The sequence below is a fragment of the Tardiphaga sp. 37S4 genome (genome assembly GCF_021044645.1).
Taxonomy (GTDB): domain Bacteria; phylum Pseudomonadota; class Alphaproteobacteria; order Rhizobiales; family Xanthobacteraceae; genus Tardiphaga; species Tardiphaga robiniae.
In genome coordinates this window covers 5,244,582-5,299,965 of record NZ_CP088008.1, presented here as the reverse complement: position 1 = coordinate 5,299,965, position 55,384 = coordinate 5,244,582, and the positions used below count along the sequence as shown (strand labels likewise).

Below are 55,384 nucleotides of genomic sequence, written 5' to 3'. Positions count from 1 at the left end.
GCGGCGTGTCGCATGCATGAACCTATCGAGTCGAGCCATAATGGGCCGAGATGACGCGGATGCGACAATTACACCCGCCTGCACAGTCACGTTTCTGCCTCCTGCGTCTCGGAACGTTTCGTCTTTTTCTTTTTGTCGTTGGGTTTGAGAAAATTCACACCAATCTGGTCGCCATTGACCCAGCCGAGTTCGCAGCGGCGATAGGCAAGTCCGGTTGATGAGAGCAGAAGGAAGAATTCCTTCAGGTTCAATCCTTCGACAGAACCATCGACGGTGAGCTTGGCGCCGGTCTCGGAAATATCTTCCATGATGCAGGAGCGACGCCAGGTGCCGTCGATGCCCATCATGTGCGCAGGAAAGCCGCGCTCGAAAACGACCCGATCTCCGGCACGCCGCTCCGTCATGACACGTCCCTTGTCCAGTACGCCAAGCCCCGCACGTGCAGGGCTCAAGCGCAGGATAGAGCGTGTGCGACTAATAAGTAGTTAAGGAAGTGTTAGAGTGTGAGTCGATCAGCGGGACCAACGACTCCGTCATTGCGAGCCGGCAAAATTGCTCTTGCAATCCAGAAGGCAACAAGCGAGGGCTGGATTGCTTCGTCGCAAGGGCTCCTCGCAATGACGACGCAGAGGTCGTAATTCGTCTCGGAAGGAAGGGCCTCTAACCGCGGGGCGGTGGTACATGCGCCGCATACCACTGCTGGAACGGCGCCAGCGTCGGATGCGCCAGCGAGCGGTTGAGATAGGTCCAGATCCGTGGCTGGTGCTTGAGATAATGCGGCTTGCCGTCGCGGCGGTTGAGCCGTGCAAATGTACCAAGCAGTCGCGTGTTTCGCTGTGCCGACATGATTGCATAGAGCTCGGCAAAAGCCGCGGCATCGAAAGCGGGATCGGTCGCGCGCCGCGCCTTGATGTAGCGCGTCAGCATGGTCAGCTCCAGATGCTCGGGCACGTCGATACGCGCGTCCTGCAGCAGCGAGACGAGATCATAGGCGGCGGGGCCGAGCACCGTGTCCTGGAAATCGATTACACCGACCTTGTTGATGCCCTCGCGATCGTCGAGCCAGATGATATTCGGCGAATGGAAGTCGCGCAGTACCCAGGTCTTTGGCGCCGCAGCGGGTTTCGCCAGCAGCGCGCGCCACATCATGACAAATTCAGTGCGTGCGTCATCTGCGAGCGGCGCGTCGCGGTCCGGCAGATACCATTCCGGCATCAGGTCGATCTCGACCAGCAATGCATCCGTGTCGAAGACGGGAATGGCGTAATCGACATGCGGCAACAGCGGCAGCGTCTCCGGCAGCGTCTTGCCGTGCAGCATTGCGAGCATATCGGTTGCGGCCTGATAGCGCTCGGCGATCGGCGCAGGTGGCTCGCCTTCGGTCACCGGCACCGTGCCGAAATCTTCGGTGATCAGGAAACCCGCATCGAGATCGGCATGATGAATCGCTGGCGCGGAGATCCCCTGCGCGCGCAAACCGTTCGCAATGGCGACGAACGGTCTGACGTCCTCCGCCAGATGCACCGCTGCGCTGTAGGACTTGCCGTCATAGACCGGCGCACCATCCGGCCGCTTCGGCGCATTCATCAGGATGAAGACGTCATCACCGCGGATTAGCCGCGCATAGGAGCGCGTCGATGCATCGCCGGCCATGCGCTGTCTGATAGCATCGAGATAGCGCGCCTCTTCGAGAAATTCACGCAGTGCTTTCAGGCGCAGAACGACCGATGCGGCCTTGCCATGACCGGTGATCTCCGCGGCACGCGCCACGGAGCCCAGTGCCGGACGATGGCTGAGCGCAATATCGATACGATCCGGCGGCAGCGTACCATCGGCGCGCTCCGGCCATTCGATCAGCGCGACTACGTCGTCCGGCAACGGCGATAGGCCGATCTCCTCGAGTTCGCTCGCGTCGTTGATACGATAAAGATCGGCATGGATGAGAGGATACGACGGCAGGTCATAGCTCTGCGCCAGCGTGAAGGTCGGGCTCGGCACTTCGAGTTCAGAATCGCTGGCGAGATAGCGGATCATCGCACGTGCCGCGGCCGTCTTGCCGGCGCCGAGATCGCCCGAGAGGGTGATGACATCGCCGGGGCCGATCAGCAGAGCGAGGTCGGCCATCAATTGCGCAGTGGCGGCCTCATTTGCGAGCGCCAGCGAAAATGTGTAGGGCTCGTTTATGATGGGTTCGCTCATTCGGCAGCGTTGCGATGCGCGGTCTGGTCGATGGGGAAGTCGCAGCTGACGGTGGTGCCCTTGCCGACTGCGGAATCGACGCGAACCTTGCCGCCATGCAACTCGACGAAGGAGCGCACCAGCGACAGGCCGAGTCCTGCGCCGCGATGACGCGAGCCATTGGCGTGGCTTTCGAACCAGTCGAACACCTTGTCCTTCACCTCGGGCGGAATGCCGGGGCCGCGATCGGTGACGGTGAAGGTGATGGTGTGTTCGGATCGTCGCGCGGTCAGCGTGATTGCAGCATCATGCGGCGAGAAGCCGACGGCATTGGCGAGCAAATTGTACAGCACCTGCACAACGCGGCTTTCGTCGCCGGTAAAGCTGCCGATGGCGGGGTCGACGTCGATCCGCAGCGCGATGCGGTCGCGCACCAGGCGATCCTGAATGCCTTCGGCCGCCGCCGAGATGGTCTTGCGGATATCGATCGGGCCGAGATTCAGCGTCATCGCGCCGGCATCGATGGTGGCGAGATCCAGAATATTATTGATGATCGCCAGCAGCGCGCCGGTCGAGGTGGTGATGTAATCGAGATATTCGGCCTGCTTCGGCATCAACGGGCCGGTCACGGGATCGCTGAGCAGATGCGCGAAGCCGATGATCGTGGTCAGCGGCGAGCGCAGTTCGTAGGAGACGTGGTGGACGAAATCCACCTTCATCTGGTCGGCCGTCTCCAGCGCCTCGTTACGCTCGCGCAGCGCGCGCTCGACATTCTCGGCGTCCGAAATGTCCTGGAAGGTCAGCATGGTCGCGCCGTCGGGCAGCGGCATGGTCATGCAGGCCAGCACGCTGCCGTCCTTGCGCTCGAGCTTGAGCGGAACAGACTTGCGATTGTCGATCCCGGTAATCGCGCTGCGGATCGCCTGCCATGTCGGAGTGTCGTCGAACAATGGCCGGCACCAGGTTTCGACCATTTCAATATGCGGACGCTGCTCCAGCGCTTCGTCCGACAGCTTCCACATCTTGGCAAAAGCCGGATTGAACAGTTGCGCGCGGCCGTTGCTGCCAAACACGGCGACGGCTTCGGCAAGATTGTCGAGCGTTTCGCGCTGAACACGGATCAGGCCATCGAAGCGCCGTGCCAGTTCGAGGCTCTCGGTGACATCGTCGAACAGATAGGTGACGCCGCCCTCGGGATTCGGCGTGGTGACGATCGAGAGCGCGCGACCATCCGGCAGATACCAGACGTCTTTATGGGCTTCGACGGCACGATAGGCCTCGTGCAGCTTGGCCTTCCAGGCGCGGAAGTCGGGCTGCTCCGGCAGTTTTCGCGCAGCACGGAGACGGTCGAGCACACTGGAATCGTCGGGATTGCCATCGAGGAAGGTGCGGTCGAGATCCCACAGCCGGCGATAGGAGTCGTTGTAGAAGGCGAGGCGGCGCTGGCCGTCGAATACGGCGACGCCCGACGACAGTTGATCGAGCGTGCGGCGATGCGCTTCGGCCATCCGCACCAAGGCGGCTGATAGCGCGGCAGCCTCGCTGGCGTCGATGGCCATGCCGGCGCTGCCGCTGGCGACCTTGGCGGCGTGGACGTCGAAGATGCGGCGTTCACCGGAGATCACGATCGGCACACGCGCGGCAAATGGCTGGTTGTCGTTCAGCGCACGCGCCAGACTGCTGCGGTCATCGCTATCCAGCAGTTCCAGGTTGCGACCGACCGCATCGCCCGTATCAGTCGCTTCAGTCGCACGCGCATAGGCCGCATTGACGAAGCTCAATCGGCCATCGGCCTGCTTGGCCCAGATCGGCCATGGCGCGGCATTGGCGAAGCCGCGGAGAATTTCGGCTTCTTCCGCGAGTTCCTTGTGACGCAGCGAGACTTCGGCGAGCTCGCGGCGCAAACCGCTCAATTCGCGAATCCGGACAATGGCCTGACCGCCGATGGCGCGACCCATCGCCTCGATGGCGCGGCCGCTCGAGGTCGTCAGATTCAGCACAAAGCCTTCGCCGGCATCGAGCAGTGCGTCGACGGCGTGATCCATCCGCAGCGCGGGTTCCGGCGGCAGCCATGTTCCGAACGCGAGAATGCGCTGCGGCTGATGCTGCTGCGGGTCCTGCGACATCATCAATGCGGTGTCGCCGGAGATATCGGGACGGGTTTCGCCTGCGGCCCAGGCGATCAGAACCTGCGGCTCAGTGAACAGCAGGGCGCGAAAGCGGTCGGATTCGACCTGCAGCGTATGTAGCTCCGCGCGCAGCTTCGCCTCGGTCTTGGCCGAGCGAATACGATTGTGCATCAACAGGATGGCGGAAACGACGGAGAAGCCGAGCACCGCTGTGGCGGTCGTCAGCGCGGCGATTTCCTGGCGATTGAGATCGAGTAGATTGGCGAGCGTCTGGGTAATGAAGGGTGCGTCAGCGGCCGACGCCGAGGAGGTGGCCAGAAGTGCAGACGCACTGATGCCGACAAGCCCGTCGCGCACTATGGAAGTGCACGACAGCAAGGTCCGACGCATCGCCGCGATCACGCCTGACATCATTCGCCCCAAACCGCACGTCTTCCCGACCAGCCCCTCACCGATCGCGAATCGTTCGACAATATCCGCTTCGGGAGTCGCCGGGTAAGAGTCCAGACCGTGAACGCAGAGTCCCCGGTTAAAAAATGCAGGCGTGTTTGATTCAAATGCTGCGCGATGTGACGAAATACGCGCTAGCGGCCGGTGGATCCGAAGCCACCGCTGCCGCGTTCGGTCTCGCTGAGCGCCGCGACTACCACAAGTTCCGCATGCGTGACCGGCGCGATCACCATCTGGGCGATTCGCTCGCCGCGTTTGATCGTGAAATCCGCGGGGCCGTGATTGATCAGCAGCACGCCAATCTCGCCGCGGTAATCGGCGTCGATGGTGCCCGGTGAATTCAGCACGGTGATGCCGTGCTTGGCGGCAAGGCCCGAGCGCGGGCGCACCTGCGCCTCAAAGCCCGGCGGCAGCGCGATGGTCAGCGCGGTCGGCACCAGCGCATATTTGCCGCTGGCGAGAATCATCGGTTGGTCTTCGGGAACCGCGGCGAGCAGATCGAGGCCGGCAGCATGCGCGGTCTGATAGGCCGGTAGCGCGAGGCCAGCGCCATGCGGGAGCTGCTGGACGTCGACCTGAACGGGGATGGCAGCGCTCATGATTGGTCTTTCGTGGATTGCGTCGATTTATTTGATGTCACCGCGTCGGCGATTCGCGCGACCAGGGTCGTCGCGACCTGTTCCTTGCTCATCGGCGCCCACGAATCAACGGCGATATCCGCGCTGTCCGTGCTGCGCGTCAGTAGATGCACTGTATTGTTGTCGCCACCCATGATGCCGGTGGCGGGCGATACGTCATTGGCGACGATCCAGTCGCAGCCCTTGCGCGCGATCTTGGCTTTGGCGTTGTCGATCAGGTGCTCGGTTTCGGCGGCGAAACCGATCACCAGGGGTGGACGATGTTCGGGGAGTTTCGAGATCGTCGCGAGGATGTCGGGATTTTCCGTGAGCTGCAGCGGCGCCATCGCAGCACCGGCGGTCTTCTTCAGCTTCTGGGCGCCTTCATTGACGACGCGCCAGTCGGCCACGGCCGCGGCGAAGATCGCGATGTCGACGGGCAGTGCCGCCTGAACCGCAGCGAGCATCTCGCGCGCGGATTCGACATGCGTCATCGACACGCCCGGCACCTCGTCGAGATCGACCGGGCCCGACACGAGAATGACCTCGGCGCCTGCTGCCCGTGCCGCGGCGGCAATCGCATAGCCCTGTTTGCCGGACGAGCGATTGGCGATGTAGCGCACCGGATCGATCGGCTCATGCGTCGGGCCCGCAGTGATCAGCACGCGCTTGCCGGCCAGTGGCTTCGGCATGGGTGGCCGCAGGAATGTGTGAGCGGCAATCGCGATCTCGGTCGGTTCCGCCATGCGGCCGATGCCGGCTTCGTTGCGTTCGGCCATCTCGCCGGCATTCGGCCCGATCATTCTTACGCCGTCACGCTGCAATTGCGCGACGTTGCGGCGCGTCGCGGCGTTATTCCACATCAGCGGATTCATCGCCGGCGCGATCAGGATCGGTTTGTCGGTGGCCAGGAGAATCGCAGAGGCCAGATCATCGGCAAGGCCATTGGCCATCTTCGCCATCAAGTCCGCCGTCGCAGGTGCCACAACAATGAGATCGCATTCACGCGCAAGGCGAATATGCCCGGCATCGAATTCGCTCTGTGGATCGAACAGGTCGGTATAGGCGCGCTCGTTGGACAGCGCGCTGGCGGCCAGCGGCGTGACGAATTGCTGCGCGGCGCGGGTCAGTACCACGCGGACATGGATCTGCCGCTCCTTCAGCCGGCGGATCAGATCGAGTGATTTATAGGCCGCGATGCCGCCGCCGATGATCAGCGTGACGCGGAGCTGATCGCCGATGTTTTTCAAGGGCCTAGGTGAGTTTTCGGGGCCTGGCGCGTCTTGCGGAGCTCTTGCGTCAGTCGTGAGGCCGTCTTGCGACGCCTGGCGCAAAATGACCCGCACCTCGTCCTCAACCGACCGTCCGTTGCGGGCGGCACGCAGCCGCAATTCATCGCGAATGGAGTCGTCGAGCTTGCGGATCGTCAGGCTGGCCATGAGGCGTCTCGCGCTATTCTGATGGCAATGCTAGCATAAAATGCCGGCACTGCAATCAGTCTTAGCGAATCGAGAGCAGCAGTCCCAGAAACGACAGGGCGATCACCCAGACGCCAACCGTGCGCCAGCGGAGCTGCTTGGCCCGTGCCCGCGCGATGGCGGCGATGGTCGCGTCGTCGAGCCTGACGCCGTCGCGGGTCATGGTCTCCAACTGTTCCAGCACCGTCAGCGCCCGTGTTGCCAGGGCCGGCAGACTGCCGGCGACCTTGCCGAGTTCGCCGGCGCCGGCGAGCGCACCCTGAATCTTGCCCAATGGGCCGAGATTGCGCTCGATCCATTCGCGGACGACGGGATCGGCGACCTTCCAGATGTCGAGCTTGGGATCGAAGCTTCGCGCGACGCCTTCGACCACGACCATGGTCTTCTGCAGCAGGATCAATTCCGGCCGCGTGCGCATATCAAAGAGGCCGGTGACCTCAAGCAGCAGCGTCAGCAGCTTGGCCATCGAGATTTCTTCGGCCGTGCGATTGTGAATCGGCTCGCCGATGGCACGGATCGCCTGCGCGAAATTTTCTACTGAATGGTGACCGGGCACATAGCCGGCCTCGAAGTGGACTTCGGCGACGCGGCGATAGTTGCGGGTGATGAAGCCCAGCAGAATCTCCGCGAGGAAGCGGCGCTCCTTCAGACCGAGCCGGCCCATGATGCCGAAGTCGACGGCGACGAGGCGGCCGTCAGGATCGAGGAACAGATTGCCGGGGTGCATGTCGGCATGGAAGAAGCCGTCACGCAGCGCATGGCGCAGGAAGCTCTGGATCACCTTGCGGCCAAGGTCCGGCAGATCGACGTTGGATTCTTCCAGGCCCTTGTGATCGTTCAGCGCGATGCCGTCGATCCATTCCATCGTCAGCACATTGTGCGAGGTACGATCCCAGTCCACTTCCGGCACGCGGAAATCCGAATCGTTGCGGGTGTTCTCCGCCATCTCGGAGAGTGCTGCGGCTTCGAGCCGAAGATCCATCTCCATCGCCACCGAGCGCGACATGGTGGTGATGATCTCGATCAGGCGAAGGCGCCGCGCTTCGGAAAAATGCTCTTCGGCCTTGTGGGCGACGTAAGCGAAATCGCCGAGGTCGCGGCGGAATTGCGCGGCGACATTCGGGCGCAGCACTTTCACGGCGTAGACCTTGCGGACACCATCCTTGTCGATCTCGGCGCGATGCACCTGTGCGATCGAGGCCGCGGCGACCGGCGGACTGAAGCTCGCATAGAGCTGCGCCACAGGGCGCTCCAGCGAAGCGGCGACGACACCTTCGGCTTCGGTCAGGGAGAACGGCGGAAGCCGGTCCTGCAGGCTTTCGAGATCGCGCGCCATGGCGACGCCGACCACGTCGGGTCGTGTCGCGAGAAACTGGCCGAGCTTGAGATAGGCAGGTCCCAGCCGGGTCAGCGCGCGCGACAGCCGCGCGCCCGATTTCGCGCCGGGCCGCTCAATGAGCCGCGCCATGCGTAGCGCGAGCTGTCCCGGCGGCGGCACCAGCGAGGGATCGACGACGCCGAACACGCCTTCGCGCGCAAACACGAAACCGGCGCGGGCCAGCCGCGCCATATGATTGAGTGCAGAGATCACAAACGCCAGCCCGAATGCAGCGCGACGATGCCGCCCGAGAGGAGTTCGTATTTCACGCGGGAGAAGCCGGCCTCGCGGATCATGTCGGCGAAAATTGGCGGCTTCGGAAACTTGCGGATCGATTCGACGAGATACTGATAGGATTCGGAATCGCCGGTGACGGCCTTGCCGAGCGGCGGGATGACCTTGAACGAAAACAGGTCATAGATCTTGTCGAGGCCGGGCACATCCACGGTCGAGAATTCGAGACAGAGAAAACGGCTGCCCGGCTTCAGCACGCGATAGGCCTCAGCGAGCGCGCGGTCGATGCGCGGCACGTTGCGGATGCCGAAGGCGATCGTATAGGCGTCATAGCTCTTGTCGGCGAATGGCAACTCTTCTGCATTGCCCTCGACGAAGGAGACCTGATGTTCGAGATGGTGGGAAATGGCGCGCTCGCGGCCGACATCGAGCATGCCGGTGTTGATGTCGCAGACCGTCGCCGAGAAGCCGAGGCCCGACGCCTTGGCGGCGCGGAAGGAAATGTCGCCGGTGCCGCCGGCGACATCGAGCAGGGCAAACGGCGCGTCCGAGCGTGGCGGGTTGAGCTGGTTAATCATCACGTCCTTCCAGACGCGATGCATGCCGCCGGACATCAGATCGTTCATCAGGTCGTAGCGCCGGGCCACGCTGTGGAACACATCGTTCACCAGCGTCTGCTTGTCGCCTACGGGGACGTCCCTGAAGCCGAAATGGGTGGTTTCGCCCGGCTGATCCATCGTTTTCATCTCAAAAGCCTCATCGCGGCGGACCATAGCGCGCCTGCGGCAATGGGGCTATCACGTCAGCCTCTCAAGGTGAATGACGTGAATCATGCCTGAATTACCCGAAGTCGAGACCGTCCGCCGGGGCCTGCAGCCGGCCATGGAGGGGTCGAAGATCACCCGTCTGGATCTCAGGCGAAAAGACCTGCGTTTTCCGTTTCAGCCGGATTTTGCCGGCAGGTTGCAGGGCCGGGTAATCACCAGCCTTGGCCGCCGCGCCAAATATCTGCTGGCGGATCTGGATTCCGGCGACGTACTACTGATGCATTTGGGCATGTCAGGCTCTTTCCGGGTGGTCTCCGATGAAAATAACGTGATGCCCGGCGCCTTCCATCATCCGCGCAGCGACGAGCGGGCCCATGATCACGTCGTCTTCCATATGTCGTCGGGTCCGTCGGTGATCTACAACGATCCCCGCCGTTTTGGTTTCATGAAGATCTTTGCGCGCAGCGAGATCGAGAACGAGCCGTTCCTGAAGGACATCGGGCCCGAGCCGCTGGGCAACGCCTTCGATGCGGCGATGCTGGCCGGCGCCACCGCAGGCAAGAAGACCAGCCTCAAGGCCGCGCTGCTCGATCAGCGCGTCGTCGCGGGCCTCGGCAACATCTATGTCTGCGAAGCGCTGTTTCGGTCGCATTTGTCGCCGCGGCGGCTGGCCGCGACACTGGCGACCAAGAAGGGCGAGCCGACCGATCATTCCAGACGACTGGTCACGGCAATCCACGAGGTGCTGAACCAAGCCATCAAGGCCGGCGGCTCGTCGCTGCGCGATCACCGCCAGACCGACGGCGAGCTTGGCTACTTCCAGCATTCGTTTCAGGTCTATGACCGCGAAGGCGAGCCGTGCCAGACCGATGGCTGCGAGGGCATCGTGAAACGTTTCGTGCAGAATGGGCGGTCGACCTTCTGGTGCCCGAAGTGTCAGAGGTAACACCGCGTCGGGCCGGCCTTGTCGGCGACTCGTTGTTTGATATCGACAGTTACATGTCCTTCAACGCGGCGGCTGCGGCCTCTGCCACTCCCTTGCGCGATGTCATCAAGGGTTGAATGCGCTGTCCGAAGTTTTCAACGCCCTGGACGAAATCGTCGAAGGTGAGCAACACGCCCTCGGTGCCCGGCACGGTGGCGACGTCGTCGAGCATGCGGGCGACATTTGCGAAAGAGCCGACGAATGTTCCCATGTTGATGTTGACCGCTGATGTGGGGTCCGCCATCTGGCGGATGTTGGTGTCCTTGCCGGACTTGGTGTCGACGGCACCCTGTACGCCCAGCCAGGCGACCGCTTCGTGATCCACGCCGGCTTTGTAGTGCTCCCACTTTGCGAACGCGGCTTCGTCGGTCTCGGCCGCGATCACCATGAACAGGACATAGGTCGTGACGTAGCGGCCGGTATCCCGCGTAGCCTCGATCAGCCGTTCGGCGGCGGGCGCAAAATCGGTCGGGGTGTTGATGCCCTTGCCGAAGCAGAAATTGTAGTCGGCGTATTTTGCGGAGAAGGCCATTCCGGCGCCGCTCTGGCCGGCGCAAATGATCTTCATATCGGCTTGCGGCCGCGGGCTGACGCGGCAGTCTTCCATCTGGAAGAATTCGCCTTTGCGATCCGAGGCGCCGGTCTGCCAAAGCTCGCGGAGAATCTCGACATATTCTGAAAGATATTCGTAGCGACGCGCAAAATACTCGTCGCCCGGCCAAAGCCCCATTTGCGAATATTCGGGACGTTGCCATCCGGTGATGAGATTGAGGCCGAAGCGGCCGTGTGAAATCGAATCGATGGTCACAGCCATGCGAGCGGCAATCGCGGGAGGCATCACGAGCGTCGCTGCCGTGGCGAACAGTTTTATTCGCTTGGTCACTGCGGCCAACCCGGCCATCAAGGTGAAGGATTCCAGATTGTGATCCCAGAATTCGGTTTTCCCGCCGAAGCCACGCAATTTGATCATCGAGAGCACAAAATCGAGTCCGTAATGTTCGGCTTTTAGCGTCACCTCCTTGTTGAGGTCGAAAGTCGGCATGTATTGCGGGGCATTTTCAGAGAGCAACCAGCCATTGTTCCCGATTGGAATGAATACGCCGACCTTCATCTCGCTCTCCTCTGTAACAGGGTGACGCCTCGGGACGTCGCGAACTGTTCTGCTTGCGATAAACCAAGCAACAACCGTGCCGATGTGTGCGCATCGCGCCGATCCCACCGTGAAGGCAACGTGGTTGCGCGCCCGGCATTTCCGGCCATGATCTGCTGCCAACACCGTATTGAGGACTCCCCATGACCGACGCATCGTCTCCCTCCATCCGCTTCAATGACGGCGCGTCCTATGAGCGGATGATGGGCGTCTGGAGCCGCAGCGCCGGCGAGGTCTTTCTGGATTGGGTGGCGCCAAAGCCGGGTCTTGCCTGGGTCGATGTCGGCTGCGGCAACGGCGCCTTCACGCAGCTGATCGCCGAGCGCCATGCGCCGTCGGTGATCGACGGCATCGATCCCTCGGAGCCGCAGCTTGCCTATGCGCGGACGCGGCCGGGTGCTGCGATGGCGGCGTTTCATCTGGGCGACGCAATGGCACTGCCGTTTTCCGACAAGTCCTTCGATGTCGCCGTGATGGCGCTGGTGATCTTCTTCGTGCCGGAGCCGTCGAAGGGCGTTGCGGAGATGGTGCGTGTCGTGTCACCCGGCGGCACGGTGGCCGCCTATGCGTGGGATATGGATGGCGGCGGCTTCCCGCTGCAGCCGATCCTTGGTGAATTGCTGAAGATGGGCCAGATGCCGTCGCTTCCGCCGAGCGTGGATGCATCGCGCCTCGACGTGATGCAGTCGCTGTGGACCTCCGCCGGCCTGGTGGACGTCGAAACCCGCGTGATCGATGTCACCCGTGCCTTCACCGATTTCGACGACTTCTGGTCGGCCTCGTCCGCAGGGCCATCGGTGAAGGCAGCTCTGACGGTGATGACGCCGGAGGAGATTGCGCAGCTCAAATCGCGCGTCCGGACGGGACTTTCGGAGGATGCAACCGGCCGTATCACCTGCAGTGCCCGCGCCAATGCCATCAAGGGGCGGGTGCCCGGCTGAGGCAGAGAAGCCTCTGGCTTCCATAGCGCCAATCGCCGGGATTTTGCCGGTAATATTTCCTCAACTTGAAGGGGTATATAAGTAACGCAATAACCAAGGCGGGCGCAAATGCTGGCGTGGTTGGGTTTTCTATGGTGGTGGAAATGTACCGTAGAGGATGAACCTGTGTCCGTCGAAAAATTCCTCAAGCAGCGGGCCGTCAACGTTGTCGTCAGCGGGCAATATACGCTGTCGAACTGGCTGGATTCCGCAGGCAATCCGCGCAGCTTTGCCTGCCGGACCAGCCGCGTCTCGCCGTTCCGGATGATTGTCGATGTGCCGGTGGTGGGTCGTATCGGCGATCGCATCACGCCTTATTTCGGCGATTTCGGTCAGCTCGAAGGCCGCATCAGCGACACCATCTCCGGCAGCTTCCTGCTCGAACTCAACATGACGCCGCCGATGCGTCAGAAGCTCTCGGACAAGCTGACCTGGCTGGAGAAATTCCAGAAAGACCCTACGGTGCGCGAGGAGCGCAAGCAGGCCCGCCTCATTCCCGCGAGCCCGCATTCCATGCTGACCTTCGCCGACGGCAGTATGAAGAACTGCTTCGTCATCGACATGTCCGTGTCCGGCGCCGCGATCTCGGCCGATGTGCAGCCGGAGGTCGGAACGCCGCTCGCCGTCGGCGCCTGCGTCGGCCGCGTGGTGCGCCATCTCCAGGGCGGATTCGCAGTGAAATTCGTCGAGCAGCAGAACCGCGAACAGCTCGAACGCCGGATCATCCGCGCCCCTGCCGCGCCGCCGCCGCGCGCAACGCCGTTCGCGGCGCAGATGGATTCGATGTACGAGGAAGTGGACTAGAGCATCGGACAGGCGGTTGCCTATGACAGCCAGTTCTCGACTTTCAGACCGCTCACCCGTTTGAATTCTTTCGCATTCGCAGTCACCAGCGTGGCATCGACGGCGCAAGCGTGAGCCGCGATCAGCAGGTCATTCGGGCCGATGGGGACGCCCTTCTTTTCAAGGTCGTGGCGAATGCGGGCGTATTCGGTGTCGGCCGGACTTTCCAGCGGCAGGATATCGAGCTCATTCAGCACCTGCTCTACGAGTTGCGTGAGCCGCGGTGAATTACGTTTGGCGCATCCGAACCGCAATTCGGCGGACGTAATGATGCTGACGCAAAATCCCTCGGCGCCGAGTTTACGAATTCTCTTGGCTACACGACCCGCCGGATTTCGGATCAGATCCGAGACGACGTTTGTATCAAGCATGTAGCGTGGTGTGCTCACAGCTTGATGTCCCGTAGCGGGCGCAGGCCTGCATCGACGTCCGGAAATTCTTCTGTGAATGGCTCCATCGTATCAAGCAATGCCAGCAGGCCGCGCTTGCGTACGGGCTCGATTACGAGCCTGTCGCCGTCGCGGTGCATGACAGCTTCGTCACCCGGTAACTCGAATTCAACGGGAATGCGGACCGCCTGATTGCGACCGTTACGAAATAGCCTGACGTGACGGGAGTCGGTCATCGGCACCTCCGTGGCATATGCTTAAGCATAGGCCAAAAGAGAGCTAATTTCCAGCGGAAAAACTACTTCCGCACGCAGATCACGCGCACCATCGCGGCCTTGGCATCGGTCGAGCTGCTGTTCGCGCTCACGCCATTCGCTTTCACGAAATTCAGCACGAGTTCCGCGGGCACCAGCGCCGCCAGCGGTGCCGCATTCGGCGGGCCGGCAACGAGCAGTGGCTTCAACTGCGCGAGGCCCGCAAATTTGCCGTCGCTGTCGATGGCGGCTGCGCCGGAAAAACCGAACCCCGGTGCGGGTGAGAGGGCCAGTTCGCTGCCGGTGCCGACCGGCGTGGTGGACGCCTTCACGCTGGTGACGGCTGCGCCGCCGCCCTGGTTTTGCGGATCGGCGATCCCTACGAGATCGAGATGGGGCTTCGCTGCGCCAGCGCCAAGCGACAGCGGCTTCAGCTCGCGCGCGCCATAGATGCGCAGCAATGCGAGATCGCGCACCTTGTCCTCGGCGACTTTGTCGGCATTGCCGTAACCAGCGACGACAATGGACATGCAGCCATCGACTGCTTGGCGATCGGTGACGATGGCGCCGTCATCGCTCACGACGATTCCGCTGGCATATTCGACCTTCTTGCGCGGCGGCGGGCCCATCGCCTGTGCGCCGGTCGGGAATGCGTTGAAGGCTGACGACATCGCAATCACCACCGGCTCCATCGTGCCTTCGGTGGCCTGATCGTAAAAGATCGAGAGGATGCGGACTTCCGAGTCCTTGAACTGGCCGCGGATGTAGAACTTCTTCTGGTTCTGCAGGCCGGACAGCACGAAGAAATCCGGCTTGACGACCTGATAGTCGATCTTGCGACCGGGCTCCTTGCGCTCGGCCTCGGCGAGTTTCGCGGTGGATGGTGCGTCCTCCTTGCGGCGCGCCAGCGTGATCTGGATCGTGCCGGTGGAGGACGACCATTTGCTGCCGTTCGCGTCGGAGACCTGCTGCGGCACCAGCTTGCCGGGAATGCCAAGCCGTGCGCCGGTCACCATGTCGGTGACCATTTTCCAGCCGACATTGTCCTGAAGTTTCTTCGCTGCGGCGCGCAGCAGATCGCGCTCCTGCGGGTTCAGGACGCCCGTTTGCTTGGCGCCGTTGTCCTTCTGGAACGTCTTGATCGCATTGACCATGCGATCCGAGACCTCGCCGGTAATGGCGCCGTTATATTGCCCGGTCCAAGCGAGATCTGACTGGATCCCCAGCCGCTCGGCCTGCGCCATGGCATTGGCGGTGTCGGCAGGGGTCTGCAGCGCCGGGCGGATCGGTGTGGTGGTGACGGGTTTGGGTTTGACGCCCTGCACCGCGGGAGGCGTCGCCTGCACCTGTGCGTGAGCCGCAGAGGCTGCCACGATCATCAATGTTGCTGAAAGCATCGATCTCATGACATGTCCGGTCTTGAAGCTGGTGATTGATTTCGGTGGAATTAAGCACATCTCGTGGGTCGGTGACAGCGCGGGAAGGGTTCACGACAATGCGGGACCTGATCTGTGGCCTCATCCTGAGGAGGCGCTTCTTCAGCGCCGTCTCGAAGGATGAGCTGTTCATCTCATGGTTCGAGACGCGCGCAAGAAGCGCGCTCCTCAGGATGAGGGTCGGAGTTTGGAGCGACTATTGCGATGCTGAATGCCGATGAACTCGAGCGCTATGCGCGTCACATTGTGTTGCGCGAGGTCGGTGGTCCCGGCCAGACCGCGCTGCAGGGCGCGAAAGTGCTGGTGATCGGCGCCGGCGGGCTTGGCGCACCGGCGCTGATGTATCTGGCGGCCGCGGGCATCGGCACGCTCGGTGTGGTCGACGACGACACGGTATCACTGTCGAATTTGCAGCGGCAGGTCATTCACGCAACGCCGGATATCGGCGCGCTGAAGACCGACAGCGCTGCCGCAAAGATCCATGCGCTCAATCCGCATGTCAGATTTATCGGCCATGCCGTCAGGCTCAATGCAGCCAATGCGATGACGCTGTTGTCGGGCTACGACATCGTGCTCGATGGTTCTGACAATTTCACCACGCGCTATCTGCTGTCGGATGCCTGCTATCTCGCAAAGAAGCCATTGATCTCCGCGGCGCTCGGCACTTTCGATGCCTCGCTGACCACGATCCGTGCCCATGAGACCAACGCGTCAGGCGCATTGAATCCGACCTATCGCTGCCTGTTTCCCGAAGCGCCGCCGCCGGGCACGGTTCCCAGTTGCCAGGAAGCCGGCGTCATGGGTGCGCTGGCCGGTATGGTTGGCTCGATGATGGCGCTGGAAGCGATCCGCGAGATCGTGGGCTTTGGTGAAGGGCTGGTCGGGCGTCTGCTGATGATCGACGCCCGCAACATGCGCTTCGAGACGCTGCGTTACGGGCGCGATCCGGCGAATCCGCTGAACGGGGATGCACCGAGCATCAGGGATTTGAGCGCGTATTTGTGAGGCGCTTCTTGTCCCTCCCCACTGCGCTGCGCTTGGGGGAGGGAGGCCACTAGCGTCTTCGCGTCTCACGCCCGCTTCTTTTCACTGTCCATATGCGCCAAGTGCTCGTCCGGATAACGGCCGCCGGCTGCCGCATCGGCCGGGATCGCCTCCGCCAGCGCCCTGAGATGCGCGGGCGTGAGTTTCACATCCAGCGATCCCAGCGCTTCAGTGAGCCGATCCCGTCGGCGGGCACCGACCACGGGCAGGATATCCTGGCCCTGTGCGGCGACCCAGGCGATGGCGACCTGTGCGACCGAAGCGCCGATGTCGTCGGCGACAGCGCGGATTTTGTCGACCAGAGCCAGATTCCGATCGATATTCGCAGCGCTGAAGCGTGGGCTGTGGCTGCGATAGTCCCTCGCGTTCATGCCGTTCTTGGTGAAGTGGCCACCGATCAGGCCGCGCGAGAGCACACCGTAAGCCGTGATGCCGATGCCGAGCTCGCGGCAGGTCGGCAGGATGTCATCCTCGATACCGCGCGAGATCAGCGAATATTCGATCTGCAGGTCGGTGATGGGATGTACTTTGTGGGCACGGCGGATGGTCTCGGAGCCGACTTCGGAGAGGCCGATATGTTTGACGTAGCCGGCCTTGATCAGGTCGGCGATGGCGCCGACGGTGTCCTCGATGGGTACATTGGGGTCGAGCCGCGCGGGGCGGTAGATGTCGATGACCTCGACGCCGAGCCGCACCAGCGAATAGGCCACGAAATTCTTGATCGCTATCGGGCGGTTGTCGAAGCCCATGAAGGCCCCGGCGGGATCGCGCATACCGCCGAATTTGACCGAAAGCTGCAGGCTGTCGCGGCTGCGGCCGCGCAGGGCTTCGGCGATCAGGAGTTCGTTGTGGCCCATGGCGTAGAAGTCACCGGTGTCGATCAGGGTGACGCCGGCCTCCAGCGCGGCGTGGATGGTGGCGATGCTTTCGCCTCGGTCGGCCGGGCCGTAGACATCCGACATGCCCATGCAGCCGAGGCCGAGCGCGGCCACTGTGGGGCCAGTCTTTCCGAGTTGAAGGTGTTTCATGGTGGTTCTCCCAGAAGGCGGCCGGACCGATCCTTTGCCGCTGCCGCCCCGATATGAGCCCGCTCCATTGATCCGATAAGCTGGACAATCCCGAAAGGCTTGTTCACTCTGTCGAACAATGAGCGATCTCGATCTGCGCGATCTGGCGGCCTTTCTGGCGGTGGCCCGGACCCGGAATTTCCGGCGGGCTGCAGTAGAGACCCACGTCTCGGTGTCCAGCCTGAGCCAGCGACTGCGCGACATGGAAGAGCGGCTTGGCGTTCGTTTGCTGCATCGCACAACGCGCAGTGTTGCGCTTACCGAAGCCGGAGAATTGCTGCAGCGCAAAATCGCACCGGCCATGGGCGATGTCCATGCTGCGCTGCAGCAAGTTCGCGATTTCGGTGATGTGCCGTCTGGGCGCCTCAGGATCAACGGTCCAGCACCAGCCATCGATATCGTGGTGGCGCCGATGGTTACGCCATTTCTGCAGCAATATCCGCAGGTTGAGCTTGAGATCGTTGCCGAGACGTCATTGATCGACATCGTCGCCAAGGGGTTCGACGCCGGCATTCGTTATGGCGAGGATCTGGCGCAGGACATGATCGCGGTCTCGCTGGGGCCACCGCAACGCTTCGTGATGGTGGCTTCTTCGCAATATATTGCGCAGCATGGGCGACCTATTGCACCGCAGCAATTGCTGCAGCATTGCTGCATCAGAACGCGTTTCGACAACGGTTCTATCCCGGAATGGGAGTTCGAAAAGGACGGCCAGGTGGTCCGGATACCGCCGCGGGGGCCGCTGCTGGCGAGTTATTCCCGGCTCGGGCTGGAAGCGGCCCGGGACGGACTTGGCTTTTACGCGGTGTTTGAGGGCTATGTGCGGGACGACCTCGCGACCGGGAGGTTGGTCAGCGTTCTGGAGGACTGGCTGCCGCCATTCCCGGGGCCGTTCCTGTATTATCCAAGTCGTCGGCAGCCGCCGCCGGCTTTGGCGGCGTTCGTGAGTTTTGTGGCGGAGTGGCGCAAACGGGAGCGGCGGGCTGCGGCCCCGGAGAACCCCAGTGGATCAGAGCGGCAGGGGGATCGCTGAGGCGGTCTCGCGGGTCTGCCAGAAGGTCAGCACGCGCTGTGCCGTGGCAGGCACCAGGCGCTCGAAATTCTGTCGGGCTTCCTCGACATCGGCGGCGGCAGGCGAACGGCCGGGGCCGAGACGTAGCGTCATCAGGGCGCGGACGGTGGCCCAGGAAATCCCGATCGATTTGCCGAGGATCAGCATCGGATCGTCGCGGTCGCCTTTGAGGAGCTGGTCGATGGTCCCGATCCGCACGCCCGACAGAGCGGCGAGGGCGGCGGCGGTTTCCTCATATTGATGGGCGCGGGCAAAGCGCAACAAAGCGCCTTCGTCCAGCTCGTCGGCCTGGTGGAGCTTGCGAATGGCACGCTGCGCGGTGGCGAAGTCGCGGGTGACGGCCAGATGCGTCGGCGTACCGGTGATGTCTTGCATCGCGCGGTTGATCGCGTTGCGCAGTTGGGGGGCGGCGGCGTCGAACAGCCGACGGCGAACGACCTCGACCGACTGTGCCAACAGGTGTTTGAGTTGTTCTGGCGCGAGATCGTCGCGTTGCCCGACCGTGACGGCGAGGGCGCCATCATCGCTGGCGCGGCGAATGAGGCCGGTATAGCCAAGTTGCGAGAAAGCGGCACCGGCATTGCCGGCGACCCGGCGGATCACGTCGCGGTCGCCGCGGCGGACGATCACGTCGGTAATGCGCGGGGTCAGCGTCGAGCGATCGGAGATCGCCAGCAGATGCGACTGGCCCTGGGCCTTGGCGATGTCGACCAGTGTCGGTTCGTCGATCAAGGGTGAGCGGCGCAACAGCGGCCCGGCGATCAGGATCTCGTCATCGCGGACGAGCAAGGCCACCAGTTGCGGCGGTGCGTTGACGAGATCGGACAGCCGTTCGGCCAGCTCTGTGCGTGCTTCGACCTCGGTTTGTGGAACCAGACTCGTCAGAACGCCGTCGAACAGATCGACATGTGCCGGTTGAAAACGGGATGCGCCCCTTAGGAAAAGCTCGGAAATCTTACGCACCGCTTCGCCGCGCCGCTTGGGATCGCCATCTCTGACGATGTTCTCCAGCCCGGGAATGAGCGATTTCGCCTCAGCCATCAAAAAATACTCAACACCACCATACGGAAAGGCTGGGGCACCCTAGATGGGGTTGATGAAGGAACGGTTAGTCCGCAGGATTGGGCTACCGCGGGTTGCAGAAATATTGCGGGGCAGCCACTGCGGCCTTGCCGGGGCGCCGGAAAAGGGCTATATCGCCCACAACTTATTAGGTTCTCATACGATCGCGTTTGAGAGTGGGCCCCTCGGGACCCGCTCTTTTTTATTACCTGAACGGACCTTGGCCATAATCCGGCGGGGCTCGCCCGGGTCCAAAAAGGCCGAAAGCCCGACGCGATACACTTCTGCAGGCTGCACGCGCATTCAGACATCCTCCAACCGGAATACTTCGATCCTGGACATGACCGACCAAAACCCAGAAACCGTTGATACCGAGCTGCTTTCCGAGCCGCGCCTGGTGATCGAGCCGGGTGCTGCGGCGCGGGTATCGGCAGTCGCCACGCCCGTACTTGAAAACCTCGGTTACCGGCTGGTGCGGATCAAAATTTCCGGCGAGCTCGGTTGCACCGTGCAGATCATGGCGGAGCGGCCGGATGGCACCATGCTGGTCGAGGACTGCGAGGCGATCTCACACGCGCTGTCGCCGGTGATGGACGTCGCCGATCCGATCCAGCGCGCCTATCGCCTCGAAATTTCCTCGCCCGGCATCGATCGTCCGCTGGTCCGGCGCTCTGATTTCGAGCGCTATCATGGCTATCTGGTTAAGATCGAGATGGCTGTCGCTGTCGGCGGCCGCAAACGCTTCCGTGGCCTGCTCGGCGCTATCGAAGGCGACGTCGTACTGATCGATCGGGAAGGCGCCCGCGACGGCGAGGACCCCATCACGCGGTTGCCGCTGGAAGATATCTCCAATGCCAGCCTGGTGTTGACCGACGAGCTGATCGCCGAGTCCATGCGCCGCGGCAAGCACGCCGAGCTTGATCTCAAGCGGGAGCTCGGTCTCGCGCCGCCGCCGGCACCGCATGCCAAGCGCAGCGATCCGAAAAAGAGCTTTGCGCCGAAGCCAAAACTCAAGGTCGCGAAAGCTACCAAGAAGCCTTTGCCGAAGAATACCAAAGAACATCGTCTGGCCGCCGACCGTGCGCGCCGAGGCGAAATCGATCCCATCGAAGGAGAATGAGCTATGGCCGCTGTCAGCGCCAATAAACTCGAACTGCTGCAGATCGCCGACGCCGTCGCGCGCGAAAAATCGATCGACCGCAACATCGTCATCCAGGCGATGGAAGAGGCGATCGCGAAAGCGGCCCGCGCGCGTTACGGTTCCGAGACCGATGTGCATGCCGAGATTCATCCCAAGACCGGCCAGCTCTCTCTGACCCGCCACATGCTGGTGGTAGAGGACGTCGAGAATTCGTCTTTCCAGACCTCGCTGTTTGATGCGCAGCGCGCCAATCCGGGTGCGCAGATCGGCGACACCATCGCCGACACGCTGCCGCCGCTGGAATACGGCCGTATCGCCGCGCAGTCCGCCAAGCAGGTCATCGTGCAGAAGGTGCGCGAAGCCGAGCGTGACCGGCAGTACCAGGAATTCAAGGATCGCATCGGCGAGATCGTCAACGGCATCGTCAAGCGCGTCGAATACGGTTCGGTGATCGTCGATCTCGGCCGCAGCGAAGCCATCGTGCGTCGCGACGAGATGCTGCCGCGCGAAGTGTTCCGCAACGGCGACCGCGTTCGCGCCTATGTGTTCGACGTGCGCCGCGAGACCCGCGGTCCGCAGATCTTCTTGTCGCGCACCCATCCGCAGTTCATGGCCAAGTTGTTTGCGCAGGAAGTGCCTGAAATCTATGACGGTATCGTCGAGATCAAGGCCGTGGCCCGCGATCCCGGTTCGCGTGCCAAGATCGGCGTGATCTCGCGCGACTCGTCGGTGGATCCGGTCGGCGCCTGCGTCGGTATGCGTGGTTCCCGCGTGCAGGCCGTGGTCAACGAGCTGCAGGGCGAGAAGATCGACATCATTCCATGGTCGCCGGATATCGCCACTTTCGTGGTGAACGCGCTGGCGCCGGCAGAAGTCTCGAAAGTCGTGATCGATGAAGATCGTGAGCGCATCGAGGTTGTCGTTCCCGACACGAATAACCAGCTATCCCTTGCGATCGGTCGTCGCGGCCAGAATGTGCGCCTGGCTTCGCAGCTGACCGGCTGGGATATCGACATCCTGACCGAGCAGGAAGAATCCGAACGTCGCCAGGCCGATTTCGAAAATTCCACGCGCGTCTTCATGGAAGCGCTGAACGTCGACGAAGTCGTCGGTCAGCTGCTCGCGTCGGAAGGTTTCACCTCGGTGGAAGAACTTTCGATGGTCGATGCCAAGGAACTGTCGGGCATCGAGGGCTTCGACGACGAAACAGCGGCCGAATTGCAGAGCCGTGCACGTGAATACCTCGAGCAGCTCGAAGCTGAACTCGAAGGCAAACGTAAGGAACTGGGTGTGGAAGACGCTTTGAAGGACGTTCCGGGCGTGACCCTCAAGATGATGGTCAAGTTCGGCGAAAACGACATCAAGACCGTCGAGGATCTTGCCGGCTGCGCCACTGACGATCTGGTGGGCTGGACCGAACGCAAGGAAGGCTCCGAGCCGACCAAGCACCCGGGCATTCTCGATGCCAGCGAAATTTCGCGTGAGGACGCCGAGCATCTGATCATGCAGGCCCGCGTCGTGGCCGGCTGGATCACCCAGGCCGATCTCGACAAGGGTGCGCCGCTCGACGCCACCGAAGAAGCGTAAGGACAATGCCACGCGCATGCTCGCCATTGCTGACCAAGCAGATCTGGACAACGGCCCCCGGAGCACCAAGCCCGGGACGATGCGGATGTGCGTGGTTACGCGGAGCGTGCGCTCGATCGATGAACTGATCCGGTTCGTCGTCGCGCCCACGGGCGAGGCGATCCCGGATCTGAAGCGCAAGCTTCCCGGCCGCGGCCTCTGGGTCACGGCCTCCCGCAAGGCGGTGACCGAGGCGGCGAAGCGCAATCTTTTTGCCAAGGGCTTCAAGAAAGCGGTCAAGGCGTCGCCGACCCTGGCCGACGACACCGACAAGCTCATGGTGCGCGGCGTCATCGAGGCGCTGGCCATAACTGCCAAGGCCGGTCAGGTGGTTTCCGGCTTCACCAAGGTCGAAGACGCCCTGCGCCGCGGAACGGTCGGTGTTCTTCTCCACGCCTCCAACGGCGCCCCCGACGGAATCCGTAAACTGGACAGCGTTGCCCGGCAACGCGTGGAATTTGACGCGGAATCCGGCGACGACGCGCCGAAATTGCCGATCATTACGGTTTTAAGCTCCGATGAATTGGATTTGGCATTGGGGCGGTCAAATGTGATACATGCTGCCGTGCTTACGGGCCCGGCGGGCAAAACGTTCCTGTCGCGCAGCCAGACTCTGGTCCAATACCGGCTGGCTGACGACGACATCAACGCAAGCGCCAAAGCTTCGCTGACAACTGCTGCGCCGGAGACGGAGCCGCTGACGCCAACGATCTCGCTGATCGAAACTTCGACGACTGTGCGACCGCGCACAACGCAACAAGATTAGGACTGCTGAATGGTTGATACGAAAACGCCTGGTGACAAGACTCTGAGCGTTCCCAGCAAGACCTTGACGCTCAAGCCGCGCGTCGAGCAGGGCACTGTGCGCCAGAGCTTCAGCCATGGCCGCACCAAGCAGGTGGTGGTCGAGAAGCGCGGCAAGCGCCGTATGCCCGGCGATGCGCCCGCGGCTGCGCCTGTCGCCGCGCCAGCAACTGCTGCTCCCGCACCTGTCGAGACTGCTGCACCAGCTCCCGTTGCTGCTGCGCCGGCGGCTCCCGCTGCAACTGCTGCGCCCGCGGCGCCGGTTGCGCGCGCTGCTGCGCCTGCACCGGCCACACCGGCTTCCCGCACTGCTGCACCTTCTCCCGCAGGGCGCAGCTCCGCTCCGCCTCCCGCAGCGCCGCCGTCGCGCGCACCGCAGCGCCCGCAGCCTCCGGCCCGTTCGGGTTCGGGCGTCGTGCTCCGCACCCTGACCGAAGAAGAGCGCAATGCCCGCGCCAGCGCGCTGGCCGATGCCCGCGTGCGCGAGCAGGAAGAGCGTCGCCTCGCCGAGATCGAGGCTGCCCGCCGCAACACCAAGGAATTCAAGGAACAGGAAGAGCGCGAAGCTGCCGAAGCCCGTCGCAAGGCCGAGGAAGAGCGTCACCGCCAGGAAGAAGAAACCAAGCGCCGCGCCGAAGTCGAGGCCAAGCGCCGTCAGGCTGAAGCCGATGCGAAGGCCGCCAAGCCGGCCACGACGACGGCCCGTCCCGGCGCCCCCTCAACTACGCCTGCGCGTGCGCCCGGCGTCGCTGCCGACGGCACCGACGAGGATGAAGGTCCACGCGTCATTCGCCGTGGTCCCGGCGGCGCTGCGCGCCCCGTGATTGCGCCGAAGCCCACTGCCAAGCCCGGTCCGCAGAAGGAGCGCGGTCGTCTCACCGTGGTCACCGCGCTGTCGGCCGGCGACGTGCGCGAGCGTTCGATCGCCTCGTTCCGTCGCCGCACCCAGCGTCTGAAGGGTCATCAGTCGAACGAGCCGAAGGAAAAGCTGGTTCGCGAAGTCACGATCCCGGAAGCGATTACGATTCAGGAGCTCGCCAACCGTATGGCCGAGCGCGCCGTGGACGTTATCCGTCTGCTCATGAAGCAGGGCGCGATCCACAAGATCAACGACGTCATCGACGCCGACACCGCGCAGCTGGTGGCCGAGGAAATGGGCCACACCGTCAAGCGCGTTGCCGAATCGGACGTTGAAGAAGGTCTGTTCGACAAGGTCGACGATTCCACCGATACCGAGCCGCGTTCGCCGGTCGTGACAGTCATGGGCCACGTCGACCACGGCAAGACGTCGCTGCTCGATGCGTTGCGTCATGCCAATGTGGTGTCCGGCGAAGCCGGCGGCATCACCCAGCATATCGGCGCTTATCAGGTCACGTCGCCCGAGAGCGGCAAGAAGATCACCTTCATCGATACGCCAGGCCACGCTGCGTTCACCGCGATGCGTGCCCGCGGCGCCAAGGTCACGGATATCGTCATCCTTGTGGTGGCGGCCGATGACGGCGTCATGCCGCAGACCATCGAAGCCATCAACCACGCCAAGGCAGCCGGCGTGCCGATGATCGTGGCGATCAACAAGATCGACAAGCCCGATGCAAAGGCGGAGCGCGTGCGCACCGAACTGCTGCAGCATGACGTGCAGGTCGAATCCTTCGGCGGCGACGTGGTCGACGTCGAAGTGTCGGCGAAGAACAAGACCAACCTCGACAAGCTCTTGGAAATGATCGCGCTGCAGGCCGATATTCTCGACCTGAAGACCAATTCGGAACGTCCGGCGGAAGGTACCGTGATCGAAGCCAAGCTGGATCGTGGCCGTGGTCCGGTGGCGACCGTGCTGGTTCAGCGCGGCACCCTGAAGGTCGGCGACATCATCGTGGCCGGCGCCGAAATGGGCCGTGTCCGCGCGCTGATCTCCGATCAGGGCGAGACGCTGACCGCGGCAGGTCCGTCGGTGCCGGTCGAAGTGCTCGGTTTCAACGGTCCGCCGGAAGCTGGCGATCGTATGGCCGTGGTCGAGAACGAAGCCCGAGCCCGTGAAATCACCGGCTACCGTGCGCATCAGAAGCGTGAGAAGTCCGCGGCCTCCACCAATGGCATGCGCGGCTCGCTCGAGCAGATGATGAGCCAGCTGAAGACCTCGGGTCGCAAGGACTTCCCGCTGATCATCAAGGCCGACGTGCAGGGGTCGCTCGAAGCCATTCTCGGCTCGCTCGAGAAGCTCGGCACCGACGAAGTCGCTGCGCGCATCCTGCATGCGGGCGTCGGCGGCATTTCGGAATCGGACGTCACGCTGGCGGAAGGCTTCAACGCCGCCATCATCGGCTTCTCGGTTCGTGCCAACAAGGAAGCCGCTGCTGCTGCCAAGCGCAACGGCATCGAAATCCGCTACTACAACATCATCTACGATCTCGTGGATGACGTGAAGAAAGCCATGTCCGGTCTGCTCGCGCCCACACTGCGCGAAACCATGCTGGGCAATGCGCAGATCCTCGAAGTGTTCAACATCTCGAAGGTCGGCAAGGTTGCGGGTTGCCGCGTCACCGACGGAACCGTGGAACGCGGCGCGAATGTGCGCCTGATCCGCGACAACGTCGTGGTGCACGAAGGCAAGCTGTCGACACTGAAGCGCTTCAAGGACGAAGTGAAGGAAGTGGCGTCAGGCCAGGAATGCGGCATGGCGTTCGAGAACTACGGCGACATGCGCGCCGGCGACGTGATCGAGTGTTACCGCGTAGAGACCATCCAGCGCTCCCTGTAAGTCCAAATCTTACAGAGAGACCGGATTTAAACGAGACGTCATGCCCGGCCTGCGCGAAGCTAGCTTCGCTAGATGGCCGGGCATCCACGTCTTTGAATTTCAAAAGAGCAGTCGTGGATGGCCGGGACAAACCCGGCCATGACGAATTTTGTTTTCGTAGGGAAACCGATGCCCAAGCATCACCAAAAATCTGCCGCGCCGGGCGGCTCGCAGCGTCAATTGCGCGTTGGCGAGCTGATGCGCCACGCGATTGCCGATATCCTGTCGCAGGGTGGGGTCCACGATCCCGTTCTGCAGACCACCATCATCACCGTGCCCGAGGTGAAGATGTCGCCCGATCTCAAGCTCGCCACCGTCTATGTGATGCCGCTCGGCGGCCAGAACACCGAACCGGTGCTGAAGGCGCTTGCGGCGAACAAGAGCTTCCTGCGAACCGAGGTCGCGTATCGCGTGAACCTCAAATACGCCCCCGATCTTCGCTTCCGCATCGATGAGCGCTTCGACGAAGCCGAGCGCATCGACAAACTCCTGCGCACGCCTGCCGTTGCGCGCGACCTCAAACCAGACTCGGACGAAAACGAATGACTGTGACGACCCCAGCCGCCGCCCTCGATTCACGCCTCGATGAAGCGGGCAATGGCGAGCCCACCCTGTCTCCGGCCGTGCAGCACGGCGACCACGGTCAGCAAGGTGACCGCGGCGGCAATGATCAGCGTCAGCATCAGGGCCATCGCGGCAATAACGATCCCCGCCATCAGGGCGGCAAGCAGCGTCAGCAGGGCCAGGTCCGGCGCGACAAGCGCGACGTTCATGGCTGGGTGATCCTCGACAAACCGATCGGCATGACCTCGACCCAGGCCGTCGCGATCGCCAAGCGCCTGTTCCAGGCCAAGCGCGCCGGCCATGCCGGTACTCTCGACCCGTTGGCGTCCGGCGGTCTGCCGATCGCGCTCGGCGAAGCCACCAAGACGGTTCCGTTCGTGATGGACGGCCGCAAGCGCTATCGCTTCACGGTGGCCTGGGGCGAGGAACGCGATACCGACGACACCGAGGGCCGTGCGACCTTCACCAGCCCGAATAGGCCAACGGCCGACCAGATCCGGGCTCTGCTGCCGCAATTTACCGGCAATATCGAGCAGACCCCGCCGCAATACTCGGCGATCAAGATCCAGGGCGAGCGCGCCTATGATCTCGCCCGCGACGGCGAGGTGGTGCCGCTGGTTCCCCGACCGGTTGTGATTCACGAATTAGTCCTGACAGAACAGCCAGATAGCGACCATGCCGTGTTCGAGGCGGAGTGCGGCAAGGGCACTTACGTGCGTGCGCTGGCCCGCGATATCGGCCGTTTACTCGGCTGCTACGGCCATATCAGTGCGCTCCGGCGTACCCTGGTCGGACCTTTCGCCGAAGCCGACATGATTCCGCTGGAACAGTTGGAGGCTTTGTGCGATAGAGCCGCGTCTGGCGAGGGTAGCCTCGCCGACGCGCTACTGCCCGTTGAGACCGCGCTGGACGACATCCCGGCACTGGCCGTCACACGGGCGGATGCGGCAAGGCTCCATCGGGGCCAGGCCGTTTTGTTGCGCGGACGGGATGCGCCCGATTGTAGCGGCACAGTTTATGTCACGGTGGCAGGGCGATTATTGGCCCTCGCTGAAGTTGGCAACGGCGAACTCATCCCCAAGCGCGTGTTTAACCTGACCGGACTGACCGCCAGTTCGGCCCGCAAAGAAAGTAACTGACGATGTCGATTACCGCAGAACGCAAAGCGGAAGTCATCAAGACCAATGCCAACAAGACCGGCGACACTGGTTCGCCGGAAGTCCAGGTTGCGATCCTCTCCGAGCGCATTGCCAACCTGACCGGACACTTCAAGACCCACACCAAGGACAATCATTCCCGCCGTGGTCTTTTGAAGCTCGTCTCCACGCGTCGTTCGCTGCTTGACTACATCAAGCGCAAGGACGAGGCGCGCTACAAGGCGCTGCTCGAGAAGCACAACATTCGCCGCTAAGCGAAATCACGCGCGCAAAAACCCTTTGCGCGCGTTTTTTGTAGCGGAAGCCATGTGCGGCTTTCGCGATAACGTTCAGAAGCAATCCGGCAACTGGACGATGACGGGCAAGGTGCCCGTCGCGCGGCGCGATCCTCCAAAGATCCCCGCGACCATCGGAAGGATGGACGCCATTCAGAATACCAGAGCCATGGCAGGATCGCCGGACGCTGATTTCGCGACATCGCGAACAGCTTCTTGCCGTCTTGCGCATGGCTTTTGTGTTTTGGACTTCAGTGTTTTTGGCCGTCACGTCCTCCGTGAACCCATGAAAGAAACCTAAGATGTTTAATGTTCACTCCGTCGAGATCGATTGGGGCGGTCGTCCGCTCAAGCTGGAAACCGGCAAGGTTGCCCGTCAGGCTGACGGCGCCGTCATCGCCACCTATGGCGAGACCGTCGTTATCGCCACCGTCGTCGCCGCGAAGACTGCCAAGGATGGCATCGACTTCCTGCCGCTGACCGTCGACTACATCGAGAAGACCTATGCAGCCGGCCGCATTCCCGGCGGCTACTTCAAGCGCGAAGGTCGCCCGACCGAGAAGGAGACGCTGGTCTCCCGCCTGATCGATCGCCCGATCCGCCCGCTGTTTGTCGATGGCTGGCGCAACGAAACCCAGATCGTCGTCACCGTGCTGTCGCACGACATGGAAAACGATCCGGACATTCTCGCGCTGGTCGCCACTTCGGCTGCGCTGACGATTTCCGGCGCCCCGTTCCAGGGCCCGATCGGTGCAGCCCGCGTCGGCTTCATCAATGATGAATACGTGCTCAACCCGACCCTCGACGAAATGGCCGACACCAATCTCGACCTCGTCGTCGCTGGCACCGGCGATGCCGTGCTGATGGTGGAATCGGAAGCCAAGGAGCTCAACGAAGACGTGATGCTCGGCGCCGTGATGTTCGGTCACCGCCACTTCCAGCCGGTCATCAAGGCGATCATCGAGCTCGCCGAGAAGGCCGCGAAGGAGCCGCGCGAGGTCAAGACCATCGACGACAGCGAAATCGAGAAGGAAATGCTCGGTCTCGTCGAAACCGAGCTGCGCGCTGCCTATGCGATCCCTGTGAAGCAGGATCGCTACGCTGCCGTCGGCGCCGTCAAGGCGAAGGCGATGGCGCACTACTTCCCGGAAGGTCAGGAGCCGAAATACGACAAGCTCCGCATCGCCGGCGTGTTCAAGGAACTGGAATCGAAGATCGTTCGCTGGAACATCCTCGACACCAAGAAGCGTATCGATGGCCGCGACCTGACCACGGTTCGTCCGATCGTCGCCGAAGTCGGCGTGCTGCCGCGCGCCCACGGTTCGGCGCTGTTCACCCGCGGTGAAACCCAGGCGCTGGTCGTGACCACGCTCGGCACCGGTGAAGACGAGCAGTACATCGACTCGCTGTCGGGAACGTACAAAGAGACGTTCCTGCTGCACTACAACTTCCCTCCCTACTCGGTCGGCGAGACCGGTCGTATGGGCGGCACCAAGCGTCGCGAAATCGGCCACGGCAAGCTCGCCTGGCGCGCAATCCATCCGGTTCTGCCGGGTCACCACGAATTCCCGTACACCGTGCGCGTGGTGTCGGAGATCACCGAGTCCAACGGTTCGTCGTCGATGGCATCGGTTTGCGGTGCTTCGCTGGCGCTGATGGATGCGGGCGTTCCGATGAAGCGTCCGACGGCGGGTATCGCCATGGGCCTGATTCTCGAAGGCGCACGCTACGCGGTTCTGTCGGACATCCTGGGTGATGAAGATCACCTCGGCGACATGGACTTCAAGGTGGCTGGTACCGATACCGGCATCACCTCGCTGCAGATGGACATCAAGATCGCCGGTATCACCGAAGAGATCATGAAGGTCGCTCTGGGCCAGGCCAAGGAAGGCCGCATTCACATTCTCGGTGAGATGTCGAAGGCGCTCAACAACGCCCGTGCCGAGCTCGGCGAATACGCGCCGCGCATCGAGACCTTCAAGATCGCCACCGACAAGATCCGTGAAGTGATCGGCACCGGCGGCAAGGTGATCCGTGAGATCGTCGAAAAGACCGGCGCCAAGGTCAATATCGAAGACGACGGCACCGTGAAGGTGGCTTCGTCGGATGGTGAGTCGATCAAGGCTGCGATCAAGTGGATCAAGTCGATCGCTTCGGATCCGGAGCTCAACGCGATCTATGAAGGCACCGTGGTCAAGGTCATGGAGTTCGGTGCATTCGTGAACTTCTTCGGCGCCAAGGACGGCCTGGTTCACATCAGCCAGCTCGCCGGCGGCCGCGTGCAGAAGACCTCCGACGTCGTCAAGGAAGGCGACAAGGTCAAGGTCAAGCTGCTCGGCTTCGACGATCGCGGCAAGACGCGTTTGTCGATGAAGGCTGTCGATCAGGAGACCGGTGAAGATCTCGAAGCCAAGCAGAAGGCTGCCGAAGGCGCGACTGCAGCGGAGTAATTTTCGCTCACGCGAGATGAGTTGCGAAAGGGCGGCCGAAAGGTCGCCCTTTTTGTTTGTGCGATGTTTCGCGAGGACCCCGAAATATCCTCCTCACGGCGCATGGCGCTTGGGGGAGGGAAAAGAGGAACACGTCTCTCCGACACGTGATGTGCTATGTCCCGCTGCGTCACAATGCCCGCATATGAAACTGGCAGTGATGCGTTGCGTATCTGTCCGACGACCCCGCAAATTTCTCAGGGAGAAGCCCCATGACGACCTCTGCATCGATGTCCCGACGCCATCTCATGCTCGCTGCGACCGGCATCGCTGCCGCGGCCGTCGCGCCCCGTCTTGCTTTCGCCCAGGCGGCTGCGCCGGCCACCCCTACTGCCGGCAATGCGCCATTCATCCTGCCGCCGCTGACCTATCCGGTCACGGCGTTTGAACCGCATATCGATGCCAAGACGATGGAGATCCATCACGACAGGCATCACGCCGCCTACGTTGCCAACATGAACAATTTTGCCAAGGATACCCCGGTGATCGGCGAGAAGCCGCTGGTCGAGGTGCTCGGCAATCTCAACAGCGTGCCTGACGCGATCCGCACCGGCGTGCGCAACAATCTCGGCGGCCATGCCAACCACACCATGTTCTGGCAGATCATGGGCCCGAATGGCGGCAAGCCGGAAGGCGATGTGCTCGCGGCGATCGATCGCGACCTCGGCGGCCTCGAGAAATTCCAGACCGATTTCAACGCCGCCGGCGGCCGTCAGTTCGGTTCTGGCTGGGTGTTCGTGATCGTCGACAAGGACGGCAAGCTGTCGATCGAGACGCGTCCGAATCAGGACAATCCGATCATGGACGGCAAGCGCGCGCTGATGGGCAACGACGTCTGGGAGCACGCTTATTATCTGACCTACCAGAACCGTCGCGCTGATTATCTCAAGGCGTGGTGGAATACGGTCAACTGGACCAAGGTCGGCGAGCGCTATGCGGCGGCAAAGGCCGGCACGCTGGCGGTGTGATGTTTTCCTTCTCCCCGCTTGCGGGGAGAGGGTGGCGCGGACGAAGTCCGCGACGGGTGAGGGGGAGCTAGCGAGTGAAACACTGGCTCCCCCTCACCCGGATTACTCGCTGCGCTCGCAACCCGACCTCTCCCCGCAAGCGGGGCGAGGTTAAGTAAGAGCCGCTTCTACTTCCTCAGATCGCCTTCGTCCGCCGCGCTCTCCGCGAGCGTGGCCGGCTCGATGCCGTAGCGCTTGATCAGCGGCATCTGGGCCACCGCGAAGGCCATGGTCAGCGGGATCACGCCGAATGCCTTGAAGGCCACCCAGAAATCCGTGCTCTGGGTGCGCCAGATCGCTTCGTTCAGAAGCGCCATGGCGAAGAAGAACAGCGCCCAGCGCTTCGTCAGCGCGCGCCAGCCTTCGTGCGTGAGATTGAACATCTGGTCGAACATGATGGCGATGAAGGAGCGGCCGAACAACAGGCCGCCGCCGAGGATCGCTGCGAACAGGCCATAGATGATGGTCGGCTTGACCTTGATGAAGGTCTCGTCATGCAGCACCAGCGTCAGCGTGCCGAACACCAGCACGATGACGGCGGTGACAAGCGCCATGATCGGCACATGCCTGACCACGACATAGGACGCGATCATCGCCGCAACGATGGCCACCATGAAGGCGCCGGTGGCGACGAACAGGTTGAACTTGGCATTGGCGACGAAAAACACGATCAGCGGGCCGAGCTCGGTGGCGAGCTTGAATAGCGGGTGCGGCTGCTTCTTGTCGATCACGTCAGTCATGTCAGCTTTCAATTCCTGCAATCGCCTGCGCGAAATCCCTGGCGGTGAATGGCGCGAGATCGTCGATGCCTTCGCCAACGCCGATGAAATGCACCGGCAGTTTGTACTTTTCCGACAGTGCCACGAGGATGCCGCCGCGCGCGGTGCCATCGAGCTTGGTCATCACAAGGCCGGTGACGCCAGCCGTACGATGAAACGCTTCGACTTGCGACAGCGCGTTTTGTCCCACTGTGGCATCGAGCACCAGCAGCACCGCATGCGGCGCTGTGGCATCGACCTTCTTGATCACGCGCACGACCTTCTCGAGCTCGACCATCAGTTCGGTCTTGTTCTGCAGGCGGCCGGCGGTGTCGATCAGCAGCACGTCGCGTTTGTCGTCGCGAGCCGCGGTGACGGCGGTGAAAGCGAGGCTCGCGGAATCCGAACCCTGCGCGCCGGCGATGACCGGCACCTTGTTGCGTTCGCCCCAGACCTTGAGCTGCTCGATGGCTGCCGCGCGAAACGTATCGCCGGCGGCGAGCATCACCTTGCGGCCTTCGGCGGAGAAGGTGGATGCCAGCTTGCCGATGGTGGTGGTCTTGCCAGAACCGTTGACGCCGACCACGAGGATCACGAACGGCTTGTGCGAAGTATCGATCACCAACGGCTTGGCGACCGCCGAGAGCACTTTCTCGACCTCGGTGGCTACGACGGTTTTGACCTCATCGGCGGAGATCGCCTTGTCATAGCGGCCATGGCCGACGGCGGCGGAAATCCGCGCCGCCACTTCGGTACCCAGGTCGGCGCGCAACAGCACGTCCTCGATGTCCTCGAGCATGGCGCGGTCGAGCTTGCGCTTGGTCACGAGGTCGGCGACCGCGGTGCCAAGGGCGCTTGAGGTGCGCTTCAGCCCGCCGGAGAGCCGTCGCCACCAGCTCAGTTTTGGCGTTTCGGGAGTGTCGCTCATGTCGGGGGTGTGTTAGCCGTTTCGCGCCATGATTCAAAGTATGACCAGCGAAAGTGACGAAGACGTAAGCTTGGAGGCCGAACCCCGGCTGGAACCCCGCACCGATGCGGTGGAGCTGACCGAGGCCGAGATTCTGGCGCGGGTGCTGCACCGTGACGGCCTGATGCTGGTGATCGACAAGCCGGCTGGCCTGCCGGTACATCGCGGCCCCAAGGGCGGCGCCAATCTGGAAACATCGTTCGAATTCCTGCGCTATGGCCTGCCGCGTGCACCCGTTCTGGCACATCGGCTGGATCGCGACACCTCAGGCTGCCTGGTGCTCGGCCGGCACCGCAAAGCGACAGCGTCGCTGGGCCTGCTGTTCAAGCACAGCCGCATCCGCAAGACCTATTGGGCGGTGGTCGAGGGCGGGCCCGCCGAGGAGTCGGGCGTCATCGACATGCCGCTCGGGCGGCTCAATGCCGATCGGGGCTGGTGGATGAAGCCGAATCCCGAGGGTCTCAAGGCCGTCTCGAATTTCACCGTGCTCGGCCGCGGCGGCGACATGAGTTGGCTGGCGCTCGAGCCGGTGACGGGTCGCACGCATCAGCTCCGCGTGCACTCTGCGTCATCCGGATTTCCGATTGTCGGCGACAATATCTACGGCAACGGGCCACGCTTCGGCGAGCCGACACTGCATCTGCATGCGCGGGAGATCGTGATTCCGATTTCGCGCAATAAAGACCCGATCCGTGTCGTCGCACCGGCCCCGCCGCATCTGCATGAGCGGCTCAAGGCGTGTGGCTGGAACGGGGAGTAGGGCTTAGGCGACCGAAGCGAACAGCTTCGGATCGAACGTGCCCTCATATTCAAACGCGGCCGGCCCCGTCATCAGCACGTGGTCGTCGCTCTCGCGCCATTCGATGGTGAGTTCACCGCCGGGCAGCGTCATATGCACCGTGCGGTTGGTCCGGCGGAGACGGGCGGCGGCAACAGCGGTTGCGCAAGCCGCGGAGCCGCAGGCCTTCGTCAAGCCGGCGCCGCGCTCCCAGGTGCGCATCACGATGTGATCGCGATCGACGATATGGGCCAGCGTGATATTGGCGCGGTCCGGGAAAATCGGGTGGTTTTCCAGCAGCGGCCCGAACTTTTCGAGATCATAGGCCTGGATGTCGTCGACCCAGAAGATCGCATGCGGGTTGCCCATCGAGACCACTGACGGGGTGTGCAGGATGGGCGCGTCGATCGGGCCGATCTGCAGCTCGATGCCGCGGGTGTCACGGAATTCCTCGGCCAGCGGAATGTCCTGCCAGCCGAACTTCGGCGTGCCCATGTCCACCGTGTAGAGATCCGGCGTCGGGCCTTGCCAGCAATTGATCAGGCCGGCCTTGGTCTCGAATGTGAGTGCCGTCTTATCACCGCCGGCAAAGGTCTGCCGCGCCACGCAGCGCATGCCGTTGCCGCAGGCGCCGGCTTCGGAGCCGTCATTGTTGTAGATCGAGACGAAGGCGTCGGTGCCGGCCAGCCGGGGCTTCTGCAGCACCATCAACTGGTCATAGGGCACGCCTTCGGGGGTGGCCACAGCGCGGGCGTCGGCAGGCGTGATACCGGATGCCGTATCGCGCAGGTCGATCACGACGATCTCGTTGCCGATGCCGTTCATCTTGGCGAAGGAATGGTTGGCCAGTGCGCTCATGTCGTGTCCCGTTATCCCTGCCTTATATGGCGAGGCTGGCCCGATTGACCAGTGCGGCTATTCTGTGTCGGTTGTTTTGAATGGCCCTGCGCAATTTGGGGAGGGGACGAAAGCCGCGGCTGCGTGTTACCATGGTGCCGTATCGCGCATGTTGCCGGACGCTGCGCGCAGGATGTCACTGGAGACCCTTCGAATGACCCGTTCTCGCCTGTCCCGCCTCGCCACTGCGGCGCTGATCCCGGCAGCCGCGCTGACGCTGAATGCCGCGGCCTGGGCGCAATCTCCGCCTGCCACGCCGCCAGCGGCAAGCACCCCGACCACCCCGCCCGCGCCGGCGACACCAACTCCGGCGGCAACGGCTCCGCCCGCTCCCGCCACGCCGGAGACGCCGGCCTCTGCCGCGCCGGCAACGCCGCCCGCCGCAGCGCAGGCCCCTGCAACGCCACCCGCGCCTCAGGTCCAGGTTGCTGATCCGTTCGGCGAGGAAATCACGCTGTCGCCGAAGCAGATGGTGACGTTCGTCGGCAAGGCCAATTGGGATTCGGCCTTCGACACGCTGATGGATGCGTTCAAGCAGATCACCACCGTGCTCGACAAACAGGGCGTCAAATCATCGGGCAATCCGATGATCGTCTATACGACCACCGATGACACCGGCTTCACCTTCCTCGCGGAAATCCCGGTCGATCAGGAGGTGAAGAACCTGCCGAAAGCGATGAAGATGGGCCTGTCGCCGGATGGCAAGGCGCTGAAGTTCGTCCATCGCGGCTCCTACGACAATATGGACAACACCTATGAGGCGATCACCAATCACCTCGACGACAAGAAGTTAGAGGCGAAAGATACGTTCATCGAGGAATACATGACCGATCCCTTGAAGACGGCGGAAGACAAGCTGGTCATCAATGTCTATGTGCCGCTCAAGTAGTCGAGCCGTAGCTCGGTCATAGCCTCTGGTCATAAAGAAGCCTTGGACGGTCGCGAGAGAATGGGCATGACAAATCATTTCGCTCTCGCTTCGCTGGCCATTGCGCTCATCGCCACTCCTGCGCTCGCGCAGGTCAATCCACCGCCGGTGATTTCCGTCTCCGGCGAAGGCACCGTCTCGGTGCCGCCGGATCTTGCTGTCGTCGATGGCGGTGTCACGACTGATGCCAAGACGGCACGCGAGGCCGCCGAGGCCAACAATACCGCGATGGCCAAGGTGCTGGCGGCCCTGAAAAGCGCGGGTATCGCCGAGAAGGACATGCAGACGTCGCGGCTGTCGCTGTTTCCGCAATATGCGCAGCAGACCCGTCCCAATCCCAATCCTGGCCCCAATGTCATCTCGGGCTATCGCGCCAGCAACCGCGTCACCATCCGCGTACGCGACGTGACCAAGGTGGCCGGCACGATCGACGCGCTGGTGTCGTCGGGTGCCAATGAGGTCGGCGGCATCAATTTCATGGTGACGAAGGCGTCGCAACTGCTCGACGACGCGCGCAGCGAAGCGGTCGCTGACGCGCGGCGCAAGGCGGAGATTTACGCCAAGGCGGCCGGCGTCAAGCTCGGCGCGCCGATCAGCATCTCCGAGGACTCCGGCAGCGCGCCAGCGCCAATGATGTTGCGCAAGATGGGCGCCGACGTGGCATCGGCTCCGGTGGCGCAAGGCGAGGAATTGCTGCGCGTGAATGTCAGCGTGAGCTGGGAAATCAAGCCGGCGCAGTGATGGTAGTGATGATCTAGCCATCACCGCTCCGTTGCCAATGTTTGTCATCCCCGGACTTGATCCGGGGATCCATCTTACGAAGGCGGCGGATGTGGAAGATGGATGGCCGGGTCATCTAGCGAAGCCGCGCTTCGCGCTTTGCCCGGCCATGACGTGGGGAGAGAGCGGTGATACTCGCTTCCACGTCCCGTTAAAAAATCTCCACCACCTGCCCCGGCTTCAGCGCCATAAACTTCTCGCTCGGCAATTCTGCCGCGCTGCATGCGGCAGCCAATCCTTTCACCGGTCCGTCAATCGCCTCATCGGTGAGCTGGAATGTGCTGTGATGGCTGGCCAGCGCCTGCTGCGCGCCGCAATCGCTCAGGGCCTTCACGGCGTCTTCCGGATTCATGTGCTGGTCCTTCATGAACCAGCGCGGCTCATAGGCACCGATCGGCAGGATCGCGAGTCTGATAGCACCATGGGCTTCGCGCACGCGGCGGAAGTGCAGGCCGTCGCCATAGCCGCTATCGCCGACGATGTAGATCTTGCCCGCCGGCGTCTCCAGCACGAAGCTCGCCCACAGCGACTTGTTGCGGTCGAACAGGCCGCGCGCCGTCCAGTGCCGCGTCGGCACCAGCGTGACGGCGAGGCCGTTGCCAAGCTCGACGCGATCTGTCCAGTCATAGGCCTCGGCCTTGATCGTGCTGTTGGCGCTCTTCATCGTGACGTCATTGCCAAGCGGCGTGATCACGCGCGGCGCAAATTTCGCTGATAGCTTCGACAGGGTCGGAAGATCGAGATGGTCGTAGTGACCGTGCGACACCAGCACGACATCGATCTTGGGGAGCTTGTCGAACGCGATGCCGGGTGCGGTGTGGCGCTTCGGGCCGGCGAACGAGAATGGCGAGACACGGTCGGACCACACCGGGTCGAACAGGATGTTGATTCCCGCGGTCTGGATCAGCCAGCTCGCGTGACCCACGTAACTAAAGCGAACGCCCGTACCCTCGACCTTGGCCGGCGGCGTATCGGCAAACTCGTTCTCGACCCAGTCGGGCCAGACCTCGCGCGTACGGCCGCCGCCGAATTGCCATCGCAGCACTTCGCCGAGTGACTTGGGCGGCACGCCGTCGGGATCGAAGAAGATCTTGCCGTCGAAGTGATCGGAGACGGGGCCGTCATAATTGGTCATGCGGGAAGCCCAGAAGGCCGACAGCCCAGCGGCTGCGGCGAGACCGCCCAGCGACGTCAGAAGGCGGCGGCGGGTGAGAATCATGGAGCTGGATCAAATCCGGTGGGACGACGGGCTGCGCCCAACGAGGCGCAGCCCGCATCACATGGAATTTGTCAGTGGATTCCGCAACCCGCGCCGATCCTTTGTTCGCTCAGTAGCCGACGGTGAACCGCTTGCGCGCATGCGCAGGCGTCTCGATCTCGTCGGCCATGGCGATGGCATAATCCTCAAAGGAAATGCTGCTGCCCTTGTCGTTGGCGAGCAGTTGATCGCCGCCAAGCCGGAATGTCCCGGTGCGCTCGCCCGGGATGAACAGGGCCGAGGGCGACAGGAAGGTCCAGTCGAGCTCCTTGTCGTGGCGCAGGATGTCGAGGAACAGGCCGCCCACCGCGGCCTCGGCCCGGTATTCCGCCGGAAATCCCGGGGTCTCGATCAGCTTCAGGCCGGGAGCGACTTCGAGGCTGCCGGCGCCGCCGACCACCAGATAGCGCGGAACGCCCGCCGCCTTCACGGCCGCGATCAGCTTGTGCGGGTCGCTGACGAGGAAATGGATCGCGCTGACGGCGACATCGTGGCCCTTCAGGGCGGCAGTGAGACCGGCAGCATCGTTGGCGTCGGCCTTCAGTGGCGTCACCCCGGCCAGAACAGGGGCTTTCTCCGGGTTGCGGGCGATGGCGGTGACGGTATGACCGCGGCGGGACAGTTCAGCGACAATTTGCGAGCCGGCGCGGCCGGTGGCGCCGATCAGGGCGATTTTCATTTGATATCTCCATGTAGTAACCAATAGAAACTTGCTATTCATTTCGGCAGTAGCTGTGAAGAAGGCACTTTTGCGTTAGCTGGTTACCCCGAGGAGACCGCCGCCATGCAGACCGATATCGAAAGCGCCGCCCAGCGCTGGAAAGCCGGCAACGTCTATGCGAGCAGCTGCCCAACCCGGCTGGTTCTGGACCGGATCGCCGATAAATGGGCGGTTCTGGTGCTGGGCCTGCTCACGGACGGCCCCGTTCGCTTCAACCAGCTGCGGCGGCAGATCGAGGGAATCTCGCAGAAAATGCTGTCGCAGACCCTGAAAAGCCTGGAGCGCGATGGCCTGGTGAGCCGCAAGGCGATCCCCACCGTGCCGGTCACGGTCGAATATGCGATCACTCCGCTCGGACGAACCCTGTCGGATACCGTCGATGCGCTGCGGGTCTGGGCTGAAAACCATATGGGCCAGGTGCTTGAGGCACAGCAGCACTATGATGCCGGCGGAACCCGGAGCGCGGCCGCCTGACCAGGCGATCGCCCTGCAAACCTTGACTTATCGGGCTCCAGCACTGTAAATCCCGCCACTTCTCGAAAAGTTCTCTTTTCGACCCGCCGACCGGTCCTGGAGACCGGAGGTCAACGCCCGACAGCGCGATGCGCCCTCGGGCGCAAAAGTGTTTGGTTATTTGCCATCATGGGGATGGCACGAGCGGAAGCGACAATCGATGTTCGACAGTCTGTCGGAACGGCTTGGCGGAATTCTCGATCGGCTCACCGGGCGCGGTGCGCTGTCGGAGGCTGATGTCGATGCCGCCATGCGCGAAGTCCGCCGGGCGCTGCTCGAGGCCGACGTCTCGCTCGACGTGGTCCGCAGCTTCATTGATCGTGTCCGTGAACAGGCCATCGGCGCCACCGTCGTCAAGTCGGTCACCCCCGGCCAGATGGTCGTCAAGATCGTCCATGACGAGCTGGTCGCCACGCTCGGCGCCGACGGTGAAGGCGGCATCGATCTGCAAGCCGTGCCACCCGTCGCCATCATGATGGTCGGTCTGCAGGGTTCCGGTAAAACCACCACCACTGCAAAGCTCGCCCGCCGTCTCACCCAGCGCGACAAGCGCAAGGTGCTGATGGCCTCGCTCGACGTCTATCGTCCGGCCGCCATGGAGCAGCTCGCGGTGCTCGGCCGCGATCTCGACATTCAGACGCTGCCGATCGTCGAAGGCCAGAAGCCCGCTGAGATCGCCAAGCGCGCGCTGTCCGCTGCGAAGCTCGGCGGCTACGACGTGGTTCTGCTCGACACCGCCGGCCGCACGACGCTCGACGAAGAAATGATGTCGGAAGCGATCGAGATCAAAGCGATTGCTAACCCGCACGAAGTGCTGCTGGTCGCGGACGCGCTGACCGGTCAGGACGCCGTCAATCTTGCACGCTCCTTCAACACCCGCGTCGGCCTCACCGGTATCGCGCTGACCCGTGTGGACGGCGACGGCCGCGGCGGTGCTGCACTCTCGATGCGTGCGGTCACCGGCAAGCCGATCAAACTGATCGGCACCGGTGAAAAGACCGATGCGCTGGAAGACTTCCATCCGAGCCGCATCGCCGGCCGCATTCTCGGCATGGGCGACGTGGTGTCGCTGGTCGAGCGCGCTGCTGCGAATATCGATGCGGAAAAAGCTGCGCGCACCGCCGAGCGCATGCGCAAGGGTCAGTTCGATCTGACCGACATGCGTGAGCAGCTGATCCAGATGACCAATATGGGCGGTCTCTCCGGCCTGATGGGCATGATGCCCGGCATTGCCAAGATGAAGAACCAGATCGCCTCTGCCGGTCTCGATGACCGCGTGGTGAAGCGCCAGATCGCCGTCATCGATTCGATGACGCGTCAGGAGCGCAAGAATCCCGACCTCCTCAAGGCCAGCCGCAAGAAGCGTATCGCTGCCGGCGCCGGCCTCAAGGTCGAGGAAGTCAACAAGGTGCTGAAGATGCACCGGAACATGGCCGACATGATGAAGGCCATGGGTTCCGGCAAGCGCGGCCCGATGGCCGGCATCGCGCAGGCCATGGGCTTCGGCGGCGGTGGCATGCCGTCGCCCGAACAGATGAAGGCGATGGCCGAGAAGATGCCGGGCGGGATGCCGCAGGGTATGCCGTCATTGCCGAAAGATTTCCCGGGCCTGTCGGGCCTGGGCAAACCGACGCTGCCGGGACTCGGCGGCTTTCCCGGTCTCGGGAAAAAGAAATAACGCGACCCATTCAACTCACATTCAAATCGAACACACTTAGGAGAATCCCATGTCCGTCGTTATCCGCCTCGCTCGTGCAGGCACCAAGAAGCGCCCCGTCTATCACGTCGTCGTCGCCGACTCGCGTTTTCCCCGCGATGGCCGCTTCATCGAGCGTCTTGGCTACTTCAATCCGCTGCTCGCCAAGGACAACGAGCTGCGCCTGAAGCTCGACCTCGACAAGACCAAGGCCTGGATCGCCAAGGGCGCACAGCCGTCGGATCGCGTCGCTCGCTTCCTCGATGCCGCTGGCGTTCAGAAGCGCGAAGCCCGCAACAATCCCGAGAAGGCCGTGCCGCGCAAGGAGCGCAAGGCCAACGCTGAAGCCGCCGCTAAGAAGTAAGGCGGAATGCCAACCGCGCAAATCTGCGTCGCGCGCATCGGCGCGCCGCATGGTGTGCGCGGTCAGGTCCGGCTGTGGACCTTCACCGAAGATCCATTCGCCGTGCTCGACTACGGTCCGCTTGCCACCAAGGACGGCAAGCGGAGCTTTGAGGTCGATGATGTCCGCGAGGCCAAGGGCCATCTGGTCGCGACGCTGAAAGGCGTCGCTTCCCGCGAAGACGCCGAGCGCCTCAATGGCGTCGAGCTCTTTGTGGCGCGCGATGCGCTGCCCGACACCGAAGACGATGAATATTACCACGCCGACCTGATCGGCCTCGCTGCGGTCAATGCCGCGGGCGATGCGATCGGCCGTGTCGTCGGTATCCATAATTTCGGCGCCGGCGATATCATCGAGATCGCGCCGCTAGAGGGCGCGACCCTGCTGTTGCCGTTCACCAATGCGGTGGTGCCAACGGTCGATATCAAGGCCAGCAAGGTCGTGATCGAATTGCCCGGTGAGATCATCGGCGACGATCCCACCGCGGCGTAGGGTTTACGCTTTCAACGCCTCCGCTATCGTTGTTGCGAACGGCGTCGTCTTCCGCCCGATCAGCTTACTCAGCGTATGGCTGTCATCGAACAGCGCGCCGTCGGCTGCCGCCGTGTTTGACGTCGCGATCAGATCCGCGAGTTCTTCCGGAAGGCCCGCATTGAGCATGATGGCCTTGAATTCGGCTTCCGGCAGACGAACGTATGGGACTGTTTTGTCGCTCTGCCTTCGGTCGAATATCGGCTGTCGCCGCTGGGACAATCGGCCCTCGGGCCGCTGGCCGGCCTGATCGACTGGGCTGAGCGCAGCTTCGCGGAGATCAAGGCCGCTCGCGCCGCCTTCGATGCCGGTGACACCAGCGAGCAGATGTCGGCGGCCTGACGCGGCGATCGCCGGGGTTTGACGCCTCGCGCCGGACGCGCGATGGAAGGCCATGACTTCCGATCCTTCATCCGCGCCATGGCGCGCCACGGTGCTGACGCTGTTTCCCGAGATGTTTCCGGGCCCGCTCGGCATCAGCCTTGCCGGTAAAGCGCTGGCTTCCGGCCTGTGGGCGCTGGAGGCACGGGATATCCGCGCCTCGGCCACAGACAAGCATCGCAGTGTCGATGATACGCCTGCCGGCGGCGGACCGGGCATGGTACTGCGCGCCGATGTGCTGGCGGCGGCGATCGATGCGGTGGATACGCACGACCGTCCCAGGCTGGTCATGAGCCCGCGCGGTCGGCCATTGACCCAGGCGCGGGTGGCGGAGCTGGCGGCCGGGCCGGGGCCGCTGATCGTCTGTGGCCGCTTCGAGGGCATCGACCAGCGGGTCATCGACGCCCGGGCGCTCGAGGAAGTCTCGATCGGCGACTACGTGCTGTCCGGCGGTGAAATCGCCGCCATGACGCTGATTGATGCCTGCGTGCGGCTTCTGCCGGGGGTCATGGGTAAGTTGGCGTCTGGAACCGACGAGAGTTTCTCTGATGGGCTACTCGAATACCCGCAATATACCCGCCCGCAGACCTTCGAGGGGCGTCAAATCCCGGATGTCCTGATTTCGGGCGACCACGCCAAAGTTGCCAAATGGCGACTGGCCGAGGCGGAGGCGCTGACCGCGGCGCGGCGGCCCGATTTGTGGGCGGCCCGTCCGAAAGCCCCGGAATCAGGCAAAAAGCGGAAACCGCCAAAAATCACGACGGGCGAGTGACAGAGACGGGTGACAACGGCTTCGCTTTCCCGTATAGCAGCGCCAAATCCGTGCAATGGCAGGGTAAGAGTTTCGAGCGCAGCCCGCGCAATGTCTGGGCGCGCCGGCGATGGAGATTTTCGATGAACCTGATTCAGACGCTTGAAAAAGAGCAGTTCGACCGCCTTTCCGCCACCAAGTCGATCCCGGAATTCGGTCCCGGCGACACCCTCATCGTCAACGTGAAGGTTGTCGAAGGCGAGCGCTCCCGCGTGCAGGCCTATGAAGGCGTCTGCATCGGCCGTAACGGCGGTGGCATCAATGAGAGCTTCACCGTTCGCAAGATTTCCTACGGCGAGGGTGTCGAGCGCGTGTTCCCGCTGCTCTCCCCGATGATCGACTCGATCAAGGTTGTGCGTCGCGGCAAGGTGCGTCGCGCCAAGCTGTATTACCTGCGCGATCTGCGCGGCAAGTCGGCCCGCATCGTCGAGAAGAAGACCGAGCGTCCGGCCAAGGTCGCGGCTGTGGCTGCAGCTAAGTAATTTTCCGCATCATCGAATGTGCGAGACGAAAAGCGCGGCGCAAGCCGCGCTTTTTTGTTACGTGAAGACTGCATACCTCCGTCGCATTGGCGTCGTGATCGCTGAGTGCTATATGACTGGAATGTTTCTAGACCTGCACCAGCACGCTTTGCGCATCGTCATCGACGATCATAGTCGGCTGCCCGGTCGCTTCTTCGGTCGCTTCACCACGTCGATCGTGGGCGCGCTTAGAAGCGCGTGAGCAATCTCACGCGTTTCTTTTCCCGTTTCTCAGTTGCTCGCTTTGCGCCGTCGATGCGGCGAATCATTTAGCAGCACGCAACTGGCCCACGTTTTCTTTTGAGGCCTGATCTCATGACTGACTCTGCAAAGCCGACCACCCTGTACGACAAGATCTGGAACGACCATCTGGTCGAGGAAGCCGCTGACGGCACCTGCCTGCTCTATATCGATCGCCATCTGGTGCACGAAGTGACGAGCCCGCAGGCGTTCGAAGGCCTGCGTGCTGCCGGCCGCCGTGTGCATGCGCCGGAGAAGACGCTCGCGGTCGTCGATCACAACGTGCCGACCACCGATCGCACCAAGCCCAATCCCGATCCGGAAAGCACCGAGCAGATCGCGACTTTGGCCGAGAACGTGCGCGAATTCGGCATCGAATATTACAACGAGTTCGACAAGCGCCAGGGCATCGTCCACGTCATCGGTCCCGAACAGGGTTTTACGCTGCCGGGCACGACGATCGTTTGCGGTGATAGCCACACCTCGACGCATGGCGCATTCGGTGCGCTGGCGCATGGCATCGGCACGTCGGAAGTCGAGCACGTGCTGGCGACGCAGACGCTGATCCAGAAGAAGGCCAAGAACATGCGCGCTACCGTCGACGGCAAATTGCCCGACGGCGTCACCGGCAAGGACATCATCCTGGCCATCATCGGCGAGATCGGCACCGCCGGCGGCACCGGCTATGTGCTGGAATATGCCGGCGAGGCGATCCGTGCGCTGTCGATGGAAGGTCGCATGACCGTCTGCAACATGTCCATCGAAGGCGGCGCCCGTGCCGGCCTGATCGCGCCCGACGAGAAGGCCTATGAATTCCTAAATGGTCGTCCGATGTCGCCGAAAGGCGAGATGTGGGAACAGGCCGTGCGCTACTGGGAAACACTGCGCTCCGACGAAGGCGCACATTTCGATCACGAGATCCGTCTCGATGCGGCGAAGCTGCCGCCGATCGTCACCTGGGGCACCTCGCCCGAGGACGTCATCTCGATCTCCGGCAAGGTGCCGAACCCCGCCGATATTGCGGACGAAGCCAAGCGCCTCTCCAAGGAGCGCGCGCTGGCCTATATGGGCCTGACCGCGGGTACCAAGATCACCGACATCAAGCTGGATCGCGTCTTCATCGGTTCCTGTACCAATGGCCGCATCGAGGATCTGCGCGCTGCGGCCAAGGTCGTCGACGGCAAGACCGTCAACGGCCATGTCTCGGCGATGATCGTGCCGGGCTCGGGTCTGGTGAAGGAGCAGGCGGAAGCCGAAGGCCTCGACAAGATCTTCCTGAAGGCCGGCTTCGAATGGCGCGAGCCGGGTTGCTCCATGTGTCTGGCGATGAACCCCGACAAGCTGGCGCCGGAAGAACGCTGCGCCGCCACCTCAAACCGCAACTTCGAGGGCCGCCAGGGCCACAAGGGCCGCACTCATCTGGTGTCGCCGGCGATGGCGGCTGCGGCTGCAATCGCGGGGCACTTCGTCGATATCCGCGAGTGGCACTAATCTAGCTGCACACGGCGGTACATCCTCGATAAGATCGACGGCCTGCTGATGCAGGCCGTCTTTTTATGAGCCATGTTGAACGCCGTCGATGCCCCGCACACCTGCCAAACCCATCGCACTCACCAACACCGCCGCCCGCCGCATCTGGCTGCGCGCGCAACGGCTCGATGCGCGTGCGCCATTCGGCGATGGCGCGGAGGCGGTGAAGGCCGCGGTTCAGCATCTCGGCTATGTGCAGATCGATACCATTAATGTGATCGAGCGCAGTCATCATCACATCCTGTTTTCGCGTATCCCGAACTACAAGCGCGCCGATCTCAGGCAGGCGCAGACCCATGACAAGAGCGTATTCGAATACTGGACCCACGCGCTGGCCTATGTTCCGACCGACGACATCGGCTTCTTCGTGCCGGACATGAAATATTATCGCCGTGAGGGCCATGGCTGGTTCGCCTCGGTGACGCCCGCGGACAAGCGCAAGGTCATGCGGCTAGCCAAGGCCGGTCCGCTATCGATCCGCGATATCGATGATGATGTGCTGCGCGAGAAGGATCACGAATGGGCCAGCCGCAAGCCGTCAAAGCGGGCGCTGCAGCTGGCATTCTATGAGGGGCATCTCACGATCTCTGAACGGCAGGGCATGCTGAAGACCTATGACCTGTTGTTGCGGCACTTTGGCTGGGACAAATTGCCGAAAGCGGCATCGGCGAGCGAGAAATTCGCCTATCTGCTGGATCGCGCGCTGCGATCGCAGGGCATCGTCAGTCTGGACTCGATCTGTCATCTCGATGCGCCGAGCAAGGCCGGCATACGCAAGCTGATTGAAGCGCGGGTACGCAAGGGCGCGTTGGTGGCCGTTACGCTTGATGGCGCCGGCAAGCAGGAGCACTGGACGACGCCCGCGGCGATCGAGGACACCAGCTCGGGCGAGGTGGGGCTCGTGCATGTGCTGTCGCCATTCGATCCCCTCGTGATCCAGCGCAAGCGCACGAATTTGTTCTTCGGGCATGACCATCGCTTCGAGGCTTATGTGCCGAAGGAAAAACGCCAGCTCGGTTACTTCGCACTGCCGGTGCTGGTGGATGATCAGATCGTTGCAGCGGTCGATCTCAAGACCGATCGGCAGAAGCGCAAATTGCTGATGCAGCAATGGAGCTGGGTCGGTGATGGTGCGAAGTCGAAAATGCAGCGCAAGGAATGGAAGCGCCGTATCGAGGAAGAGCTCGGGCGGTTCGAGGCGTTTCAGTTGGGGGAGTGAGCGACTAACACTCAGTTGTCATGACCGGGGAAAGCCCGGCCATGACGGAGTGTGTGGAGAGTCGCTTCAGTCAACCCGACCCATCTCACCAATAAATGTTGAAGCGATGGTGATGCCGCCGGTAGTGCCAGTGGCGGTGATGCCAGGGGCGATAGCGGCAGATCTTGCGTGGGCCGTAATAGGTCCAGACGATCCGGCAGAAGCGTCGCGGCTGGTAGTAGCGCGGGCCGTAATAATAGCTCGGCGCATAGGCGTAATAGCGCGGGCGGAAATGGCGGCGATAGCCGTAATGGCGCGCGCCGTAGTAACGCGCCGGCGCATAATAGGGGCGACGGGCGATCAATGGCGCCGCGTAGCGATAGCCGCCGCCATGGAATGCAGGGCCGCGCCGGAAGCCGCCGCCGACAAAGGCCGGGCCCGGGCGGAAGCCGCCACCGCCACGGAACGCAGGCGCTGCGGCTCGGAAGCCTCCGCCGCCACCGCCACCACGAAACGCCGGCATGCCGCCGCCACGAAATCCGCCGCCGCCTCCGCCATGAAAGGCGTGACCGCCGCCGCCACCGCCGCGGAAACCTCCTCCGCCACCGCCGCCGCGTCCACCGCGATGCTGGACCGGCATGAGCAGCGCGTCGCTAGCCTGTTTGGCTGCGGGTGCCGCGCCGGGATTGATCAGCGAGACCGCCCGTGCCGATGGCGTCAGCGATATCATCATCGCTGCGGCGGCAGCCACGCCGAGCGAGCGCGTCATGAATTGTCTGATCGCAAAACCTCGATCGGCATTCAGGACAGGTTGTCGATTCTGAACATCTCTCATCGGAAACATCCTCCCTCGATCGGCGCATGGGACATCGATCGCGCAAACCTGACAGTGCAGGTCCTCGTTTGCGCGAACGGTGCGTTTGCGCATGGTCGTGTCATGTGAATTGTCGCGCCTTGACCGAAAATTAAGGATGTCGATCTGAACGCGTCATGAATGACGCAGGCGGAAGCCGCGCGGCGCGCACAAAAAAACAGGCGCCGCAAAGGGCGCCTGTCGATGTCGTCTAGAGATCCTGGAATTTACCAGCGGCCGAAGCTGAAGCCCACGCTGAGCGGGCCGCCGCCGAAGCCGACGCCCGGGCCATAACCATAGGCGCCGTAGGGACGATAGCCGCCATAATAGCCGTAGGGCCGGTAGCCGTATCCGCCGTAGTAAGCCGGGCGATAGGCATAGGGACGTCCGTAATAAGCAGGACCGTAATAGGAGCGGTACGGGCGATAGCCGTATCCGTAGCCATAGCGCGGGCCGTAGCTGCGATATCCGTAGTGCCGGTGGCCGAAGTGATGATGGCGGTGGTGAAAGTGACGATGGCGCCGCTGCGCGCTGAAGTCCGTCGCCTTGGCCTTGTTGTCTGCCGCAGCCTTTTGAGGCGTCCGTGCGTCAGCCATTGCGGGGGCGCTGGTCAATGCGCCACCAAGTGAAAGTGTTGCAGCCAGCATGGCTGCGCCTACCCAGTTCTTCATGATTTTTCCTTGCCTCGATCGCTTTCCATCGATCGTCTTTCGTCGCCTTCACCCCATAATGCATATAGCTGCAATGATTTCCCGCGACAGACCGACGCGGTCAACATCTCGTCAAAGAAAACAGGCGCGCTTGCGCACGCCTGTTTGGACTTTAGAGAGAGTCTCAGTAGCGCCAGCCGTGGCGACGCACGTGGTGCGGCCGGTGCCAGCCATGATGGCGGCGGATGTGATGCGGACGATGCCAACCGTGGTGACGCCGCATGCCGTGATGCCCGCGATAGCCGCGATTGTGGTGATGACGATACTGCACCTCAGTCGTCAGCTTCTCACCGCCTTGCACGGACGATGCGATGCCCGGGCTGTTCAGTGAGACTGCATTTGCCTGCTGCGTCGGCGCTGCGACAAACAGCAATCCTGCGATGGCGGCTAGGCCGAAAAATTTCTTCACGTTCACGTGTTCTCTCCTGAGTCTGCTGCGTTCATGTCAAGATGCAGCTTCACGAATGGATCATCGCCCATGTGCATGACGCTAGGGCGCAGGAGGTGAACGCGATGTGAATATGCTCGGTGCGATATGTCGCATGGTTTTGTGACGCATCGCTGGAACGAAAGTCAGCGCATGCGAACGCCATCTCCGCAGTTGCAAAGTCCCAGCCTGACGTCATTCAAAATTAAAGGATGAAGTGTCGGCTCAGCCGCGGCGCCAGTAGCAGTTCATGCGCGGCACGATCACCGTGCCGCTCGGGCGATATTCCTGCACCAGATTGGCGGTGCAATCGCGCACGGCATTCGGGCCGGGATTGTAGCTCGGATAAACGCCGCGCTCATCGGGCGTGCGATAGATGCGGACGCGCGGCCGGGCACGGCGGGGCTGAACGTTGTCGCCGGATTGGGCGACCTGCGTGGCCGTCTGCGCCTGTGCGGTGTTCGCCGTCGGCAACGCGCCGAGCGCAACCGCCAATCCCAGTGCCGCCATCATGATCCGCATCTTAACGCCCCAAACCGCCATACGTATGATCCCGAAAAGTAAATGCCGGTTTTCGGACAGGATCATGCCTCAAACGCCGCCGCAAAGTCTCCGATTGACGCCCGCCCGTCAACCGCTCGTGAACGCACTGCACCGGCGCATTGCCATGTCATGGGAATTGGCTAGACAGGGAAACATGTGGCACCAGGCAACAGCTCCCGATCTCGCGGAAATGGAGGACATGGCCCATGCCATGCTCGCCCTTCTGCCGGAGGATTTCCGCAAGCTCTGCGCGGGCGTGATCATCCGGGTCGATGATTTCCCCACCGACGAGGTGCTGGAGGAGATGCAGGCCGAGACTGAATTCGACCTGCTCGGCCTGTTCCAAGGTGTCGGCCTGCCATTCCAGAGCCAGGACAATACCGGGCAGTTGCCCAACATGATCTGGCTGTATCGCCGGCCGATCCTGGATTACTGGGCCGAACATGACGAAACCCTCGGCCATATCGTCCGCCACGTGCTGATCCACGAGATCGGCCACCATTTCGGCCTCTCGGACGCCGATATGGAGGCCATCGAGGCTGGCGTCGCCGATTAGCCCTGCATAAATCACCCTTGGACGGGCCGCCCGATCGGGCTAAAACGCCCGCTCAATCCGAGGATACGTTCATGGACAAGTTCACCACGCTGGAAGGCGTCGCAGCGCCGCTGAAGATCATCAATGTCGATACCGACATGATCATCCCGAAGCAGTATCTGAAGACCATCAAGCGTACCGGTCTCGGCAAGGGCCTGTTCTCGGAAGCGCGCTACCTCGATGACGGCAGCGAGAACCCGGATTTCGTGCTCAACAAGCCGGCCTATCGCAATGCCAAGATCATGGTGGCCGGCGATAATTTCGGCTGCGGTTCGTCGCGCGAACACGCGCCGTGGGCGCTGCTGGATTTCGGCATCCGCTGTGTGATCTCGACCTCGTTCGGCGACATTTTCTACAACAACTGCTTCAAGAACGGTGTGCTGCCGATCCGTGTCTCGCAGAAGGATCTCGACGCGCTGTTCGACGATGCCGAGCGCGGCGCCAATGCGACAATCACCATCGATCTGCCGAACCAGGAAATTCGTGGCCCTGACGGCGGCACGGTAAAGTTCGAAATCGATCCGTTCCGCAAGCACTGCCTGCTCAACGGTCTCGACGATATCGGCCTGACAATGGAGAAGAAGGCCTCCATCGACAGCTACGAAGAGAAGCTCAAGACCGCACGCGCCTGGGCCTGATCTCACTTCGGAAGGTGACGCGTGATTCCTGACGTCGTCACCTTTTGGGAGGGCCCGCTCGATGCGCTGCGCAGGCTGTGCCTGCGCTCGCAGGTCGAGGCCGGCCACCGCGTCACGCTCTACAGTTTTGCACCGATCACCGATCTGCCGGATGGCGTGAGCAATGCCGATGCGGAAGCTGTGTTGCCGCGGGCTTTCGCCGAGCGGCTGCGCTCATCAGCTCCCGATGGCGCGTGGGTTGGCTGGACCCCGCTGCAGTTCAGCGATTTCTTTCGCATCCGGCTGATGGCCGAAGGTCTTGGCCTCTGGCTCGACGCGGATGTGCTGCTGCTGAAGCCCATCGAGATCGATCCGGCAAAGCCTTATTTCGCCTGGGAGAAGCGACGTCAGCTCGGCAATTCGGTGCTGTATCTGCCGCCTGACGATCCGATCGTTGCGGCGTTCGAGGCGCTGATCAGGCAGGACGAGTTGACGCCAGACTGGATGTCATTGCGCCATCGCCTCGCTTTCGCATGGCGCAAATGGCGCGACAGCACGAAGCGCGCCAGCGACGTCCGCGTCGCGATCTTCGGCCCGGCATCGCTGACGGCGCTGGCGAAGCGCCATGGCGCGCAGCATCACGCGCTGCCGCGGAAGTCGTATTATGCGATTCATGCCGAGCCGAAACTGTTCTTCGAGCCATCGAATTTCAAAGCGCTGCTCGATGATCCCGGGATTCTAGGCTTCCACATCTCGCCGAAGGGGCGCGGGAAGGAAGCGCCGATGCCGGGAAGCTTTTATGCGTGGGCGACGGAGCGGGTCGGCGCACGTTAGTATCAGCCTTTGAATCTACAAATTTCGCGCAACGGCCCGCGGTATCCCTCCCCCTTGCGGGGAGGGTCGGCCGAACCTGACGATGCGAAGCATCGTTCAGGTGGAGGCCGGGGTGGGGGTGCCACACGTGAGAGCATCGCCTGTGGCACCCCCACCCGTCGCGCTGCTCGCTGCGCTCGCAACGCGCCACCCTCCCCGCAAGGGGGAGGGTGAAGAAAGCGCGTCGTTGCTGACTGGTACTAGCCCCCCATCGCTGCGATCGCGTCCGAAATCGCGATCGTGCGCTTCGCCATCTCCGCATGCAGGCGCTCGACCATCTTGCCGTCGAGCTGGATCGCGCCGCGCTTGGCGTTTTCCGGCTGTTCGAAGGCGGCGATGATGCGGCGGGCCTGGGCGACTTCGTCGTCCGGCGGCGTGAAGACCTTGTTGCAGGCCTCGATCTGGCTCGGATGGATCAGCGTCTTGCCGTCGAAGCCGATGTCGCGGCCCTGTTCGGCTTCGGCGATGAAGCCCTCGGTATCGCTGAAATTGCTGTAGGGACCATCGAGAATTTCGAGACCATGCAACCGCGTCGCCAGCACGCAATGGGTAATCATCGGGAGCATCGCCGCGCGGCCGGGCATCATGCGGATGCGGGTCTCGCGGGCGATATCGTTGGGGCCGAACACGAAGCCGGCCAGGCGATTTTCGGAATCGCGCGAGGCGGCCGCGAGTTCCTCTGCATGCAGGATGGCGCGCGAGGTCTCGATCATGGCCCAGACCTTGATCGACATGTCGGCGCCAATGTCACTCAGCCGATCGGCAACGGCTGAGAGATCCTCGACGCTGGAAATCTTCGGCACCAGGATGCCATCGGGCTTGGCCCTGCCGGCCATGGTCACGTCGTCGATCCACCACGGCGAATCCAGCGCATTGATGCGGATGATAACCTCGCGCTTGCCGAAGCCGCCGGCATTGAGCGTTTGCGCGATGGCATCGCGCGCGGTTCCCTTGGCATCCGGCGCGACGGCGTCTTCGAGGTCCAGGATGATGCCGTCAGCGGCCACGGTACGGGCCTTTTCCAGCGCGCGCGGGTTCGAGCCGGGCATGAACAAATGGCTGCGGCGCGGACGGATCATGGCGTCATTTCCCTGTGATTATGGCCTGTTCGTTATTCAGGCATCCGCGATAACATTTCAGCCCGCCGCCCGGAAGGCTTGTTCGCGCTGGCGTCCTATGGTTATCCGTGGGGACCGTATGTTTGAGCGTGATCTCTCGACAAACGCCCCCGTTTGTCGGCGAAAACCGGTATCCACTTTTCGGGATCATGCTCCGAACGAGGCAGACCATGACATCATTTCCGAAGCAGCTCATTGCCGGTTACCAGACCTTTACGTCGGAGCGATTGCCGACCGAGCAGTCGCGCTTCCGCGAATTATCGGAAAAGGGCCAATCGCCGGAAGTCATGGTGATCGGCTGTTGCGACTCGCGCGTATCGCCAGAGGTCATATTCGACGCCAGCCCGGGCGAGCTGTTTGTGGTGCGAAACATCGCCAACCTCGTGCCGGTCTATCAGCCCGATGGCGGCGCCCACGGCGTCTCGGCGGCACTGGAATATGCGGTGCAGGTCCTGAAGGTGAAGCACATCGTGATCCTCGGCCACGCACAATGCGGCGGCATCCGCGCTTTCGTCGACAATGCGGCGCCGCTATCACCGGGTGACTTCATCGGCCGCTGGATGTCGATGTTCATCAAGCCCGACGAGAAGGTCGAGATCCGCGAGCACGAGGCGTTTCAGGATTTCGTCACCCGTATCGAGAAGGCCGCCGTGTTCCGCAGTCTGGAAAACCTGATGACGTTCCCGTTCGTGAGCAGCAAGGTCGAGAGCGGCGAGCTGGAATTGCACGGCGCTTACTTCGGTGTCGCTGTCGGCTCGCTGTCCGTGCTCGATCAGGCCGCGAAAGAGTTTCGGCCTGTGGCGTAAAACAAAAAAGCCGGATGCTGAGCATCCGGCTTTTGATTGTTGGAGATCGAAGGTCCGCTTACGCGGCCTTCTTCTTCGCCGTGATCAGCTTGCGGTTGATCAGGCATTCCGCGATCTGTACGGCGTTGAGCGCCGCGCCCTTGCGCAGGTTGTCCGACACGCACCACAGAACGAGACCGTTATCGACCGTCGAATCCGTGCGGATGCGGCTGATATAGGTGGCGTCTTCGCCGGCGGCCTCATAGGGCGTGACGTAGCCACCCGGCTCGCGCTTGTCGATCACGAGGCAGCCTGGCGCATTGCGCAGGATGTCGCGGGCTTCATCTTCCGAGATCGGATTCTCGAATTCGATGTTGACCGCTTCCGAGTGGCCGACGAACACCGGCACGCGCACGCAGGTCGCGGACATCTTGATTTTGGGATCAAGAATCTTCTTGGTCTCCATCATCATCTTCCACTCTTCCTTGGTGTAGCCGTCCTCCATGAACACGTCGATCTGCGGGATGACGTTGAAGGCGATACGCTTCGGGAATTTGTTATTGACCAGCTCGCTGTTGGTGTAGACGGCCTTGGTCTGCGAGAACAACTCGTCCATCGCATCCTTGCCGGCGCCCGACACCGACTGATAGGTCGAGACGACGACGCGCTTGATGGTCGCCTTGTCATGCAGCGGCTTCAGCGCCACCACGAGCTGCGCAGTCGAACAGTTCGGGTTTGCGATGATGTTCTTCTTGGTGAAGCCATCAACGGCAGAGGCATTCACTTCCGGCACGATCAGCGGCACGTCGGGGTCCATGCGCCATGTCGACGAGTTGTCGATCACGACGGCACCGGCCGCGCCGATCTTCGGCGACCATTCCTTGGACACGGCTCCGCCGGCCGACATCAGGCAGATGTCGACGTCGCTGAAGTCATAGGTCGCGAGGTCTTTGCATTTCAGGGTTCTATCGCCGAAGGAAACCTCAACGCCCATGCTGCGGCGCGACGCGAGCGCCACGACCTCGTCAGCGGGGAATTTACGTTCATCCAGAATGCTGAGCATTTCACGCCCGACATTGCCGGTCGCTCCGACCAGCGCGACTTTGTAACCCATCGTTCACTCTCCGAAGAAATATGCTTCACCCCCACATACCGTGGAAAGGGAAGAGCCGCGCTTCTATGCGAGAAACGTCGCAAAGACAACGTCCTAAGCGTGTTTGCGTGTGTTGATGCGTTCAATTTTGGTTTCGCACCACCCAAAGTCGGCAGGTGTCCATCCGGCCCTGCAGAGCTTTGCCGACGAGTGCGGTGCCATCGCCGTGCGTCTGCTCGCCTATATGGGGGCGCTGGCACTGGTTGTCATGGCCGCGGCTACGGTTTTCGACGGACTGGAATTTGACCTCAGCAGCGAACCGGCGGTCAAAGCCGGCTGGAGCGTCGCCAGCCGTTCCCATCCCGCTTTTGCCGTCAGCCAGTTTGATTCATTAGGTAAAACAGCCTCTTACGAGATTTTGAGGCACCCCGAAGGCGGCCGCAAGGATGTCCTGCGCTGGGCGTCGCCCGGGGAGCCCCCGGTGGCCGAGCTGGAATTGTATCGCCCTGGTGCCGAGGCTGAGCGGGCAGGTCCGCCGGCAGCGGACATTGCGGGCCGCATGGACCCCGGCGGCGTTCGCGAAGTGGTGGGCGAGGGCATTATCGACAGCAAGTTCGGGCCGGTCGCCCTGATGGGCTTTTCCGACCGGCTGAAGGACAGCAAGCGCTGCCTCGGCTTCATGAAGACGCTGGAGGTGGCCAATCTCAGGATTTCCGGCTGGTCGTGCCAGGGCGACGGCCTGCCGGCGCGGCGGGCGGCCATTGCCTGCACGCTAAACCGGCTGGTGCTGCTCACCGCCGGCAATGAACCCCGACTGCAGGAGGCCTTTGCTCAGGCAGATTTGAAGCGGGCCGGCTGCATCAGCGGCGCGGCGCTGTCAGCCACTTCAGCCGATTGGGTCACGGGTGCCCAGAACCCGCTGCTGCGCGGCAGCTTGTGACCTCTTCGTGATGGGTTGGACCAAGACCTTGGATTACATGCAACATTCGGCCACACCGCGCATTATATCGACGACTGTGGCCGGATAGACCTTGTGGCCGGATACCCCGGCCAGCTAAATTGGCCGCAAATCGGATTTGCCGACTCGGCTTTTGAACGCCGATCTTCTGACTGCAATGAGGACCTGATGACCTTGAAATTCCCCGCCGCGAAAACTCTCGCCATGTTGTTCGCGACGGTTGCCGTCATCGCGACCGCCGTTGCCGTCTCGCCGGCCGATGCCGCCACCAAGAAGAAGGTCCGTGTGTCTGATCGTGACGCTGTTTATGGCGCGCGCGGCCCGAACGTGTCCTATCAGCAGGGTCGCACCCGCGTTTACGTGACGCGTCGCTCCTGGCTCGATGCCGGCGTCGAAGTGCTCCCGGGTGACCGCAAGTTCACTGATTATGCCTATCCGCCCGGTTACTCCTTCGCCCGCGACAACAACAACCGTCCGCTGGACCGCCAGCCGCTCAACTCGCAGTGGGATCTCGGCGGTTATCCCGAGCGC

56 protein-coding genes (1 of these 56 running past the window's edge) are annotated in these 55,384 nt (G+C 62.6%); 31 read left to right on the top strand and 25 right to left on the bottom strand.

Features of this window, described 5'->3' with window-relative positions; translation table 11 throughout:
* Nucleotides 1-86: 86 nt before the first annotated feature.
* The 7 genes from LPB73_RS25100 to ubiE all read right to left on the bottom strand — a co-directional run bounded on the left by LPB73_RS25100 (nt 87) and on the right by ubiE (nt 9,201).
* Nucleotides 87-404 carry a PilZ domain-containing protein gene (locus LPB73_RS25100; RefSeq protein ID WP_068734110.1) on the bottom strand — a complete coding sequence of 106 codons (318 nt, stop codon included), beginning with the start codon at nt 402-404 and terminating at the stop codon, nt 87-89.
* Nucleotides 405-660: 256 nt separating this feature from the next.
* A complete protein-coding gene (tsaE, locus tag LPB73_RS25095) occupies nt 661-2,184 on the bottom strand; it encodes a tRNA (adenosine(37)-N6)-threonylcarbamoyltransferase complex ATPase subunit type 1 TsaE (RefSeq protein ID WP_231081249.1) in 1,524 nt (507 codons plus the stop codon).
* An 11-nt stretch (nt 2,185-2,195) separates the two neighbouring features.
* On the bottom strand, nt 2,196-4,718 hold the full coding sequence (locus LPB73_RS25090; RefSeq protein WP_231078575.1) for an ATP-binding protein: 2,523 nt from the start codon (nt 4,716-4,718) through the stop codon (nt 2,196-2,198).
* 173 nt (nt 4,719-4,891) lie between these two features.
* Nucleotides 4,892-5,356, bottom strand: coding sequence for a dUTP diphosphatase (gene dut, locus LPB73_RS25085; RefSeq protein WP_231078574.1), 465 nt, complete (start codon nt 5,354-5,356; stop codon nt 4,892-4,894).
* Nucleotides 5,353-6,813 carry a bifunctional phosphopantothenoylcysteine decarboxylase/phosphopantothenate--cysteine ligase CoaBC gene (coaBC, locus tag LPB73_RS25080; RefSeq protein WP_231078573.1) on the bottom strand — a complete coding sequence of 487 codons (1,461 nt, stop codon included), beginning with the start codon at nt 6,811-6,813 and terminating at the stop codon, nt 5,353-5,355. Before coaBC ends, dut begins: the two co-directional genes overlap by 4 nt.
* A 61-nt stretch (nt 6,814-6,874) precedes the next feature.
* Nucleotides 6,875-8,443, bottom strand: a complete 1,569-nt coding sequence (gene ubiB, locus LPB73_RS25075; protein ID WP_093757889.1) for a 2-polyprenylphenol 6-hydroxylase — start codon at nt 8,441-8,443, stop codon at nt 6,875-6,877.
* Nucleotides 8,440-9,201 (bottom strand): bifunctional demethylmenaquinone methyltransferase/2-methoxy-6-polyprenyl-1,4-benzoquinol methylase UbiE, encoded by a 762-nt coding sequence (gene ubiE / locus LPB73_RS25070; RefSeq protein ID WP_231081248.1) that lies wholly within the window; start codon nt 9,199-9,201, stop codon nt 8,440-8,442. The genes ubiB and ubiE overlap by 4 nt, the downstream gene beginning before the upstream one ends.
* Nucleotides 9,202-9,295: 94 nt before the next feature.
* Here ubiE and mutM point away from each other — a divergent pair, with 94 nt between their 5' ends.
* Nucleotides 9,296-10,177, top strand: a complete 882-nt coding sequence (gene mutM / locus LPB73_RS25065) for a bifunctional DNA-formamidopyrimidine glycosylase/DNA-(apurinic or apyrimidinic site) lyase (RefSeq protein WP_231078572.1) — start codon at nt 9,296-9,298, stop codon at nt 10,175-10,177.
* A gap of 49 nt (nt 10,178-10,226) precedes the next feature.
* Here the strand turns inward: mutM and rutA are convergent, their stop codons facing one another.
* A complete protein-coding gene (gene rutA, locus LPB73_RS25060; RefSeq protein WP_231078571.1) occupies nt 10,227-11,327 on the bottom strand; it encodes a pyrimidine utilization protein A in 1,101 nt (366 codons plus the stop codon).
* 182 nt (nt 11,328-11,509) lie between these two features.
* Here rutA and LPB73_RS25055 point away from each other — a divergent pair, with 182 nt between their 5' ends.
* Nucleotides 11,510-12,307, top strand: coding sequence for a class I SAM-dependent methyltransferase (locus tag LPB73_RS25055; protein WP_089266425.1), 798 nt, complete (start codon nt 11,510-11,512; stop codon nt 12,305-12,307).
* A gap of 165 nt (nt 12,308-12,472) precedes the next feature.
* Nucleotides 12,473-13,150, top strand: a complete 678-nt coding sequence (locus LPB73_RS25050) for a PilZ domain-containing protein (RefSeq protein ID WP_089266426.1) — start codon at nt 12,473-12,475, stop codon at nt 13,148-13,150.
* Nucleotides 13,151-13,170: 20 nt separating this feature from the next.
* Here LPB73_RS25050 and LPB73_RS25045 read toward each other — a convergent pair whose 3' ends face one another.
* The 3 genes from LPB73_RS25045 to LPB73_RS25035 all read right to left on the bottom strand — a co-directional run bounded on the left by LPB73_RS25045 (nt 13,171) and on the right by LPB73_RS25035 (nt 15,238).
* Nucleotides 13,171-13,560 (bottom strand): type II toxin-antitoxin system VapC family toxin, encoded by a 390-nt coding sequence (locus LPB73_RS25045; RefSeq protein ID WP_120287747.1) that lies wholly within the window; start codon nt 13,558-13,560, stop codon nt 13,171-13,173.
* Nucleotides 13,561-13,574: 14 nt separating this feature from the next.
* Nucleotides 13,575-13,814, bottom strand: coding sequence for an antitoxin (locus tag LPB73_RS25040; protein WP_175369421.1), 240 nt, complete (start codon nt 13,812-13,814; stop codon nt 13,575-13,577).
* Nucleotides 13,815-13,876: 62 nt separating this feature from the next.
* Nucleotides 13,877-15,238 carry a serine protease gene (locus LPB73_RS25035; RefSeq protein ID WP_231078570.1) on the bottom strand — a complete coding sequence of 454 codons (1,362 nt, stop codon included), beginning with the start codon at nt 15,236-15,238 and terminating at the stop codon, nt 13,877-13,879.
* Nucleotides 15,239-15,472: 234 nt separating this feature from the next.
* Between LPB73_RS25035 and LPB73_RS25030 the strand changes: the two genes are divergently transcribed.
* Nucleotides 15,473-16,273 carry a HesA/MoeB/ThiF family protein gene (locus LPB73_RS25030; protein ID WP_231078569.1) on the top strand — a complete coding sequence of 267 codons (801 nt, stop codon included), beginning with the start codon at nt 15,473-15,475 and terminating at the stop codon, nt 16,271-16,273.
* A 65-nt stretch (nt 16,274-16,338) separates the two neighbouring features.
* Here LPB73_RS25030 and LPB73_RS25025 read toward each other — a convergent pair whose 3' ends face one another.
* Complete coding sequence (locus LPB73_RS25025; protein ID WP_231078568.1) at nt 16,339-17,340, bottom strand: aldo/keto reductase; 1,002 nt, start codon at nt 17,338-17,340, stop codon at nt 16,339-16,341.
* 118 nt (nt 17,341-17,458) lie between these two features.
* Between LPB73_RS25025 and LPB73_RS25020 the strand changes: the two genes are divergently transcribed.
* Nucleotides 17,459-18,412, top strand: coding sequence for a LysR family transcriptional regulator (locus LPB73_RS25020; protein WP_093757898.1), 954 nt, complete (start codon nt 17,459-17,461; stop codon nt 18,410-18,412).
* Here the strand turns inward: LPB73_RS25020 and LPB73_RS25015 are convergent.
* Nucleotides 18,389-19,492, bottom strand: a complete 1,104-nt coding sequence (locus tag LPB73_RS25015) for a DUF2336 domain-containing protein (protein ID WP_089266433.1) — start codon at nt 19,490-19,492, stop codon at nt 18,389-18,391. The two genes, LPB73_RS25020 and LPB73_RS25015, sit on opposite strands and share 24 nt — an antisense overlap.
* A 361-nt stretch (nt 19,493-19,853) precedes the next feature.
* Between LPB73_RS25015 and rimP the strand changes: the two genes are divergently transcribed.
* From rimP to LPB73_RS24970, 9 genes are all read left to right on the top strand, one after another.
* Nucleotides 19,854-20,633: a ribosome maturation factor RimP gene (gene rimP / locus LPB73_RS25010; RefSeq protein WP_093757899.1), complete on the top strand. Its 780-nt coding sequence runs from the start codon at nt 19,854-19,856 to the stop codon at nt 20,631-20,633.
* Between the two features lie 3 nt (nt 20,634-20,636).
* A complete protein-coding gene (gene nusA, locus LPB73_RS25005; protein WP_068734140.1) occupies nt 20,637-22,241 on the top strand; it encodes a transcription termination factor NusA in 1,605 nt (534 codons plus the stop codon).
* Nucleotides 22,242-22,257: 16 nt separating this feature from the next.
* The gene (locus tag LPB73_RS25000; protein WP_231078567.1) at nt 22,258-23,046 is read left to right on the top strand and encodes an RNA-binding protein; all 789 of its coding nucleotides are present in this window, start codon (nt 22,258-22,260) and stop codon (nt 23,044-23,046) included.
* A gap of 9 nt (nt 23,047-23,055) precedes the next feature.
* Complete coding sequence (gene infB, locus LPB73_RS24995; protein ID WP_231078566.1) at nt 23,056-25,839, top strand: translation initiation factor IF-2; 2,784 nt, start codon at nt 23,056-23,058, stop codon at nt 25,837-25,839.
* Between the two features lie 168 nt (nt 25,840-26,007).
* Nucleotides 26,008-26,424, top strand: a complete 417-nt coding sequence (gene rbfA, locus LPB73_RS24990; RefSeq protein ID WP_068734171.1) for a 30S ribosome-binding factor RbfA — start codon at nt 26,008-26,010, stop codon at nt 26,422-26,424.
* Nucleotides 26,421-27,581 carry a tRNA pseudouridine(55) synthase TruB gene (truB, locus tag LPB73_RS24985; RefSeq protein ID WP_093757901.1) on the top strand — a complete coding sequence of 387 codons (1,161 nt, stop codon included), beginning with the start codon at nt 26,421-26,423 and terminating at the stop codon, nt 27,579-27,581. The genes rbfA and truB overlap by 4 nt, the downstream gene beginning before the upstream one ends.
* A gap of 2 nt (nt 27,582-27,583) precedes the next feature.
* A complete protein-coding gene (rpsO, locus tag LPB73_RS24980; protein WP_068734145.1) occupies nt 27,584-27,853 on the top strand; it encodes a 30S ribosomal protein S15 in 270 nt (89 codons plus the stop codon).
* 323 nt (nt 27,854-28,176) lie between these two features.
* Complete coding sequence (pnp, locus tag LPB73_RS24975) at nt 28,177-30,324, top strand: polyribonucleotide nucleotidyltransferase (protein WP_089266441.1); 2,148 nt, start codon at nt 28,177-28,179, stop codon at nt 30,322-30,324.
* A gap of 251 nt (nt 30,325-30,575) precedes the next feature.
* Nucleotides 30,576-31,331 carry a superoxide dismutase gene (locus LPB73_RS24970; protein WP_231078565.1) on the top strand — a complete coding sequence of 252 codons (756 nt, stop codon included), beginning with the start codon at nt 30,576-30,578 and terminating at the stop codon, nt 31,329-31,331.
* A 167-nt stretch (nt 31,332-31,498) separates the two neighbouring features.
* Here LPB73_RS24970 and LPB73_RS24965 read toward each other — a convergent pair whose 3' ends face one another.
* Together LPB73_RS24965 and ftsY are read right to left on the bottom strand one after the other, a co-directional pair.
* A complete protein-coding gene (locus LPB73_RS24965; protein WP_231081247.1) occupies nt 31,499-32,098 on the bottom strand; it encodes a septation protein A in 600 nt (199 codons plus the stop codon).
* Between the two features lie 13 nt (nt 32,099-32,111).
* Entirely contained in the window at nt 32,112-33,056 is a 945-nt protein-coding gene (gene ftsY, locus LPB73_RS24960; protein ID WP_231078564.1) for a signal recognition particle-docking protein FtsY, read from the bottom strand.
* A gap of 163 nt (nt 33,057-33,219) precedes the next feature.
* Between ftsY and LPB73_RS24955 the strand changes: the two genes are divergently transcribed.
* On the top strand, nt 33,220-33,855 hold the full coding sequence (locus tag LPB73_RS24955) for an RluA family pseudouridine synthase (protein WP_231081246.1): 636 nt from the start codon (nt 33,220-33,222) through the stop codon (nt 33,853-33,855).
* 3 nt (nt 33,856-33,858) lie between these two features.
* Here LPB73_RS24955 and dapF read toward each other — a convergent pair whose 3' ends face one another.
* A complete protein-coding gene (gene dapF, locus LPB73_RS24950) occupies nt 33,859-34,731 on the bottom strand; it encodes a diaminopimelate epimerase (protein ID WP_093757906.1) in 873 nt (290 codons plus the stop codon).
* 193 nt (nt 34,732-34,924) lie between these two features.
* Here dapF and LPB73_RS24945 point away from each other — a divergent pair, with 193 nt between their 5' ends.
* Complete coding sequence (locus LPB73_RS24945; protein WP_231078563.1) at nt 34,925-35,659, top strand: GyrI-like domain-containing protein; 735 nt, start codon at nt 34,925-34,927, stop codon at nt 35,657-35,659.
* Nucleotides 35,660-35,725: 66 nt separating this feature from the next.
* Complete coding sequence (locus tag LPB73_RS24940) at nt 35,726-36,439, top strand: SIMPL domain-containing protein (protein WP_231078562.1); 714 nt, start codon at nt 35,726-35,728, stop codon at nt 36,437-36,439.
* Between the two features lie 190 nt (nt 36,440-36,629).
* Here the strand turns inward: LPB73_RS24940 and LPB73_RS24935 are convergent, their stop codons facing one another.
* Nucleotides 36,630-37,697, bottom strand: a complete 1,068-nt coding sequence (locus LPB73_RS24935; protein ID WP_231078561.1) for an MBL fold metallo-hydrolase — start codon at nt 37,695-37,697, stop codon at nt 36,630-36,632.
* Between the two features lie 109 nt (nt 37,698-37,806).
* Nucleotides 37,807-38,415 (bottom strand): NAD(P)-dependent oxidoreductase, encoded by a 609-nt coding sequence (locus tag LPB73_RS24930; protein WP_231078560.1) that lies wholly within the window; start codon nt 38,413-38,415, stop codon nt 37,807-37,809.
* A gap of 105 nt (nt 38,416-38,520) precedes the next feature.
* Between LPB73_RS24930 and LPB73_RS24925 the strand changes: the two genes are divergently transcribed.
* The 4 genes from LPB73_RS24925 to rimM all read left to right on the top strand — a co-directional run bounded on the left by LPB73_RS24925 (nt 38,521) and on the right by rimM (nt 41,561).
* The gene (locus LPB73_RS24925) at nt 38,521-38,931 is read left to right on the top strand and encodes a winged helix-turn-helix transcriptional regulator (RefSeq protein WP_089266461.1); all 411 of its coding nucleotides are present in this window, start codon (nt 38,521-38,523) and stop codon (nt 38,929-38,931) included.
* Nucleotides 38,932-39,130: 199 nt separating this feature from the next.
* Nucleotides 39,131-40,648, top strand: coding sequence for a signal recognition particle protein (gene ffh / locus LPB73_RS24920; RefSeq protein ID WP_231078559.1), 1,518 nt, complete (start codon nt 39,131-39,133; stop codon nt 40,646-40,648).
* A gap of 49 nt (nt 40,649-40,697) precedes the next feature.
* Nucleotides 40,698-41,030, top strand: coding sequence for a 30S ribosomal protein S16 (rpsP, locus tag LPB73_RS24915; RefSeq protein WP_089266465.1), 333 nt, complete (start codon nt 40,698-40,700; stop codon nt 41,028-41,030).
* 6 nt (nt 41,031-41,036) lie between these two features.
* A complete protein-coding gene (gene rimM / locus LPB73_RS24910) occupies nt 41,037-41,561 on the top strand; it encodes a ribosome maturation factor RimM (protein ID WP_231078558.1) in 525 nt (174 codons plus the stop codon).
* Between the two features lie 3 nt (nt 41,562-41,564).
* Here the strand turns inward: rimM and LPB73_RS24905 are convergent, their stop codons facing one another.
* Nucleotides 41,565-41,996, bottom strand: a complete 432-nt coding sequence (locus LPB73_RS24905) for a hypothetical protein (RefSeq protein ID WP_231078557.1) — start codon at nt 41,994-41,996, stop codon at nt 41,565-41,567.
* Between LPB73_RS24905 and trmD the strand changes: the two genes are divergently transcribed.
* From trmD to LPB73_RS24885, 4 genes are all read left to right on the top strand, one after another.
* Nucleotides 41,995-42,753 carry a tRNA (guanosine(37)-N1)-methyltransferase TrmD gene (gene trmD / locus LPB73_RS24900; RefSeq protein WP_231078556.1) on the top strand — a complete coding sequence of 253 codons (759 nt, stop codon included), beginning with the start codon at nt 41,995-41,997 and terminating at the stop codon, nt 42,751-42,753. The two genes, LPB73_RS24905 and trmD, sit on opposite strands and share 2 nt — an antisense overlap.
* 122 nt (nt 42,754-42,875) lie before the next feature.
* Nucleotides 42,876-43,274, top strand: coding sequence for a 50S ribosomal protein L19 (gene rplS, locus LPB73_RS24895; RefSeq protein ID WP_089266471.1), 399 nt, complete (start codon nt 42,876-42,878; stop codon nt 43,272-43,274).
* A 354-nt stretch (nt 43,275-43,628) separates the two neighbouring features.
* Nucleotides 43,629-45,044: a 3-isopropylmalate dehydratase large subunit gene (leuC, locus tag LPB73_RS24890; RefSeq protein ID WP_184512646.1), complete on the top strand. Its 1,416-nt coding sequence runs from the start codon at nt 43,629-43,631 to the stop codon at nt 45,042-45,044.
* 88 nt (nt 45,045-45,132) lie between these two features.
* On the top strand, nt 45,133-46,302 hold the full coding sequence (locus tag LPB73_RS24885; protein WP_231078555.1) for a winged helix-turn-helix domain-containing protein: 1,170 nt from the start codon (nt 45,133-45,135) through the stop codon (nt 46,300-46,302).
* 85 nt (nt 46,303-46,387) lie between these two features.
* Here LPB73_RS24885 and LPB73_RS24880 read toward each other — a convergent pair whose 3' ends face one another.
* The 4 genes from LPB73_RS24880 to LPB73_RS24865 form a co-directional block, all read right to left on the bottom strand.
* Entirely contained in the window at nt 46,388-47,050 is a 663-nt protein-coding gene (locus tag LPB73_RS24880; protein ID WP_231078554.1) for a hypothetical protein, read from the bottom strand.
* 311 nt (nt 47,051-47,361) lie between these two features.
* Nucleotides 47,362-47,805: a hypothetical protein gene (locus LPB73_RS24875; protein ID WP_231078553.1), complete on the bottom strand. Its 444-nt coding sequence runs from the start codon at nt 47,803-47,805 to the stop codon at nt 47,362-47,364.
* 163 nt (nt 47,806-47,968) lie between these two features.
* The gene (locus LPB73_RS24870) at nt 47,969-48,259 is read right to left on the bottom strand and encodes a hypothetical protein (protein ID WP_120287769.1); all 291 of its coding nucleotides are present in this window, start codon (nt 48,257-48,259) and stop codon (nt 47,969-47,971) included.
* 237 nt (nt 48,260-48,496) lie between these two features.
* Nucleotides 48,497-48,814: a hypothetical protein gene (locus LPB73_RS24865; protein ID WP_231078552.1), complete on the bottom strand. Its 318-nt coding sequence runs from the start codon at nt 48,812-48,814 to the stop codon at nt 48,497-48,499.
* Nucleotides 48,815-48,968: 154 nt separating this feature from the next.
* Here LPB73_RS24865 and LPB73_RS24860 point away from each other — a divergent pair, with 154 nt between their 5' ends.
* From LPB73_RS24860 to LPB73_RS24850, 3 genes are all read left to right on the top strand, one after another.
* Nucleotides 48,969-49,370: a metallopeptidase family protein gene (locus tag LPB73_RS24860; RefSeq protein WP_231078551.1), complete on the top strand. Its 402-nt coding sequence runs from the start codon at nt 48,969-48,971 to the stop codon at nt 49,368-49,370.
* Between the two features lie 71 nt (nt 49,371-49,441).
* A complete protein-coding gene (leuD, locus tag LPB73_RS24855; RefSeq protein ID WP_089266479.1) occupies nt 49,442-50,047 on the top strand; it encodes a 3-isopropylmalate dehydratase small subunit in 606 nt (201 codons plus the stop codon).
* Nucleotides 50,048-50,068: 21 nt separating this feature from the next.
* Nucleotides 50,069-50,860 (top strand): hypothetical protein, encoded by a 792-nt coding sequence (locus LPB73_RS24850; protein ID WP_231078550.1) that lies wholly within the window; start codon nt 50,069-50,071, stop codon nt 50,858-50,860.
* Nucleotides 50,861-51,099: 239 nt separating this feature from the next.
* Here the strand turns inward: LPB73_RS24850 and LPB73_RS24845 are convergent, their stop codons facing one another.
* Nucleotides 51,100-51,978, bottom strand: coding sequence for an HpcH/HpaI aldolase/citrate lyase family protein (locus LPB73_RS24845; RefSeq protein WP_231078549.1), 879 nt, complete (start codon nt 51,976-51,978; stop codon nt 51,100-51,102).
* A 209-nt stretch (nt 51,979-52,187) separates the two neighbouring features.
* Between LPB73_RS24845 and LPB73_RS24840 the strand changes: the two genes are divergently transcribed.
* Nucleotides 52,188-52,823 carry a carbonic anhydrase gene (locus LPB73_RS24840; RefSeq protein WP_068737916.1) on the top strand — a complete coding sequence of 212 codons (636 nt, stop codon included), beginning with the start codon at nt 52,188-52,190 and terminating at the stop codon, nt 52,821-52,823.
* Between the two features lie 58 nt (nt 52,824-52,881).
* Here the strand turns inward: LPB73_RS24840 and LPB73_RS24835 are convergent, their stop codons facing one another.
* The gene (locus tag LPB73_RS24835; protein WP_068737914.1) at nt 52,882-53,916 is read right to left on the bottom strand and encodes an aspartate-semialdehyde dehydrogenase; all 1,035 of its coding nucleotides are present in this window, start codon (nt 53,914-53,916) and stop codon (nt 52,882-52,884) included.
* A gap of 115 nt (nt 53,917-54,031) precedes the next feature.
* Here LPB73_RS24835 and LPB73_RS24830 point away from each other — a divergent pair, with 115 nt between their 5' ends.
* Together LPB73_RS24830 and LPB73_RS24825 are read left to right on the top strand one after the other, a co-directional pair.
* Entirely contained in the window at nt 54,032-54,835 is an 804-nt protein-coding gene (locus LPB73_RS24830; RefSeq protein ID WP_231078548.1) for a hypothetical protein, read from the top strand.
* Between the two features lie 186 nt (nt 54,836-55,021).
* Nucleotides 55,022-55,384: the 5' portion of a hypothetical protein gene (locus LPB73_RS24825; protein WP_089266485.1), read on the top strand. 15 nt of this gene lie beyond the right edge of the window; only the first 363 of its 378 coding nucleotides appear in the window; it begins with the start codon at nt 55,022-55,024; its stop codon lies beyond the right edge, outside the window.

Excerpts from the sequence above, each read along its gene's own strand:
- LPB73_RS25100 (WP_068734110.1), bottom strand. The coding sequence starts at position 404 with ATGACGGAGCGGCGTGCCGGAGATCGGGTCGTTTTCGAGCGCGGCTTT.
- LPB73_RS25090 (WP_231078575.1), bottom strand. The coding sequence starts at position 4,718 with ATGTCAGGCGTGATCGCGGCGATGCGTCGGACCTTGCTGTCGTGCACT.
- dut (WP_231078574.1), bottom strand. The coding sequence starts at position 5,356 with ATGAGCGCTGCCATCCCCGTTCAGGTCGACGTCCAGCAGCTCCCGCAT.
- coaBC (WP_231078573.1), bottom strand. The coding sequence starts at position 6,813 with ATGGCCAGCCTGACGATCCGCAAGCTCGACGACTCCATTCGCGATGAA.
- ubiE (WP_231081248.1), bottom strand. The coding sequence starts at position 9,201 with ATGGATCAGCCGGGCGAAACCACCCATTTCGGCTTCAGGGACGTCCCC.
- mutM (WP_231078572.1), top strand. The coding sequence starts at position 9,296 with ATGCCTGAATTACCCGAAGTCGAGACCGTCCGCCGGGGCCTGCAGCCG.
- rutA (WP_231078571.1), bottom strand. The coding sequence starts at position 11,327 with ATGAAGGTCGGCGTATTCATTCCAATCGGGAACAATGGCTGGTTGCTC.
- LPB73_RS25055 (WP_089266425.1), top strand. The coding sequence starts at position 11,510 with ATGACCGACGCATCGTCTCCCTCCATCCGCTTCAATGACGGCGCGTCC.
- LPB73_RS25045 (WP_120287747.1), bottom strand. The coding sequence starts at position 13,560 with ATGCTTGATACAAACGTCGTCTCGGATCTGATCCGAAATCCGGCGGGT.
- LPB73_RS25040 (WP_175369421.1), bottom strand. The coding sequence starts at position 13,814 with ATGACCGACTCCCGTCACGTCAGGCTATTTCGTAACGGTCGCAATCAG.
- LPB73_RS25035 (WP_231078570.1), bottom strand. The coding sequence starts at position 15,238 with ATGAGATCGATGCTTTCAGCAACATTGATGATCGTGGCAGCCTCTGCG.
- LPB73_RS25030 (WP_231078569.1), top strand. The coding sequence starts at position 15,473 with ATGCTGAATGCCGATGAACTCGAGCGCTATGCGCGTCACATTGTGTTG.
- LPB73_RS25025 (WP_231078568.1), bottom strand. The coding sequence starts at position 17,340 with ATGAAACACCTTCAACTCGGAAAGACTGGCCCCACAGTGGCCGCGCTC.
- LPB73_RS25020 (WP_093757898.1), top strand. The coding sequence starts at position 17,459 with ATGAGCGATCTCGATCTGCGCGATCTGGCGGCCTTTCTGGCGGTGGCC.
- LPB73_RS25015 (WP_089266433.1), bottom strand. The coding sequence starts at position 19,492 with ATGGCTGAGGCGAAATCGCTCATTCCCGGGCTGGAGAACATCGTCAGA.
- rimP (WP_093757899.1), top strand. The coding sequence starts at position 19,854 with ATGACCGACCAAAACCCAGAAACCGTTGATACCGAGCTGCTTTCCGAG.
- nusA (WP_068734140.1), top strand. The coding sequence starts at position 20,637 with ATGGCCGCTGTCAGCGCCAATAAACTCGAACTGCTGCAGATCGCCGAC.
- LPB73_RS25000 (WP_231078567.1), top strand. The coding sequence starts at position 22,258 with ATGCTCGCCATTGCTGACCAAGCAGATCTGGACAACGGCCCCCGGAGC.
- infB (WP_231078566.1), top strand. The coding sequence starts at position 23,056 with ATGGTTGATACGAAAACGCCTGGTGACAAGACTCTGAGCGTTCCCAGC.
- rbfA (WP_068734171.1), top strand. The coding sequence starts at position 26,008 with ATGCCCAAGCATCACCAAAAATCTGCCGCGCCGGGCGGCTCGCAGCGT.
- truB (WP_093757901.1), top strand. The coding sequence starts at position 26,421 with ATGACTGTGACGACCCCAGCCGCCGCCCTCGATTCACGCCTCGATGAA.
- rpsO (WP_068734145.1), top strand. The coding sequence starts at position 27,584 with ATGTCGATTACCGCAGAACGCAAAGCGGAAGTCATCAAGACCAATGCC.
- pnp (WP_089266441.1), top strand. The coding sequence starts at position 28,177 with ATGTTTAATGTTCACTCCGTCGAGATCGATTGGGGCGGTCGTCCGCTC.
- LPB73_RS24970 (WP_231078565.1), top strand. The coding sequence starts at position 30,576 with ATGACGACCTCTGCATCGATGTCCCGACGCCATCTCATGCTCGCTGCG.
- ftsY (WP_231078564.1), bottom strand. The coding sequence starts at position 33,056 with ATGAGCGACACTCCCGAAACGCCAAAACTGAGCTGGTGGCGACGGCTC.
- LPB73_RS24955 (WP_231081246.1), top strand. The coding sequence starts at position 33,220 with ATGCTGGTGATCGACAAGCCGGCTGGCCTGCCGGTACATCGCGGCCCC.
- dapF (WP_093757906.1), bottom strand. The coding sequence starts at position 34,731 with ATGAGCGCACTGGCCAACCATTCCTTCGCCAAGATGAACGGCATCGGC.
- LPB73_RS24945 (WP_231078563.1), top strand. The coding sequence starts at position 34,925 with ATGACCCGTTCTCGCCTGTCCCGCCTCGCCACTGCGGCGCTGATCCCG.
- LPB73_RS24940 (WP_231078562.1), top strand. The coding sequence starts at position 35,726 with ATGACAAATCATTTCGCTCTCGCTTCGCTGGCCATTGCGCTCATCGCC.
- LPB73_RS24935 (WP_231078561.1), bottom strand. The coding sequence starts at position 37,697 with ATGATTCTCACCCGCCGCCGCCTTCTGACGTCGCTGGGCGGTCTCGCC.
- LPB73_RS24930 (WP_231078560.1), bottom strand. The coding sequence starts at position 38,415 with ATGAAAATCGCCCTGATCGGCGCCACCGGCCGCGCCGGCTCGCAAATT.
- LPB73_RS24925 (WP_089266461.1), top strand. The coding sequence starts at position 38,521 with ATGCAGACCGATATCGAAAGCGCCGCCCAGCGCTGGAAAGCCGGCAAC.
- ffh (WP_231078559.1), top strand. The coding sequence starts at position 39,131 with ATGTTCGACAGTCTGTCGGAACGGCTTGGCGGAATTCTCGATCGGCTC.
- rpsP (WP_089266465.1), top strand. The coding sequence starts at position 40,698 with ATGTCCGTCGTTATCCGCCTCGCTCGTGCAGGCACCAAGAAGCGCCCC.
- rimM (WP_231078558.1), top strand. The coding sequence starts at position 41,037 with ATGCCAACCGCGCAAATCTGCGTCGCGCGCATCGGCGCGCCGCATGGT.
- trmD (WP_231078556.1), top strand. The coding sequence starts at position 41,995 with ATGACTTCCGATCCTTCATCCGCGCCATGGCGCGCCACGGTGCTGACG.
- LPB73_RS24905 (WP_231078557.1), bottom strand. The coding sequence starts at position 41,996 with ATGGCCTTCCATCGCGCGTCCGGCGCGAGGCGTCAAACCCCGGCGATC.
- rplS (WP_089266471.1), top strand. The coding sequence starts at position 42,876 with ATGAACCTGATTCAGACGCTTGAAAAAGAGCAGTTCGACCGCCTTTCC.
- leuC (WP_184512646.1), top strand. The coding sequence starts at position 43,629 with ATGACTGACTCTGCAAAGCCGACCACCCTGTACGACAAGATCTGGAAC.
- LPB73_RS24885 (WP_231078555.1), top strand. The coding sequence starts at position 45,133 with ATGCCCCGCACACCTGCCAAACCCATCGCACTCACCAACACCGCCGCC.
- LPB73_RS24880 (WP_231078554.1), bottom strand. The coding sequence starts at position 47,050 with ATGACGCGCTCGCTCGGCGTGGCTGCCGCCGCAGCGATGATGATATCG.
- LPB73_RS24875 (WP_231078553.1), bottom strand. The coding sequence starts at position 47,805 with ATGAAGAACTGGGTAGGCGCAGCCATGCTGGCTGCAACACTTTCACTT.
- LPB73_RS24865 (WP_231078552.1), bottom strand. The coding sequence starts at position 48,814 with ATGGCGGTTTGGGGCGTTAAGATGCGGATCATGATGGCGGCACTGGGA.
- LPB73_RS24860 (WP_231078551.1), top strand. The coding sequence starts at position 48,969 with ATGTGGCACCAGGCAACAGCTCCCGATCTCGCGGAAATGGAGGACATG.
- leuD (WP_089266479.1), top strand. The coding sequence starts at position 49,442 with ATGGACAAGTTCACCACGCTGGAAGGCGTCGCAGCGCCGCTGAAGATC.
- LPB73_RS24845 (WP_231078549.1), bottom strand. The coding sequence starts at position 51,978 with ATGATCCGTCCGCGCCGCAGCCATTTGTTCATGCCCGGCTCGAACCCG.
- LPB73_RS24840 (WP_068737916.1), top strand. The coding sequence starts at position 52,188 with ATGACATCATTTCCGAAGCAGCTCATTGCCGGTTACCAGACCTTTACG.
- LPB73_RS24835 (WP_068737914.1), bottom strand. The coding sequence starts at position 53,916 with ATGGGTTACAAAGTCGCGCTGGTCGGAGCGACCGGCAATGTCGGGCGT.
- LPB73_RS24830 (WP_231078548.1), top strand. The coding sequence starts at position 54,032 with ATGCGTTCAATTTTGGTTTCGCACCACCCAAAGTCGGCAGGTGTCCAT.